This is a genomic window from candidate division WOR-3 bacterium (assembly GCA_013177935.1).
GTDB lineage: Bacteria > Hydrothermota > Tepidihabitantia > Tepidihabitantales > Tepidihabitantaceae > Tepidihabitans.
In genome coordinates this window covers 57,672-115,342 of the sequence record JABLXZ010000003.1, presented here as the reverse complement: position 1 = coordinate 115,342, position 57,671 = coordinate 57,672, and the positions used below count along the sequence as shown (strand labels likewise).

Sequence of the window (57,671 nt, the reverse complement as noted above, 5' to 3'; positions counted from 1 at the left end):
TGATGGTAATCATCCCCGATAACCAGATGCACCGGGAAAATCTCAAGCCGGGTGCCAAAGTTGCCCACCACCACCGCGGGCAGATAAACCGCACCCGACTCAGCACGCACCGGCGGCGCGACAATCGCCACCGGTCCCACATCCGAGCCAATCACCACCTCCACCAGAGTGCTGAGCGTGTCGTTGGCAGGGTTCTCATCACCCACCACAGACACAGAACACCGCACCGCATGCACCCCAAGGACATTCGCCTGCCAGTCGGCAAATACCACCGTGTCTAACGCTAAAGGCGGTAGCGTCTCGGTCCGCACCGCAAAGTAATCGTCCCCGACTTTAAGCGTCACCGTCGCAACCGGTGTGCCGGAGTAAAGGTTCTCAAGCACCACCCGCGGTGTTACCACACTACCAGAGTCCACCTCACCCCGGGGCGCAATAACCTCACGCACCGCCACATCAATCAACGGTCGCAGAGTAAGGTTAAAGCTCACCCGCTCAAGATACGGTAAATAACACGGGCGAGAATAGGAGAAAAATGTCCGGTACTGAAGATACCGATATCCGCTTACTGTCTGAGGCAGGCTGCCGCCATTAATTAGAACCGGTGTAAATTCGGTCCAGGTTCCGTCCGGCACAGGCGTATTCCCTGCCCGCACTTCAATTCCCACTGAAGACCCAGGTGGTTCATTGGCAACCCAGGAGCAACTGCCGCCATCAATAACCGAATCTTCCCCAACATAGTAAATGGAAGATAGATACCGGGCATAGAAGCCCCGGGTATAAATATTACCCACTTCGCGCCACAAACCGTGATGGTCGCGGTCAACCGGAAGCGCGGTTACGGAGTTGTAATACGGCCCCCAGAGGATAAAACTGGCACTGTCGGGCATCATATTGTTGATGAAGATGTCCTGAAACCCGTCGTAGTTTAAATCGGCAATAAGACCGCCTGAGGCGTTAAACTCCAGTTCCCCAATTTCACTGAAACGGTCATCACTGAAATAAGGTGCGGTATCGGGACGGTTAAAATAGACCCGTGGTCGATAAGCAACATTTCTTCCCCAATCGCCCCGATAGAAAACCAGGTCCAGCGTCTTGTCGTAATTCCACAAAACCGCGGCGCTCCCTCCATAGCATTGGCCCGGATGAACTATCTCCCGGTTGGTTATAGAAAAGCCGCTCGCGCTGCCATAGTAGATAAATGCCGAGGTAACCGTGTCGTAACCGGTAAACACCAAATCGAGCCAGGCGTCGTCGTTGAAATCGGCAACCGTGACGCCATGCGGGTTATTGCCCGAAACCGGCAGCCACACTATTCCCCGAGGTGAACGGCCCGAACTCCAGTAAATTACTGGTGCCTGATTTCTGCTCCAGAGTGACGCCACAATATCGCCAAACCCATCTTTATCAAAATCAGCCACCTCGAGGTTGTGCCCAACCGAACCGTTCAAGAAGATGCTGGAACGACGGCTACTGCTATAACCATCGGCACCGCCCCAGAAGATATAAACCATTCCGTTGTCTGACCCGGCAATGATGTCAAGATAAGAGTCCCGGTCCAGGTCGTAAACCGTAACCGCTTCACTCTGCCCGGAAATCACCACCCAGGTGGTATCAACCGGTGAAGGTCCGGAGTCTGTTCCCCAGTAAATTGTAATATGCCCGCTCCGCCAGCCCGAGTGAATCAGTTCGGCATTGCCATCAAGATTCAAATCCGCTACATCAACATTACCACCGCCAGCAACAGGATAGTATCGGCTGTTCGCTACACTGTAGCCGGATGGAGAACCAAAATAAACCCGCAGATATGGACCTGAGTCATCGGCACTTATTAGGTCAAAATAGCCATTGTTATCAAGGTCAAAACGGGAAAAGAATTCAATGCAGCCCGAATCTGGGTCAGCAGCCGTGCGCCGGGATACATACATCATCGGGTCGAGCTGGCCATCGGTAAAATCCTCAACCCGACTTTCGGTCCACACCCGATTGAATTGTGTAAGAGGACTTTCTGCCGGAAATACGGCAGTAAAAGCCAAAACGAGAAACAACCCTATCCTTCCTTCCGCAACCACCGTTTTCAATTATAACTGAAAATGAACTATAAGTCAACAATCCGTTACGGTCAAACTTAATAATTTGTAACGGTCTGCCTCTTATCTTTATAAAGACCCAACCGGGTTCTGTCTCTAAACGGGTCCCCAAAAGCGTTCGGCAATTTAATCCGGTAACCACTCCGGGAGTCGTTCCTGGAACGGCTCCCTGAACCCTTTTGGAGGTTATTTTGTCCGGTCTCCTCCAATAAATTTTGCTTCCAATTATTGCCGGTCACCCCCTTAAACATCTAAGTTCTTTCTCTACTGCAGAATAACCTTCGCCTCCTGCCTTTCCTTTGCCCATTTCTCTTCAAGTTAAAATTACCAGGCATTTCCTGATTGTGCCGGACGATTTTACCGTCCTACTCAACCTCACGACTGACAAAACGATAGTCATTTGAAAAAGAATGCTTGAGATGGTATCCCCGGCTCCTGACTTTGTAGTTTGACAGCTATCCGCTCACCTCTATACTTAACTTAGAATCAATGTTCAACATCATTATCACCGGTTTTACCAGCCTTCTAACCGACATCTCAACCGAGATGGTTTACCCGTTAATACCGCTCTATCTTGCCACGCTTGGGGCGCAACCGGCAATTCTCGGTCTTATTGAAGGTTTTGCCGAAAGTACCGCCTCGATTCTCAAGGTGTTTTCCGGAACAATATCCGACCGCCTGCAACGACGCAAACCGCTTGCCATTTTAGGGTATTCGGGCTCAACCATCGGGAAACTTCTGCTTTACCTATCGCAAAACTGGGGTCTGGTTTTTGCCGGCCGGATGATTGACCGCATCGGCAAAGGAATCAGAGTTGCCCCGCGCGATGCCCTCATCGCCGACTGCACGACAGCAAGCAACCGGGGCAGAGCATTTGGTCTTCATCGGGCGATGGATACCCTTGGCGCGGTCATCGGTGTTCTGCTCGCCATCTACATTACCGCGCGATTGGGCGCAAACCTCACCCCTCATAAATTCCAGCAAATCTTCCTCCTGTCATTAATCCCCGCATTATTAGGTGTTATTGTCCTCTTTTTTGCCCGGGAAAAAAGAGTTGCGACCTGCGCACCGTCCCGACCCAGAATCACCTGGAAAGGGCTTACGCCAAGACTGCGCTCTTTTCTTATCATCGTCACCTGTTTCGCACTGGGTAACTCCTCCAACGGATTCCTCCTGCTAAGAATGAAAAATATCGGCTGGACCACCATATCGGTCCTTATCCTCTACCTTATTTACAACATCACCTACTCCATCTTCTCCTATCCCGCGGGTAGATTGTCCGATAAAATTGGCCGAAAACGCCTGTTAGTTATTGGTTATGGACTTTATGGCTTGGTGTATTCCGGCTTTGCCTTTCTCAAACCGGAAAGCTGGGCGGTTCTACCCTACATTCTGTTTGCCGTTTATGGCATTTTCAGCGCATTAACCGAAGGACAGGAGAAGGCGCTCGTTACCGACCTCGCACCCGTAGAACAAAGGGCAACCTTTATTGGCTTACACGCCACCCTTACCGGCATCGGGCTCTTACCCGCTTCGCTCATCGCCGGTGGGCTCTGGAGCCTGTTAGGACCTCAGGCACCATTTTTATTCGGCAGCGCACTCGGGCTTATCGCTGCGCTTGGGCTGGCGCTTTTTATTTGAGTCAAAAGTGAAACATTGCCCCATCTTGCCAAAGGGAAATTTTTCGCTACAATTAACCTCAGTCAAATGAAAATATCTATTAAATAAGCCTCATGCGCAACCTATATTACCTTTGTCTTTGTTATTTAAATAATAAATAATATGTTAGTTAAACGTTTCCGGATTATCAAAACTACCCGACCCGCACCTAACTGGTTAAACCTCTTTTCCTATTGTGTGTTCGGACTGGTTTTTGTTGCGATAATCCTCGTCCTCCTTTTCCAAGGCTATCGTCTCTCGTTTGGACCGATTGTATCGCTTTTAATCCGGCTACTTGTGAACATCGCTGGATTGGGAATCTTGACCGAAATCATTCTTAACAAAATTATCGGACCATCGGTTAGCCTATCCCGAACCCGACAGATATTTGACTACTGCATTGCAATTCTCTTAATCCCCACTCTAATCTTTCAGCGTCTTGTTCTACCTCTCCTCGTTCTCTATCAGATGGTAAATATCTCTATGCGCCTTTCCCGTGCGAGTTTTGCTACCCCTCGCTTCGGTAACCTGCGTCAACATCCGGTACGACTCCTGGTCTTGGGTTTTGTGGCAGCAATTGCCATTGGCACACTCCTACTCACCCTTCCTCATGCAACTACTGATGGTCGTGGTGCAAGCCTTCTTACCGCCCTCTTTACTGCTACCTCCGCTATTTCAACAACCGGTCTTACGGTGGTAAATATCGAGAGTTATTACACACTTTTGGGACAGCTGGTAATTTTGTTTTTAGTTCAGATCGGCGGCGTGGGTTATATGGCATTTATTGGCTTTGCGATGCTCGGCATTACCGGGCGGTTGTCGGTTAATCTTAGGACCCTGTTCCGCGAATCCATTGCCCAGCCTTTCACTCTTGATGTGAAACGTTTCGTCCGCGCCGTTGTCGCCATAACTCTCCTATTTGAAGTCGGTGGTGCCCTGCTCCTCTTTGTTGAGTTCAGCCGGTACTTTCCACTGACACGTGCCCTTTACTGGAGCATATTCCATTCTGTCTCCGCATTTTGCACCGCTGGCTTCACTCTCGGGGCGGGGAGTTTTATAGCCTATCGTAACAGTCTCCTTCTCAACTTCACCATTGCACTGCTTTGTCTTGCCGGCAGTCTTGGTTTCTTTGTCATATTTGACTTCTATCAGTGGTGCCACCGCTCTGGCGCATCTTCTGCACCCCACCGATTGTCAACTCACTCCAAACTCGCACTCACCACTACCGGAATCTTAATTCTTTCAGGTACGCTCTTTATCCTTTTTGCGGACTGGCAACCACCGCAGCTCACAATTGTAGAAAGAGTACTCACCGCTTCCTTCCAGAGTATCAGCGCAGCAACAACGACCGGATTCAATACCGTGGATATTGGAGGAATGACTTCAACCAGTCTGTTCCTCCTTCTCCTTCTGATGTTCATTGGCGCCTCACCGGGTGGAACCGGCGGCGGGATAAAAACCACAACCTTCAGTGTGCTCTTTCTTTCACTCTCCGCCCATCTCCGAAATCGCAAGTCACCTGTTGTATTTCAGCGTCGAATCAACAGTCAGACTGTCAGCACCGCTGCGGCAATCGCAACCGCATTCCTTTTGTGGGGAGCGGTCACCGTCTTGATCCTCACCTCTACTGAGATGCAAAGTAGTTCCCGACTGCCCCAATCAGTAAATTTCCTCGCCCTCCTGTTTGAAACTATCTCCGCTTTAGGCACAGTTGGTCTATCTACTGGTATAACCGCACAGCTCAGCGTATTGGGTAAACTACTCCTTATTTTCACTATGTTCTTTGGCCGGGTGGGCCCATTTGCCCTCACCTTCGCACTGGTAGGCACAAAGAAAACACCTTTGGTTGCCCATCCCGAGGCTGATATTATTGTCGGCTGATGTTATGGCGTTAGTCTTTAGTGTGCGAAATACAAAGCTTGCCCTGAGCCCAACAAAAAGGGCCGAAAACCGGGGACTGATGACCAGTATCCTCTCTACTAATAATCCACCCTCGCCTGATGTGGGCAATACAAACCAAAACCTAGGAACAACAAGGAGGTTAATAATATGAGACAATTTGCAGTAATCGGTCTGGGCACCTTTGGTGCCCGCGTGGCTCGCACCTTAATGGAAAAAGGCGCTGAAGTAATTGCGATTGACGCGGACCCGAAAAGAGTTGAGGCAATAAAGGATGATGTCACCCAGGCGCTATGTCTGGATTCCACCGATGAGGAGGCACTCGCTCACTCCGGGGTTCTCGATGTCGATGCCGTGGTGGTGGCAATGGGCGAGCGCATGGAGGCAGCAATCATCACCACCTCGCTTTTGAAAAAACTGGGTGCCGGTCAGGTAATTGCCCGCGCCGCCTCATCACTGTTTGCCCGGATTCTCAAAGATGTCGGTGCCGACCGAACCATTTTGATTGAAGAACAGATGGCAGACCATCTTGCGAAAAGCCTCATCACCCCGGACCTTTTAGAACAAATCCCGCTGACCAGCAATCACAGTCTGATAGAGATGCACGCACCCCGTCATATGATTGGCAAGAAACTGGGCAAACTGGACATTCGCCGGCGTTACGGGGTGAACATTATCGCCATCAAAAAGAAGGTTCCGGTTATCACCCCGGAAGGCGAAAGCAGCTTCAAAGAACAGATTAACGACCTGCCTGGACCGGATGATATCATTGAGCAAGACGACATCCTCGTCGTGGTCGGCAACGATGAGGATATTGAACGCCTTGCCCAGGGCGCGGAACCTGATGCCCGGAAAAAGGTGGAACCACAGGAAAGTGAATAACTATGGGTAACAACAACCACGACCGGCGCCGTCTTTCGATTCGCGGGCGCATCGCTCTGGCGATGATTTTCTCGGCAATTCTTGTCCTGCCCGTTACCATCCTCGCCCTTTACTATGCGAGCCAGATGAACTCCCTTGCCAATGTCATCGCCGAAGAGGATACCGAGTTGCTCCGAACCGGTAACACCATCGTCCATAACTTTCTTGAAGTCCGTAACTTAGAACGGAACTTCTTGATTTACAACGACACCTTTTACCTTTCTGCCGGTCGCGCTCGTCTTGTTCAAATTGCACTCCTCTGTGAGCGGGCACGGCGGCTCGACCCAAAACTGACACAAAACTTTGACTCACTTATCAACGCTCTTCTGACCTATCGCCGGCTTCTTGATTCGCTTTTTATGATGAGAACTGTCCGCTTACGCTCGCCCGCTCGCAGCGAACTTCAAAAGCTGCGCGAGACTCATCGCCAGATGGTGGCGGAACTGGAAGAAACCCAAAACCCGAGACTGAAAGACTCCCTCCTGACCGCAATCAGTTTAATTGACCAGGAGATTGAACGGACCGAACTGACCGGAATCGTCAACCAGCTGTTTGCCCAGCGTATGAATGAAACCGCCCAGAAAATCATTACCGCCGGGGAAAAGATAATGGCTCATGCCAACCAGCGTATCGCTGAACACAAATCAAGAATCACCCGCCTCTTCAACTGGAGTCAGCGCAATATCATCTCCGCCATCATCGTCCTAACCGCTGTACTTGTCTACCTTATTGTCCGTTTACCCCGTTCCATTGTCCTGCCTATCAAGAGGATAAACAACGCCCTGATTCGAGCCGAACAGGGTGACTTAAACATTAGAGTGACACTGCCGGCAAATGATGAACTGGGCGACCTTGCCCGTCAACTAAACCGGGCGTTTGCTCACCTGCGGGATTTTGACGAGCGCAAAGCCAACTACATCCTTGAACTGGAACGGCGCTTCCGATTGCTTGCCAACAACATCAATGAAGGGGTCATTGTGTTCGACCGTGAACCGAAAATTGTCTATGCCAATCCGGCTGCAGAACCGTTCCTGGGTATCAAATCTTCTGACAGCATTGGCCATAACATAAAAGACCTGCCCAACCTCGCCGTACTTAAACCCCGGCTTGAACAAATCCTTTCTGGCAGTTCCAGCCACCAGGAGTGTGAGATTCTTCCTGAACTACCCGGCTCGGCACTCTGCTTTGAAACCCTGCGCGACCGTAACGGAGCCATAACCGGTGCCATTGTCATCATCACCAACCCGGCGCCACCGGAAATGGTAGAAGCCTGATCTTTACACTATTTCAATTGTCCCGGGTTGACCCTGAACAACTTCGCCGATAACCGGTGCGATAATTCCGACCTCTTTTGCCCGGCTCTGAAATACCCCTACCTTTTCTGGCTTTAACGCCACTAAAAGTCCACCCGAACTTTCCGACTCCCAGAGCAGATTTTTAATCTCGTCAGGCACCGGACTTTTCCATTCCACCTGCTTACCAAACGAATTCTCATTCATTAAAACCCCCGGGTCAATAAGTGTTTTCGCCAGTTCTTTTGCCCGGGGTAAAACTGGCACCCGCTCGGCATAAATCCTGATTCTCACGCTCGAAGCCTCAGCCATCTCCTGGGTATGGCCAAGAAGGCCATAACCGGTAATGTCGGTTGCCGCACTCGCTTCACAGGCAACCATTATCGTCGCCGCATCCCGGTTCAACCGCATCATTGAATCCTTTGCCGCCTGCTCAAAAATCGGGTCCACCTGGTCCAGCGTCATCACCGCCTGCGCATAGACACCGATACCCAGCGGTTTGGTCAGCACAAGAACATCACCTAACTTTGCCCCGGCATTGGTTACAATCCGCTTCGGGTCAATTCGTCCGGTTACCGCCAGACCGTATTTTATCTCCTTCTCATTAAAGGTATGGCCCCCAACAACAACCGCTCCCGCCTGTTTCACCGTATCCTGACCACCCCTTAAAATCTCTCGCAGAATGGTCTTGTCCAGCGGCGCCGGGAAACCCACAATGTTAAGCACCGTCAAGGGTTCTCCGCCCATTGCATAAACATCGGAAAGCGAGTTTGCCGCCGCAATTCGGCCAAAGGTGTATGGGTCCTCCACCATCGGTGTCAACAGGTCAACCGTTTGCACCAGCGCCAGCCCGTCCGTTAAAAGAAATACCCCCGCATCATCTGCCGTATTGATACCAACCAAAAGTCTCGGGTCCTCGGGCTGCTCCAGCCCGGCTAATGCCTGCGCCAACTGCGCCTTACTCAGTTTCGACGCTCAGCCGGCACAGGTAACAGTTGCCAGTATTCCGCGTTTTGCCATACACTCCTTTATTTTGGCTCTTTATTCTGCCTTAGCACCCGTATATCACCACGGCGCTGGGTAAGACCGGTCCGGTCAAAGTAGTTCAAAAGCGGAATCGCCACCTTTCGGGTTGTACCCAGTGCCTGCCTGAACTCCGAGGCGGTCAGTTCCGATTTCCTAATAAAAAGCTCCTTCAATATTTTTTCCGCTTCCGCCACCATTTCCGAATGTAAAAGCACTCCTTCGCCAATATCAACAATCTCGCCGGTTTCCAGCAGTGCTGTTTTCACCCGGTCCGCAAGTTTTTTCTCGATCCCGGCAAAAACTTCATCGGTATCAGGCGGTTGCCATTTTGCCTGTTTTAATGCCTGTACCACCCGCTCAAAAATCGCCTGCTCCTGCGGGTTTAATTTCACCTGATGGGTTGCGAGGCGCAACCGGTCCCCTTCTTCACTCACCACACCTTGCTCTTTTAGCATCCTGACCAAGGTCTCAAACAACGCGGGCGCCTGTGCTAACTTTACTCGCGCCTCAGCCCGTTTCATTCCGACCCGAAGCGGGTTTACCTGATGATACTCCCTTAACACCTCTTTAATTTTTTCTAACCCATCAGCAATCACTCGCTCAAGTATCAAATAGTTCTTCCCTTCCCATTCGACCCAGCGCGCCTTACCATCTTTAACAAGAAAATCCGCCATCCGCTGAGCATCCGATTCGGTTAGCGCCAGTTCCCGGGAGATGGCTCCTATAGTTTTTACATCAAACCCGGACTTAATCAAAAACTGCTCCAGAACCGCACCTCGTTTACCTGACTTTAACTCCTGCAATCTGCTCAATGTCTCATCATCAAACCGGCGCACCTTTTTACCCTGCGCCTCAAGCACAACACCACCCCCGATTGTCTGCTGGGGTGAGTAGTGCCGAATCACATAGTGGTCGTTCCAATCGCACACCACCCGGCTCTCGGTTCGAATCTGAACCAGGCACTCTTCACCGGGCTGAAGCTCCTTCTTATCAAGAAGACACACCCGGCACATCACCTCCGCAGTTCCAATGTGAAGATGAACCCGCGTCATATTACGCAACGGTTTGCCCGCATCTTTCAAAAGATAAAACGAACCGTTAAACACCGTAGTCGGTCGATAATAACCCGGAGTTGATAGAATGTTGCCACGCACAATCATATCAACCTCCACCCCCTGAAGGTTCAAAGCGGCACGCTCGCCCACCACGGTGTATTCAACCGGTTTATTGTGGCGTTGAATTCCCCGGACTCGCACCTCTATACCCTGGGGCAAAAGTTCCAACCGGTCTCCAACCCGACAGGTTCCGGAAAGCACCGTGCCTGCAACCACCGTGCCAAACCCTTTTATTGTAAAACAACGGTCTATCGGCAACCGAAAAACACCCCGGTCCGGTTTGGGCTCAACCGTCTTGGTCACCTGATACAGAACTTTTTTCAACTCCTCAATTCCTGCGCCGGTTCGGGCTGAAACCGCAACCACCGGTGCCCCTTCGAGAAAAGAACCCCGCACCAGTTCCGCAACATCCAGCCGCACCATTTCGAGCCAATCTTCATCGACCAGGTCAATCTTGTTAAGCACCACCAGCCCTTTTTTAATCCCTAAAAGCCGACAAATCTCAAAATGCTCCCGGGTTTGCGGCATTACCCCGTCATCTGCCGCCACCACCAGCATCACCAAATCGATTGTACTGGCACCGGCTAACATATGCCGAACAAACTTCTCGTGTCCCGGGACATCAATAATCGTAATATCGTCACCCAAGAAGGCAAACCCTAAATCGGTTGTCATTCCCCGTTCCTGCTCCTCTTTCAACCGATCCGGGTCAGTCCCGGTCAACGCCTTGACCAGTGCACTTTTACCATGGTCAATATGTCCAGCAGTACCAACAACAAAATGCATCTTTAAAAACTCTTTCTTTCGCTGGAACCAGGTATTCCCATCTCACTCCGGTACTTGGCAATCGTCCGTCGCGAAATTTCAATCCCCTCAGTTTTCAGGCGAACAGCAATCTCATCGTCGCTCAACGGCGACCTTTTATCTTCCGCTTCTATCATCGCCCTGATTTTTTCCTTGATTGACGCCCGGGATACATCCTCGGTCCCGGACTGAAAGAAGAACTTGAGCGGGAAAATGCCGTTCGGGGTCTCAATATACTTACCACTGATCGCACGGGACACCGTTGCCGGGTGCACACCAAGCACCTCAGCCGCCGCGCGCAGGGTGGCAGGCTTTAGATGCTCTGGTCCGCCCACAAAAAAGTCCCGCTGCAACTCAACGATTAACTCAACCAGCCGCCGCAGCATCCGGCGTCGGGATTCCAGCGCCTTAAGCAACTGGCGTGCCGCCTCAACCCGCTTCTTGGCATACTCGACCTGTTCCCGGGAATATTGCCGGGGGTTCCGGAGCACCTCAAGGAAGTACCGGGAGACACGCAGCCGCGGCACCGACTCGTCGTTCACAATCGGGACTAATCTGTTACCCTGCCACACAACTGAGAAATCGGGTGAAACATACTGTACCGCATTGTCAACAAAACGCCGCGCCGGCCTGGGTTCGAGTCCCCACAATCGAGAAATCGCCTGTTTAATTTCATCTTCACTTCGCCCCAATTTCTTTGACAGCCGAGCGATATCGCGCCGCTCCAGCAACTCCCAGCCCTCGGCGATCAATCGGCACTCGAGCGAATCCGGTGCACACCCTTTAACCTCAAGTTGAACTAAAAGCGACTCCCGGGCATTACGGCAACCAATACCCCCGGGTGGAATGCGCTGTAAATGGTAAACTATCTCCCGCAAACGGGACTCTTCTCTTCCTAACCTCTCAGCCAGCTCCTCGAGCGGTACCGTTAAAAATCCATCTTCATCCAGCCACTCAACAACCTCTTCCGCAATGACCGCATCGTCCGGCGATAGCATCGCTTGCAATTGAGGTAAAACCGTTTCCCGCAGCGTAATTCGTGGGTCCGCCATAACCTCAGCTCGTGCCAGCTCCCCATCATCGCCCTGGGTTGAAGAACCCGGGAGAATTTCCCAGCCATCAGGTGGCAACAACTCTTCAAAAGAGTACTCCTCATTTTCGGTATTCGCGGCTATTTCCAGTTTATCGGAGCCGCTTGCCAAATCGCCCTCAGGAACCTGGTCAACAGTACTTTCCTCAACCTTGCCCGGCTCATTTGACTCCTCGCCATCCCAACCGGACTCTTCAACATCAATTCCGCCATCGCCTTCAACCTGCTCCAGTGCTGGATTCTGTTCAAGTTCATTTCGAATCAACTGCTCCAGTTCCATTATCGGCAACTGAAGCAGTTTCATATTAATTATCAACTGCGGCGTCAACCGTTGCTCCAGCCGCTGTTCAAGATTTTGCCCCATCCGCATCCTGTCACCACTCATATTTGAAACTTCTCCCCGAGATAAACTTCCCGTGCCCGTTCGTTCTGAATCAACTCCGCCGCGGTACCGGAAATCAAAACCTGTGCATCATACATCAAATACGCCCTTTCGGTAATCTCCAGCGTCTCCCGGACATTGTGGTCGGTGATTAAAATTCCCAACCCTTCCTCGCACAGTCGCCGGACAATCTTTTGAATCTCGGCTCGAACAATCGGGTCAACTCCAGTAAACGGCTCATCCAGTAAGAGAAAAGCGGGCTTTGGTGCCAGTGCCCGGGCAAGTTCAACCCGTCGGCGCTCACCACCGGAAAGTGTGCCGGCGCGCTGATGCGCCAGATGCGCGATATTCAGTTTGTCTAACAGTTCATCAACCTGACGCCGCTGCTCATCTCTGGGTACACCCAGCATCTCAAGAATCGCCCTGATATTCTCCTCAACCGTCAACCTGCGAAATACCGATGGCTCCTGGGAAAGATACCCGATTCCCTGTCGCGCCCGTTTGTAAACCGGCATATGGGTGATGTCCATTCCATCGAGAAAAATCTTACCCTGCTCGGGCTTGATAAAACCGGTAATCATATGGAAGGTTGTTGTTTTCCCCGCGCCATTCGGTCCCAAAAGCCCGACAACCTCGCCCCGGCTCAACTCCAGCGAAACCCGATTTACCACCTTGCGACCGCCGTAAGACTTAACCAGGCCCTCAGCAATCAGTTTCATCGCTTCACTGCCTTCCGAATCAACTGTCCTGAACTCAACTCCGCCACCTCAATCTGCTCGATTTTGCCTTCGGTAATCAAAACCGAAATCCCCTTTCCCTGAACCACCACCGTATCACCACCTTCGGTTCGATACCTTCCGGTCGTTCTGCCCCGCAACGCGACCTCGCGCAGGGTACCACTGGAAACAAGAAACACAACCGTATCTCCCTCGGCACGACCCGCGCTGTCTTCGAGTACCGGACTGCCCCAGGCAAATCCTGAATCGCGATTAGGAAAGAATATCGCGGTATCGCACAAAAGCGAACTTGCCGCGGACTGAACTCGAACCTGACCTTCAGCCCGGGCAACCGCACCTGCCTCTTGATAAAGCATCCGATTTGCCGTCACCTGAACCGGCGCCTGTTCTCGCTCAATCGTCAGCAGTGGTGCGGAATCAACAACTCCGGTCCGCTCGTTTAAATCATAACTGCCCCGGGCACCGGTTAAAAAATAACCACCCTCATTGGTAATCTCCAATCCCCGTGGTGCTCCGAGCCACCGCCTGCCAATTAAGTAGTCAACCTGCGGTGCCCGGATGACAGTTGACTCCTGTTTAACAACAACGCTCTCTCGCACTGGTGCCAGGATTGTCGCCTTTTTTTCTTTAAAGTCGTACATTACCGAATCTGCCCACACCTGCGCCTCCGGAGTCCGGATATAGACCGATTCCGATAATACTGCCCAGCCTGCCCGCTCCTGTATCACCGCCTGCCGGCTGACCAAAACTGTCCCGTCTTCGATTATCGCCACACTGTCGCGAAACACTGTCGCGGGACCGGTCGGCGTCTTTACAATCTCCATCTTTCGGGCATAGATATCAGCCCCGAACCCAATTTCGCTAAGAATCAAAAAACCGAAACCGCAGGCAATCTTACGGCGCAAACTCATAGTTGGAACTCCCGCGCACCTCACTGACAATCTCAATTTTGTTCAGTCCGGCATCCGCCACCAAACCCTTACCAACGATTCTGCCTTTGGGTGACTCGATTGTCACTACGGCGTCGGTCAGAATAAGTTTACGGGTGTTGTTCCAGACCAGAGAATCGGTGTAAAGTCGGGTGCTTTCCGCGGTTTCCACCACCACATTACCCCGTGCCACCAAATCCTCGTTTCGGCTCAATACAACCCCGGCATCAGCCCGCAGCCTTGAATAGACCGCTCCACCATCATCGTAAAACACGACCTCAGGAGACTTAACATCAATTCGTCCCTCCCGTTCAAGTACCACCGCCTCAATCGCTGTCAGCCGGTAAAGTCGCCGACCACTTGCCGACTCCTGCAGCACAAACTCGTGTACAATCTGGTCCGGCAACCCTTCGCTAACATCCGGCATTGAGCCCTCTTTGCAGCGAACACCCAATAGAATAAATATAAAAAATACGTAAGCCCTCAGCCGTACCATTATCCCGCCTCAACCAACCTTTGCACCGCACCCGCCTTACCCCAGAATATCCACTCCTCAGGCATCTCGCTAATCATCGTGAAAAGCGCCCGGATTGCGTTCTCCTCATCGCCCGCCGGGAATATCCGCACAACCAGCCTGCCCCGTCTTAGATATCCGAACACCGGCACAACCCCCTTCACCTCAACCTTTCTCTCGTTCGCCAGCCGCGTCAAAACCTGAAATGGTAAAGCCGGAACCCGAAACATCAATTGAGAACCATCAACCGGACCAGCAAGTTGAATCCAGACCGCACGGCCCCGGCTGGTATTGTCAAGCATAAACCCGGTTATTCCCGGGCTTGACAATCTCCGAAAAAGCTGGCTGATTTGAAATATCAGTTTAACCCCGTGACCCGTTCTCAACTTTTTGAGCCAGAAGTCCAGCACCGGGTTTCGCTGTTCCGAAACCACTACCGCAACACTGTCAGACCGCTGGGCAAAAATCTGCGGCAAATACTCCCACACTCCGAAGTGAAATGAAGCCATTAGCATATGCAATTCCTGTTCCCGACTTCGGCTCTTTATATTATTATTTTCTCCATAAACCAGCACCCTGTCAATAAGTTCATAAGCAAAATTCGTGCCAATTTTTGCCATCAACGCCAGGTTTCTGCCTACCCGCCAGGCATTGCGCACCCAGAACCACCGGCGCTCCCGGCCAAATATTACCCGATAATTGGTATTTATCTCCCGGCGATAATCAGCCCGAACTGTGAGGTAAATTAAGAGAATTAACCGGACAAGAATTACCGCTAACTCAGGAGGCAGGATGCGAACTGTTGCGAGAATCGCGTTTATCAACATCGTCCCGGCTTTGAAGTTGACGGTTATAGCCGGCTCTAAGGAACGAAACAAACAAAGGATGTGGGGCTAAGGGCCGCGATTTGAACTCCGGATGAAACTGGGTGGCAAGGAAAAAGGGATGAGATTTAAGTTCAATGATTTCAACAAGTTTCCCATCCGGAGAAATGCCTGATGCCACCATCCCGTATCGGGCAAGCAACGGAAGAAACCGATTGTTCACCTCATATCGATGCCGGTGCCGCTCCGAAATCAGCCGGCGCCGATAACAACGATAGGCAACCGTGCCGGGTTGAATTACGCAGGGGTAGGCGCCGAGACGCATCGTGCCGCCTTTCTGCTTTCGGCTCCTTTGTCCCGGCATCAGATAAATTACCGGATACCGGGTCCTGGTGTCGAACTCGGTAGAATTGGCGCTCTCAAGCCCGCACACCCGGCGCGCAAACTCAATCACCGCAATCTGCAACCCAACACACAAACCCAAAAACGGCAACCTGTGCTCCCGGCAATAGGTGACCGCCTCAATTTTTCCTGCCATTCCCCGCACACCAAAACCGCCGGGCACAATCACGCCCGCAAGACCTTTAAGTCGCTCGGCAACATTTCTTGATGTCAGTTCCTCCGCTTCAATAAACTCAATCACGGGCCGAACCCCTACCGCTGCCGCCGCATGATGAATCGCCTCAATTACCGACTTGTACGAATCGTGCAACCCAACATACTTTCCGCACAAACCAATGCGCAAATCAGTTTTTGCCGCCTGCTGCTTCTGGACAAACTCACGCCACCGTCTTAAAATGCCGTCCTTGCCGGACGCCGACCGCTGCCGTTTTATCCTTAACAGCCGAACAATTAAATCGTCAAGACCCTGACGCTGAAACACCAACGGGATTTCGTAAATATTGGCGACATCAATCGCCTCAATCACCGCCTCCCGCCGGACATTACAGAAAAGCGCAATCTTCTCCTTGGCATCAGGGGGTAATGGTGTTTCGGCGCGGCAGAGCAAAATGTCGGGCTGAATACCTATCTCCCGGAGTTTGTTGACCGAGTGCTGGGTCGGTTTGGTCTTGTATTCGCCCGATGTACGGATAAAAGGAACCAGGGTCAGATGGATGTAAAGGACATTTTCCTTTCCCTCTTCAAGGGCAAACTGCCGTGCCGCCTCAAGAAACGGCAGCCCCTCAATATCACCCACCGTACCACCAATTTCCACCAGCACCACATCCTGACCTCGTGCAACCTTCCGAATCCGCTCCTTTATCTCACCGGTAATATGGGGTACAACCTGAATCGTCTTGCCCAGATAACCGCCCCGGCGTTCCTTTTCAATTACCGCCGAGTAAATCTGCCCGGCGGTCAGATTGTTGTCCCGGGAAAGTGCCCGGCCAATAAACCGCTCATAATGGCCTAAATCCAAATCGGTCTCTGCCCCGTCATCGGTCACAAACACCTCGCCGTGTTGAAACGGACTCATCGTTCCCGGGTCAACATTGATATAAGGGTCAAACTTCAACGGCACGACCCTTAACCCGCGACTTTTCAGGAGCAAACCGATTGATGCGGTGGCGATTCCTTTACCCAGCGAAGAAACCACCCCGCCGGAGATAAAAATGAACTTCGCCACCGGCTACCTGCTGTTTGACATCTAACCCTGCCGCTGATTGTGCTTGGGCTCGCGCTTGCAAATTACCCGCACTTTGCCCCGGCGTCGCACAACCACACAGTGGGCACACCGCTTCTTAACTGAAGAACGCACCTTCATAATAAACCCCTTTCTTATATTATGCGCTACTTAAACCGGTAAACTATCCGTCCCCGGGTAAGGTCATAAGGTGAAAGTTCCACCGTAACCCGGTCCCCTGGCAGAATTCTAATCCAGTTCATCCGCATCTTACCCGAAATGTGGGCAAGGACCAGATGACCGTTGTCCAGCTGCACCCGAAAGGTGGCATTGGGCAACGATTCGGTCACCACCCCTTCTAACTGAATTACATCCTTTTTAGCCATACACCTCCGGTTTTGCCTCTTTCAAACGGTCAATATCTCGGGCTCACCATCGGTGATGAGCACAGTATTTTCGTAATGGGCTGACGGTTTCCCATCCGCCGCAACCACGGTCCAGCCATTAGCCCGTGTCTTCACCTTGGGCGAACCCATATTCACCATCGGCTCAATCGCAATTGTCATCCCCTTCACCAGCTCCCGGCCCTTTCCCGGCGTGCCGAAATTGGGCACGGTTGGTTCCTCATGAAGTTCAATTCCCACCCCGTGCCCATGCAACTCCCGCACTACCGAAAACCCCTGTTCTTCAACAAACCTCTGAATTGCGGCGCTGATGTCACCAACCCGATAGCCGGCACGCGCAAACTTCAAACCCTGGTAAAACGCCTCTTCGGTCTTCTCGACCAGCCGCGCCACTTCAGCCGCAACCCTGCCCACCTGATAGGTACGTGCCGCATCCGCAATAAACCCCTTCTTTGTTACACCAACATCCACCTTCACAACATCACCCTCCTGGAGCACCCGATGGTCCGGAATTCCGTGCACCACCTCCTCATTCACACTGATACACACCGCGGCTGGAAACCCTTGATAACCTAAAAAGGTCGGAACCGCTCCCGCTTCTCTGATAAACCGGGCACAAAAATCTTCCAGCTCCTTCAAACTGACCCCCGGTGCCACCTGACCTTCCAGAAGCCTGAGCAGTTCCGCGGCAATTTTCCCTGCCTGCCTGATTCCCTCCACCTCGACCGGGCTTTTTATGTAAAGCGCCATCCATCATCTCGTTGCGTTAACAAGGGCGCTCAAGCGCTCAAACACCCGGTCCCGGCCCAGGGCGCCATCAAGCCGAATCAGTTTCCCCTGTTTTTCATAATAGTCAATCAAGGGGCTGGTTTGCTCCTTGTAAATCCGCAGGCGCGCCCGAATCGTCTCCTCCCGGTCGTCATCCCGTTGATAAAGTTCGCCCCCGCACTCATCGCAAACCCCTTCCTTTTTAGGAGGACTGAAGGTCAGGTTGTAAATCTTGCCGCACACCTTGCACTGCCTCCGGCTCGAAAGTCGCCGTACCACCTCATCATCGCTCAAATCCACCAGGACGACGAGCGAAAGCTCCAACCCCATCCGACCTAAAAGCGCATCAAGCCCCTGTGCCTGAGGAATCGTTCGGGGAAACCCGTCAAACACAACTGGCTTGCCGGTGTGGTCGCGAATAAACTGCTCCACCACCTCAAGTACAATCTCATCCGGCACCAGCCCGCCCGAAACCACATAACTTTCCACCTTTAAACCTAATGGAGTCCGGCGGCTGATTTGCTCGCGGAAAACCTCACCGGTTGAATAGTGGACAAAACCCAGCCGGCTTGCCAGCAACTCCGCCTGGGTTCCCTTACCAGAACCGGGCGGACCCAATAAAACCAGACGCATACTGTCAACTGAATTTCTCTGTACCATAATCTTACAACTCCGTAATTTTGTATAGTGTAGTCTCCTTATCGCTATTAGTCAAGAACACCCACATTGAAACTGCTTCCCGACCGACCACTAACTGACAATAAAAATCGGAAACTGGTCAAAAAAATGCCCACCGGACCGCGAAAAACACAATTTCCCTTACCATCCCCGAAACTACCCCGGGGTTGGGTATGGAAAATTGGGTTTCAACAGTTTAACTCTTGTAATATTAAGGTGTTAGACAAAAACACCCGCGTGTTGGGCATTATACTTTAAAGTACAATCTCCGGTTTCGCCTGTTGTTCCTCATGCATCCTTGACCTTACAACATTTTTATTTAATATATCATTACCGATGGAGAATCACTTCGGCAGAGTCTGGGCAGAGATTGACCTTGACGCCTTAAAACACAACATCCTCGAAGTACGGCAGCAGATTGGCAACCGCCAGCTGCTCTTTGCCATCAAAGCCGACGCCTATGGTCATGGCTTGCGCGAAATTGCCCGAGCCAGTTACCACCTGGTTGATGCCTACGGTGTTGCCAGCATTGAAGAAGGGGTTTCCTGCCGGCTTGCGGGCGTAAAAGAAACTCCCATCCTCGTCCTGTCCCCGGTTCCGAAAGAAGGTATTCCCGAACTCATTGCGCACCGCCTGACCCCAACCGTAACCGAGTTATCATTTGCCCAGGCTCTATCCGAACAGGCAATTACCCATAACACCGTTATCCCAGTGCACATTGAAGTGGACACCGGTATGGGCAGAACCGGGGTTAGCGTCGACGAGGCACTTGACTTTATCATCAAGGTTGTCCAGTTACCAGGAGTCAAACTTACCGGCGTCTTCACCCATTTTCCCGCTGCGGACACCGACATCTTTTTCACCCAACACCAGGTTAAATCCTACAACCGGCTCCTTGAGCAACTTGCCGAAAAGGGTATCACCGGTTTTTTGCGCCATGCCGCAAACTCAGCCGGCTGCCTTAACATTCCCGAAGCCCACCTTGATATGGTCCGTCCCGGACTTGTGCTCTACGGCATAATGCCATTGAGTTACCATTTTGGCCACCGCCGGGCTCCCCTTGACCTGAAGCCGGTAATGACTTTGCGCTCCCGCATCGTCAACCTGCGCCACTTCCCCGCCGGCACATCGGTCAGTTACGAACGCACCTACTTCACTACACGACCCTCTCGCATCGCCGTCATCTCGGTTGGCTATGGTGATGGCTATCCCCACTCTTTAACCAACAAAGGTTACTGCCTGGTGCACGGTAAAAAGGCGCCGGTTGTCGGCAATGTGTCAATGGACCTGACAATGCTTGATGTCACCGACATCCCCGAGGCAAAACTGGGTGACACGGTAACACTCCTCGGCGCCGCGGACGGCAAAAAAATCTGCGCCAACGAACTGGCGCTCCTTGCCGGCACCATCCCCTATGAAATCATCTGCCGGGTCAGCCCGCGTGTGCCCCGGATTTACCTCAGTAACGGCAAAATCACCCATATCAAAACCCTGCTCCACAATGAGTAACGAAAATTCCCAGAATCAAACTCCGGAAGAAATTCCCGCCACGCTCTCAGCCCTGATTTTGAGCATTGCTGCCACCGCCCTGCACTATCTGGGCCGGCCCTTGACCGGAGAAAGCACCAAAACCGAACTCAACTTACCATTAGCCCGTCACACCATTGACACCCTTGAGATGCTCAAAACCAAAACCGAAGGCAACCGCTCAACAGAAGAAACCGAACTGCTAAATGATCTCCTGTATCAGCTGCGCCTTGCCTATCTTCAGGCAACGCAAAAGCCGGCAGAGAACCCGGAAAATAAAACATAAAGCCGCCGCAACGCTTTCCCTGATTTGCCTCGGCTTCTTTCCCGGTTAACATTTCTTAAGATGAACTCCTGCCGCATCCCGTTCTATGACCTGAGGTCAGAAAACATTGAGTTCAAGCCCGAGTTTGAAAAGGCGCTGAGTCGCATCATCGATTCGGGCAGATTTGTTCTGGGCGATGAACTCAAAAAGTTCGAGCAGACCCTTGCCCTTTACCTCGGGGTACCGCAAGTTATCGGGCTCAAAAGCGGCACCGATGCTCTGTTTTACGGAATGAAGGCGCTGGGCATCGGTCCGGGCGACGAAGTCATTACCACTCCGTTCACCTTTCCCGCTACGGTAGAGGCGATTTTGCGGACCGGTGCCGTGCCCGTACTTGCCGACATCGAACCCGAAACCCTCTGTCTTTCTCCTTTGGCAGTTGAAGAAAAAATCTCCTTTCGAACCAAAGCAATTGTCCTGGTACATCTGTTTGGTAACTGTCCCGCCCTTGACCGATTCATCACCATCTGCCAGCAAAAAGGCATCTTTTTAGTTGAAGACGCCGCCCAAGCGCTCGGCTCAACCTATCAAGAAAGAAAACTGGGCTCATTTGGCACCGTCGCCACCTTCAGTTTTTACCCGACCAAAAACCTTGGCGCGCTCGGCAACGGTGGCGCCATCGCCAGTGTCGCATTACCGATTTCCTGCCCAACCTCAGCCCGGCTTGACGAACTCCAGGCGGCATTTCTCCTTTTAAAACTTAACCATCTCGAAAAGTGGCTTGCCCGGCGCCGACAACTTGCCCACCGCTACTCCACTGCACTCAATCAATATGTTCGCATCGTCCAGTCCGTCCCGGACAGCACGGTCAACTATCACCAGTTTGCTTTGCTTACCCCACAGCGCGACAAACTCCGTGACTTTCTTTTCGCTAATGGTATTGAAACAATGATTTACTACCCCAAACCAATCCACCTTCAACCCGGATTTGTCTCCTTATTTAACAACCAGTCGTTTCCGGTCGCGGAAAAGGCAAGTGATGAAATCGTCTGCCTGCCCATCCGACATAACTTGACAGATGCCGAACAGGATGTCATTATCAATAAGATAATAGACTTCTTTGCGTGCTTATGATGAACCTCGCCGACTTTGTCCTGCCCGAACTGGCGTTTGATGCCCCGCCGGTTGGTTCGCAAGAGCAACTGTTCGACCTTGTTGCCGACCGCCTGCTCGAAGCCGGCATCACCCAGGACCACGATGAAGTAATTGAAGGATTCCGAAAAAGAGAGGAACTGTGCTCAACCGGTGTGGGCCATGGGGTTGCTCTGCCCCACTCTGCCCCTGCTTCACTCGACCGAATTGTTGTGGTGGTGGTTCGTCTCACCACTCCGATTGACTGGCACGCCCGTGACAACGAACCGGTCAACCTCGTCGTCGCACTAATTTCGCCGCCTTCGATGTACTCGGTCTATCTTCAGATTCTTGCCACCCTTGCCCGAGCGCTGCACCTCGAACCGGTGCGCAAACTGGCGCTTTCCGCACCCACCGCCGCAGATGCCGCAAGATTGATTACCCAGAGCGCCCAGGCACAAACCGAAGGTGGTGAACCATTAATTGAACCGGTCTGTTAGCGGCGTTGCCGCGCCTGCCGCTGCTGCTCGCTCACCCGTTGCGCCATCTGCTCAAAAATCGCCCTTGTTTCTTCCGCCGCGGTTTTGTCCAGCACCTGAATCGCAAACCCGGCGTGAACAATCACATAATCGCCCACCTTCACCCCGGGCGTCATCACAATTGAAATCTCCCGCTGCACCCCACCAACCTCACCAATCGCCCTTTCGCCTTCAATCGCCACAATCTTCGTCGGTATCGCCAGACACATATCAACCTCTCCCCTTAGAATAGTAAAGAACCGAATCCCCCAGATTCACGCCCAGCCGACCCGCTACCAGTTCACACTTAGCGGTCAGCAGGTAAAACCCATCCCGGCCATCGTCAACCAGAGACTCAAAGTTTGCATGCCCCTTGGCAATCACCACATCGGCATCGTAGTAAACCTCACGAAACTCATCGGAAACGGTATTGAGGTCAACGCCGAGATAAGCCGAACCGGTACCAATCACCCGCCCCAGCTGTTCAAAACCCAGTTGCCGCGCCTCGTCAACGGTCACATCGTTGAGAATCGGTGTGGACCGGGCAACAATCGTCACCTCCGGCACCGCCAGCCGCTTGAGTACCAGTTGGTCAAACAGCGCCTCCCCGGCGTTGTCAAGGATGTAAACCAGTCGCCGTGCCTTCTTCAACTTTTCCTGCAGCCGAGCGGTATCATCGTGCGCCAAACGCGCCCGCGCCAGAGTCGCCGCAAAGTCAAACCGGTGTCTTGGTCCAACATCAATCACATTGCCCGCCGCAGCGCACACCAGTGCCGCCTTCAACGGCTCTTCTTTTCGTTCCAGTTCCGCATCACAGCGCTCCGCCCATTCCCGGCTCTTCTCGTTCTGCTCCTGCCGCATCTGCCAAAACGGGTCCTTATTACCCAAAAACTCCATCGCGGCAATCAGCATCTTGGATGTGTAGGTGCTGGGTGGTTGTCTTAACTCAAGTTGACCTCGCAACCTCTCGAGCCGCTCCTTTAATCTCTGAATTACCTCATCATTTCCCCCGCACAAATGGACAATCCGTTCGCACTGTCTCAAGCCGCAATCAAAACAGTCCGAAATTGAGTTCATCGCCTATGTTTTGAGCGGTTTCTTCTCTGCTGCCGGGAAAAGCACATTGTTGAGAATCAGCCGATACCCGGGTGAATTTTTGTATAAAGAGAGGTCGGTAGGAGGGTCTCCAATTCGATGCGCATAATCCTCTGGGTCGTGTCCGCCCAGAAAAGTAACTGTCCCCTTTCCAAACTGTCCGTGAATATACTTCGCCTCCTCAGTGTTTGTCACCTCACCCATAATTACCACATTTTTCTTCAGCAAGGTGCGCCGGAACCCACAATTCTGACCTAAAAACTCCTTGACCAGTCCAACATGGTTCTGCACCAGCATCGTCGGTACTGGGTCGTACTTGGCGGAAAAGTCAAAAAGGGTAAAGTAAACCTCTGGACCCCGCGCCGTTGCCTCTTGATAAGTGTCGATATCAGAATGTTCGTAAACCCAGGGGTCGGTGATAACCTTAAAATTCTCAAAGGCAAAACACCCCTCATAATTCAGTTTTTGATTGCAGCTGGGGTCGGCCGGGTCACCGTCAAACACCGCATCGCAGATATCGGTGTTTCGTGCCGCCCAGGCAATATCCGGGGTATCGGTTGCCGAACACATCGCAAACAGCATTCCACCTTCGGCAACATACTTTCTAATCGCCTCAACAACCGCCAGTTTCAACTTACTTACCTTCTGATACCCGAGTTCGCGGGCGGTCTTTATGTTAAGCGCCACTTCCTCCTGATACCACTTTTCCTGTCGGTACGAAGCGTAAAACTTACCAAACTGACCGGTAAAATCCTCGTGATGCAGGTGTAGCCAGTCATACTGGGCAAGTTTTCCGGCAAGAACCTCTTTATCCCATACCACATCGTAAGGAATCCCGGCGTAGTCCAGAGCCAGCCGCACCGCATCGTCCCACGGGTCTGCGGTCGGCGGTGCATAAATTGCAATCTTGGTCGGCCGCTCCAGAACAACCGAAGCCATATTGTTCGCTTCTATTGTCGAGCGAATCATCACCAGCTGCGCAGGTGTCACCTCCTCAAAGAAGACCCCGTTCCAACGGCACTCCTTTATTGCCTGTCCATCTTCCGGAAATAAAAAGGACCCGCCGCGATAGTTCAAAAGCCACTCAACCCGCACACCCCTTGTCAGCAAACGATAGGCAACCCCATACGCTTTCAGATGGTCACTCTGGGTCAAATCCATCGGAATAAGCATCATCGTCTGGGAAAACAAAAGGTAAACCAGTACGGTAAGACCGCTCATCTTACGGCACAATCGTTGTCCCGGCTTTTCCCGCGACCGCTGCGAGAATATGCTCCGGGTCGGTAATAAAAACCACTTTCCCTCCCCGCTCCAGAAACTTAAGTCCGGCGCTCACCTTTGGTCCCATACTGCCCTCGGGAAAATGCCCGGCACCTAAATAACTTTCCATTTCCGCTGCTGTTACCCTTGTCAATGGCTGGGCATCAGGTAAGCCATAATGGAGATACACCTGTTCCACCGCGGTGGAGATTATCAGCCGTTCTGCGCCAACAAGATTACCAAGAAGTGCCGATGCCAGGTCTTTGTCAATTACCGCTGCCACACCCTTCAATTTACCGTTTTCTTCAACCACCGGTATCCCCCCACCACCACAGGCAACGACCACTGCGCCCGCCTCAACCAGCCGTTTTATCTCCTCAATCTCAACAATCGCCTGAGGTATCGGCGACGGCACAAATCGCCGGAACCCACGACCGGCATCCTCCTTTAATACCCAGCCCAGTTCCCGCTGCAAGCGTACCGCCTCCTCCCGGGTGTAAAATGGTCCCACCGGCTTGGACGGCACCGAAAACGCCGGGTCATTTCTATCCACTATCACCTGGGTGACAACCGTTACCACGCGCCGCTTAATACCCATCTGCCGGAACTCATTGTCCAGAACCTGTTGAATCATATAACCAATTTCCGCCTGGGTCTGAGCATTTGCGGCATCGAGCGGAATCTCCGGGACCCGCATTCGCGCCAGGTGCGAACGCAACAGCACAAATCCAACCTGCGGACCATTGCCATGGGTAATCAAAACCCGCTCACCCGCACGTACCATTTCGGCAATCGGACGACAACTGCTCTGCAATGTTGCCATCTGGTCCGCAAACGAACTCCGCTCCTTATTCCGGATAAGAGAATTACCACCAATCGCTACAACCGTTATCGCCATATTGGTAATCATACACCGCCCGGGCGGTGAATCAAGCCTGTAGATTTAAAACTTGATTTCACTTCACCCCACACTAAACTTATCAGCGCAATGCAAAAGGTTCTGAAAATCACCTGGCAAAGGCTCTTAATTGAAGACCGCACCTGTCCGCGGTGTAATGATACGGAAAGGGAACTGGATAAGGCGGTTGCAGTATTAGAAGAAAAACTGGCACCGCTCGGCTGGAAAATCGTTGTCGAAAAGAAACCGCTCTCCAAAGAACAATTTGATAAAGCACCATTGTCATCAAACCTCGTTCTGCTTAACGACCGCCCGATTGAGGAGTACCTTGCGGCGCATACCGGACAAAGCCCCTGTTGCGATGTGTGCGGGCCGGCTCAATGCCGAACGATTGAAGTCGATGAGACTTCTTACGAAACCGTGCCCGCTGACTTAATTGTCCGTGCCGCCCTCATTGCCGCGGGCGTCGCCTGATGTTACGCAACAACCATTTTTGTTGTTTATCCGGTGCTTCGTCGTTCAATTATAACTACCACTGTGCCTCATCGGTTTGACCCGAAAAACCGCGCTGCGCTCTTCAGCTCGGAACGGCAAAAACGCCTCCCACCCCAACCGGTAATAAAGGCGCTCAACTTAAAACCCGGCTTAACCCTGCTTGACATTGGCGCCGGTACCGGCTACATCACCTTACCGGCGCTGAAAAAATTGGGCAAAAAGGGTACAATCATCGCCGTCGATATCGAATCGGAGATGCTTAAAGACCTTGAACGCAAACTTCCCCCAAACACCGGAAATGTTCAGCTCCTTCAAGCACGAGCTGAAAAAATCCCCCTGCCTGCTGCAATCGCCGATCGCATTTTGATGGTACTCGTTCTCCACGAAGTCGGTAACAAAACTGCTGCGCTTCTCGAAGCGCGGCGCCTGCTAAAACCCGAAGGCGTTCTGGTTGTTGTTGAATGGGAAAAAGTAAAACCTCCTCCGGGACCCCCTATCCGTGAAAGAATCTCACAAACACAATTGAAAAAACTAACCCGAAGTGCTGGCTTCGCCCTCTGCCACCACCAGCGACTCAACCCCTTTCACTACCTTGCCATCTTCGAACCCATCCCCGATTTTTAGCCGCCCAAGCAAAAATTGCCGCGCCCTGCTTAACCTTTCTTGACTGCAGAAATTAAAAGGCTATTATTATATACAAAGGAGGAAAAATGCAGATTACACTCACCGCGCGTCATCTCGAAATTACCCCTCATCTCCGTGAATATGTAACCAAGAAGTTAGAAAAACTGGGAAAGTTTGACCATCAGATTTTGAAAAGTGAGGTAGTTCTCTTTCCGGACCGGGCATATGAGGTCGCCGAGGGCAAAGTTCATACCGGGCATTTTGTCGTCACCGCCAAGGGCCACGGCAGCGACTCTTATCAGGCGGTAAATGACCTCGCTGACAAATTGGTAATTCAACTGGAACGCCGTCTGGGAAAAATCCGCACCCGGCGGCGACGGGCACCTGGACACAAATTCCGCCCGGAAAAGTCAAACCCGCAAGGGTAAATGGAAATTTCTTCCAAGCAAATTACGGTCGGGACCTTACTGGAAGAAAAAAAAGCCGACTGGCAACTTGAACTGCTCGCCGGTCACAATGGGCTGGAGACCAACTTCATCTCCACTCCGGATATCAACCGACCCGGAATGGCACTCGCCGGTTACACCGGCGTATTCCTGCGGGAACGAATTCAGATTGTCGGTAGCACCGAACTTTCCTACCTGGAAAACTTATCCTTAGAGCAGTACGCTCAAGCGGTCCGCACCCTTCTGGAACTGAAACCGGTCGCGGTCATCATCACCAAAAAATTACCGGTGGCTGAGGTCTGGATTCAGGAAGGCAACCGGTTGGGCGTGCCGATAATCCGCACACCACTCGATACCACACCTTTCATTCACCTTTTGAGTGTCTTTCTTGACTACCGACTGGCACCAGAAACTTACATCCACGGCGACCTGGTCGATGTCTTTGGTGTGGGACTGCTCATCACCGGCGAATCAGGCATCGGAAAAAGTGAATGTGCCCTTGACCTTGTTGACCGTGGTCATCGTCTGGTTGCCGACGACCTGGTCCGGGTATTACGCCGGGGCACGGGAATTCTTATGGGGTACCCGGCGGCAAAATCGCCGGCGCTTGCCCATCATATAGAAGTGCGGGGTGTCGGCATTGTTGATGTCTATAGCCTGTACGGGGTCAGGGCAATCCGCATCCAGAAAAGGGTCGAAGTCGAGGTTCGTCTCATCCAGTGGCAAAGTGGCGTCGAATGTGAAAGAGCCGGCATAGAAGAACAGTATTCCGAAATCCTTGGGGTCAAAATCCCTCTGGTAACAATTCCTGTTGTCCCGGGCAAAAACCTTGCTCTGGTGCACGAAGTCATTGCCAAAAATCACATCCTTAAAGTTTTCGGTTATTTTCCGGCGCGGCGGTTTAACGATGAACTGATGCGGGTAATGAGCAAGTCACCTATTGACCCTTATATAACTGAAGACCAGGAATAAACCAAAGAAGTCGGAAAAATACCGCAACCCGCGCCTCTAACTACTGCTCGGCGAGTCGCTTGGTCAATGATGTTCGCCATACTTTGCCCGCCTCATTAAGGTCAAGTTTTACCACTTCCCCTCCATCCAGCCCTGCAATCGTTATGTATTGACCTTCCCCTGTTTTCCCGATCATAGCAAAAGGCAACCCGGCAAAAATCCTTTCAAATGCCTCCCGTTTCTGTGGTGCCACCTCACAGAGAAAACGACTGTTGGACTCACTGAAAAGTAAAAAGTCGTCGCGTTCAAACCGATGCGCCCCGGGCACATGGCGCAGTTGCACCTCGACACCTATCCCACCGGCAAAACTCATCTCGGCAAGTGCTACACCAAGACCACCCTCGGAAAGGTCGTGACAGGCAAGCACCAGCCCCCGCTGGATTGCCTGAAACATCTTAATCATCAGCCGCCTTGCCCGCCGCGGTTCCACCTTGGGCACATCGCGCCCGATACCACCGTGCACCCGCATAAACTCGCTCCCGCCCAATTCTAAAAAGGTCTCGCCCACCAGATACACTAATGAACCGGGCTTTTTAAAGTCCGGCGTCATTGTCTTACGAACATCGGGAATTACGCTTATCGCCGAAATCAACAGGGTGCCGGGTATTGGTAATGTTTCCCCCTGCTCGGTTTTAAACTCATTGTAAAGAGAGTCCTTTCCAGAGATAAACGGTACCCGGAAACCGCGTGCGGTATCATAACAACCTTCGGCCGCTCGCACCAGACCACCTAACTGCTCAGGTTTTTCCGGACTCCCCCAGCAGAAGTTGTCCAGGATTGCGGTGCGTTCAATATCCCCGCCCGCGGCAACGCAATTCCGCAACGCTTCATCAATTGCCGAAGCCGCCATCCAGTAAGGGTCAACCAATCCAAACCTTGGGCACAATCCGCAAGATACAACACACGCCCGATTAGAACCCTTTACCGGCACAATGACGCAGGCATCAGTTGGTCCAAAACTGTCCCGGCCCGCGAACGGCTTCAAAACCGTACCGGCTTGCACCTCATGGTCGTACTGCCTTGTCACCCACTCCTTACTGGCGATATTGGGCGTTGCCAGCAACTTGAGCATTATTTCGGTCAATTCCCGGCGATGGGGCACAAACGGCTCCGGAATGTCCTGCCTTTCCCAGTGTGCTATTCGCTTGACCTGACGCCAACCATGATGAAGGAACCGCATCGGTAAATCCGCAACAATTCGCTCCCGATACTTCAACACCAGCCTTTTTGTCCCGGTCACTTTCCCGATTATCGTTGCCTCAACATCGTTTTCCTTTGCCAGTTGTAAAAGCGGTTTGACCTTTTCTGGTTCAACAAATAACACCATCCGCTCCTGAGCCTCGGAAACCCAGATTTCCGCCGGACTCAAACCCGGATACTTCAGCGGGACCTTATCAAGCCACACCTCACAACCGGTCCGCGCTGTCATCTCACCCACGGCACTGGAAAGACCACCGCCTCCGCAATCGGTAATCGCACTGAAGAGCCCTTTATCCCTTGCCGCCAGAACCAGGTCCAGCAGTTTCTTCTCCTCAATCGGGTTACCAATCTGGACCGCACCCGAAGAAAATTCACTGGAACGTTCATCAAGTTCTAACGACGCAAAGGTAACTCCGTGAATTCCGTCGCGGCCAGTTCGTCCTCCGAGCAGCATAATCATTTGTCCGGCTTGCACCTTTTTCTTTAGCTTCGAGCGGTGAATGATCCCGACCGTACCACAGAATACCAAAGGATTGCCTAAATACCCCTGGTCAAAATAGACCGCTCCATTCGCCGTTGGAATTCCCATGCGATTGCCATAATCCCGCACACCGGTTACCACCCCTTTCATCACCCGGCGCGGGTGTAATACCCCTCTGGGCAAATCGTTAAAATCGGTGCCCGGATGACCAAAACAGAACACATCGGTATTCAAAATCGGCTTTGCACCCAAGCCGGTCCCAAGACAGTCCCGAATTACACCGCCGATGCCGGTTGCCGCGCCACCATAAGGTTCCAGCGCAGAAGGATGATTGTGCGTCTCCACCTTAAAACTGATTCCGTACTTTTCGTCAAATTCAATTACCCCGGAGTTATCCTCAAACGCCGAAAGCACCCACGGCAGGGCAAGTTCTTCAGTAACCCGCATAATTGTCGACTTTAATAAATTGTTTATCCGTCTCCTACCGAAAACAATCTCCCCCCGAAATGTTTTATGCTGACAGTGCTCGGACCAGGTTTGAGCAAAAGTCTCTAACTCAACATCGGTCGGGTCCCGCCCGATCTTTTCATAAAATCGCCGTAAAATCTTCATCTCCTCAACCGATAAAGCAAGGAGTCGGTTTCGAGAAATTCTTTCCAATTCACCGTCACTTTGACCGCGCAAAGGGATTACCACCGGCTTAAAACGGTAGGGTTTGGGCTGGGCAAAAACTTTCTCTCCAGGAGACGCCAGATGTTGTATCAGGGGATTAAACATCAAACCCCGGCTGAGCATCATTCGTTCTTCGGCAGTCAGCGCTCTTCCCAATCGATAACTTCGCCCGGTGCGTACCCGAACCTTTTTATACCCCATATCCTCAAGCGCCCGTAGCGCCGTCGCAACACTCGGATCCATTACTCCTGGATTGTAAAGGACTAAAGTTTCATCACCAGCCTTCAAAACGCCGTTCTCAAGGACCTCAGCCCGCCACTCTTCAACAACCGGGTCGCACAACAACTCCTGAGCAATTGCCTCCACATTGTTGACGCTCAATGCCCCTTCGATGAACCACACCCGGGTAATCCTTACCGGTGAAAGCGATTTTAAACCCATATCCCGAGCATCAACCTCAAACGCCCGTGCCTCAGGGTCAAAACCCTTTTTATTGATATCAATCCGCCAAACCGCCATTCGTGTCTTACTCACTGATCAACTTACGGAACTCCTGGTCTAAAGAGTCAAGCACTCGACCACTGATTGCCGAATCAACGGAAAAAACAAAGTCATTGACACTGTTCCGGAGTTCTACATACCTTTTTCTCGCTTTGGTAAACAACGGTTTACGCTCGGCATAAGAACGCGCGCTCTCGACCGCTGCAAACTCAATCCACAACTGTTTCAATCCCAGACTACAACTCCGGTAAAGTGAATCCTGATAAAAAGAGAGCGTTTCTATTTTCCCCCGATACTCCTGCAATCGCCGCTCCAGTCTTGTAATACCCCGCGCCAGTTGTCGTCTTACGCGACTCATCGTTGTATCCGGAGTAATTGGACCGAGTGGAACCGGCGCCGGTCCAATTTGCACTCGGCCCGCATTCTTAACCACAACGACGACCGCTGTTGTCAGCACCAGGAGCAAAAACACCGCCATCGGAATAAAAAATACCGGCTTTTGCCAGAAGACCGGACCGCTCTGGGACGAGTCGTTATCCGGTTGTTTCTGTTTCTCTTGTTCCGGAAGCATCATACTGGGTAATTATACTAAAAATATCTTCGGGACAAATCTTTCCTGCGGCGCTTAAAAACTACCCTTCCATCAACTCATCAACCTCCTGCTCACCCGCTTCCAGTTCCTCTCTTTGCTCTTTATCACTCTTCAATAGTAAAGCCTCGAATTCCCCTAAGTGGGTCTTTTCTTCTCGAGCCATCCAGTAACACCTTTCTTATTGTTTCATCTTCTACCATTGCTGCCATCTGTTCATAAAGATTTATCGCATCCAGCTCGGCAATCATCGCCGCCCGCAAAACCTCTAACTCGATAGTTCTCCGCTTGATTTCATCAAGCTCTATAGGAATACGGGATAGCATAATTTTCCTCCTTTACAGATTTAACTTCTTGTGGCAGAGCCACCAGTCAAAACATTCAAACTCGCCCGCCTTTGCCCTTTCCAATCGCTCCTTTGCCGTTTTGACATCGCTCGCCGGCGGTACAATCACCCGGTCCTTAATGAGTTCATTGTTGGGCCAGTTGGCGGGCATCGCCACCTTATACTTGTCGGCAATCTGCATCGCCTCAACCGCACGTAAAATCTCATCCATATTTCTCCCCAGTTCTTGCGGGTAGTAAAGAATAATCCTGATTTTACCGCGGTCATCAACCACAAAAACCGCCCGCACCGTATTCGTCCCCTTATTCGGATGAATTAGTCCTAACATACTGGCAACCCTGCCGGTATCGGCGATAATCGGGAATTCAATCTCAACTCCCAGTTTCTCTTTAATCCACTCCTCCCACTTGATATGCGAGAACACCTGGTCAACGCTCAATCCAATCAGTTCGCAATTAAGATTTCGAAATTTATCGTAGCGCTTTTGAAACGCAACAAACTCTGTCGTGCACACCGGAGTAAAATCTGCCGGGTGACTGAAAAGCACAAACCACTTACCGGCAAAGAACTTCGGCAGTTCTATTAACCCGTGCGTCGTTGACACTTTGATTTCCGGAAAATCGTCCCCTAAAAGGGGCATCCCTCTTTTTTCGGTGATATTTTCCATCTTTTTCCTCCTTTAGGTTATATATTATATCTTATATAACTTTAGTGTAAAATTTAACCCAAACAAATCGACACGATAGCAATCGGTACTGACATCACCAAACTTTAGTGTCAAAAATTACTTGCCCGTTGTTGTTGTTTATTGTAGAATTTAGTGTGAACTTCACTCGAGCCGTTTTGCTGCTAATTCCGCTCTTTCTAAAAACCACAACTGCGCAACCCACATTAGCAGCTGTTTGCAATTCAGCGCCTGCCCCGGCACAAACAGTATTTATCAATGCTGACTGCCATTTTGCCCTCCAGACAAAAAACCTCAACCCAACGGTAACGCTCTTTTACTCTCTTGATGGTCAAAACTCCTGGCAGGAAGAAATTATGACCCGCCTCACCGAACCGGGATACGAAAGTACCTGGCAGGCATCTCTTGTCGCGCCAGCATCGGGTACCGTTTATTATTACATCCGCGCTGCCGACGAATCAGGTTACGCCACCCACTCCCCTTTTAACATTAATAATATCTGGCCCCCGGGTTCGTCACTTCTCGCTTCGGTTGCTGCTGAGACCACCGGAGATGCTATCCAACCCGAAGGTCCCTGGCTCGACATTAACGGCGCCTGGGTTTCTCGCTCTAATGACCATTTTTACGCCCGTCTCCGCAACAACCATAACAGCTGGCCCACTTACACATTCCCGCAACCTTATTACATCTACTCCCTCGGTTTTGTCAATCCCGAAGCTCCAACCGATAGCTTCGTCTTCGTAATGAGCTATGCCAACATTCTTACAATCTACACCACGGGCCTTTATGCCATCAACCGTTATACCCAGTCCTACGAACGGGTCGGTGATATCGAAGCCCAGACAAATGGGAACCTTCTCTCTCTTCGCTGTCCGATATCACGGTTTACTGCCGACCGCAGATTTGGGCCCTGGCCTAACTCATCCGGCTACCTTTATGCGGCGGCTGTCACCCAGGCGGTATATCCAATTGGTGGCAGTTATGTTCGCGACACTACCGTACCTTGTCGTTTTTACGCCGATCGAACGCCAACTTTTACCGTAAATCGGAATTCGCCGCCCCTCCTCACTAACGCCCGCGTCATTCCGGACAGCGGGGAAGAAACTACACCCTTCTGGTTCAATATTCGCTATGTCGACGCCGACACCAATTTACCGACAATTCGCACCGTAATTGTCGATCAGGACACCTTCAATCTAATTCCGTCAAGCCATAATTATGCCAGTGGTGTTATCTTTTCCGTTAGCCGGACAGGCTTTGCCCCCGGACAACATCAGTTTTACTTCCAATTTTCGGACGGAATGGCTAATGTTACCACTCCTCCCGACACCTTCACCGTCATTGGCACCGGCATCGCTGAACAACCCATCCTGACTATACCAGATGTATCTCTTGTACCCAACCCGACACACTCAATCGTCCGGCTCATCGTAGACGGAACTTCTAAAACACCGCTAACCGTCACTCTGTTCGACATCACCGGTTCACCTGTAGCAACTCAGACCGTTACACCAGGGTCTTTTCTTAATCTACGCAATCTTCCTGCCGGCACCTACTTTGTTCGCATTAATACCACGCCGCCGATAATCAAAAGGGTTGTACGTCTGCCAGGAGTTAGATAGAACAATAGAACGGAATGTAGAAAAGTCTTCATTATCCAAATGGATATGGTTAAAAGGACAATGAAACCGGGGGATGGAAGGCTATCCCGGGAACTGTACCCGGACTGTGGAGGATATGAAATTTTGTCACTTTTTGCGACTTTTTCGGATATAAATACATCTTTTACTTCAGTATTAACCTCAATCATGTTAAACAGAAATTATCAGGAAATACCGTCTCCTTGACCAGACCCTGTTCAATCGCTAAAATCGTTCGAAAAATGCCGGCGTAGCTCAGCAGGCAGAGCAGCGGTTTCGTAAACCGCAGGTCGCCCGTTCGAGCCGGGCCGCCGGCTTACGAAAGCTAATAATCGAGGTATGATTTTTCCGAAGGGACCAGACCCCAAGCGGCTGCTTGAAGAGCAGGCGGCATTTGAAGAGGCGGAAAGGAAAAAAGCCGAAGCCCGCGCCCGGGTACTCTTTGATAGTTTTATCGACTTCAGCCCGGTGGGAGTGGAAATCTTTGATACCAGCGGTAATCTCATAAAGAGTAATAAAGCAGCCGAACGACTGCTGGGTAAATTACCACCACCCGGCATAAACTTGTTTGAAGAAAAAGGGTTAAAACGCACCGGTTTGCTGGAACCTCAGATAAAACGCCTGCTTGCCGGTGCCCGGGTCGAAACCCCGCCATTTTGGTACGATGCTGCAGAACTCGGACTCGCCAGCACACCCGGGAAAAAGGTGTGTGTCCGCACCACCGCTTTTCCTTTACTGAACGCCGAAGGCGTGGTCCAGCAAATTGCGATAATTTATGAAGACCTAACCGAATTGAAAAAGGCTCAGGAACAACTCTCGCAAACTCAACAGACTGAGAACAACTGGACAGCAGTTCCGGGTGACATCCGGGATATCGAATTCGCCCGGAGGAAAATCGAACAGGCGCTGCGCGAGAGTGAGGAACGCTACCGCGGCCTGGTAGAGTCTGCCCAGGATGTCTGTATCATCAGATTCAGCGACGAAGGACGCATCATCGCCATAAGCCCTTCAGTAGAAAATATCTTTGGCGTATCCCGGGAAGTGGTTATGACCGACAACTCGGCGCTTTTTGCCCGCATCCATTCTGAAGACATCAGCCGAGTTCAGCAGATTGAGTCGGAAGCAAAAAAGAGCGGTATTTATCCACCTGATTACCAGTTTCGGGTCGTAAAAACACCGACCGAAACAAACTGGGTCAAAATGACTGGCCGGGCAATAACTTTTGCCAGCCGCCGCACATTTGAAGCCCTTGCCATTGACATTACCCGGGAGAAGCGCCTCGAAGAACTGTTGAGCAAAAAAAATGCCGATATCACCTCATTACTCAACAGCCCTGCTGACGGCTTTTTTGCGATTAATCAAGAGTGGACAGTAACCGCCTGGAGCAAAGGTGCGGAAAAGGAAACCCGGGTCAGCGCTGCAGAAGCCGTGGGTAAACGACTCTGGGAACTTTACCCGGAGATGGAAAAAACCGGGATGGCGCTTCCTTTTCGTCGCACCCTGCTCGAACGTACTTCTCAGTATCAGGAGTTTTTTTATAACGATGGCCGCGACCGATTCGCTGGCTGGTTCTCTTTGACCACCTATCCTCTGGACAACGGCGCGCTGGCTCTCGTGAAAAATCTGTCCAGCCGGAAAAAAGTAGAACAGGCGTGGCAGGACTCCCAATCCCGGCTCCAGGCAATTATCGAAAACCCACTGGTGCTGGTCGCATTTAAAGACCGGGAACACCGTTATGTCGCGGCCAATGAAACCGCCCGCAGGTTACTTGGTTCCGGCACCGACATCGTAGGCAAAACCGATGCCGAACTGTTCTCAGCCACGGTCACCGCGCTCCTTGGTTCCTATGACCGCCAGGTTCTGGAAACAGGCAAAGGAGCGCAACTGGAGTTTGCGCTCGGTGACCCCAAACAGGAAACAACCATCTGGCTGGCGATTGCCAAGCAGCCCTGGCGTAACACAAGCAACGAAGTGATTGGAATTTTGGACATCGGCTTTGATATAACGCGCCGCGTCCGTGCCCAGCAGGAACTTTCTCGCCGTCGGGAATTCTTCGAAAACCTCCTTGCCAGCCTCAAACAGGAGTTTGACCGCTGGCAGAAATAAGAGAATGAAAAAAAACTCTCCAGTGCGTAAAAATCAACCAGATAATCGTCCCAACATCGCCCACAAGATTGAACTATTTGCCCACCGCCATTTCTGGCTTCTCCTCGCTGCTATTCTTTTAATCGCCCTTCTCGTACGAACCGCCGACCTGCGTGCTGACCCACCACCAGACCTTTCCTGGAGTTTTGCTCCATACACCGATGAAAGTTTGAACACCTACTCGGCACGCAACTTTGTCCTCTATGGCAACTGGCACCAAGACGACTTTTTACCCTTCTGCATCTATCCGCTGGTTAATATCCTTGTTGCCCTGATATTCAAACTGTTAGGCATCGGGTTCGTTCAGGTAAAACTTCTCTCGGTTCTCAGTGGGGTCCTTGGGGTACTGATAATGGCGCTGTTGATTCGCCATACCGCTCGAGAAATCGCGGCACTGCTCGCCGGTCTGTTCCTTGCTTTGAGTTACCCCTTGGTGATGTACAGCCGTCTCGGACTTATCGAAACAGTCCAGATTCTTTTTCTATTACTCACCGGTTTCTTCTGGGTAAAATCACTGAAAAAACCCATCCTGATGTTATTGAGCGGTTTTTTTGCCTTCGCCACATTTCTCTTAATAAAAATCTCCGCCGTTTTCATCCTGCCCGCGCTGCTTTTGCTCTTCATTAACCGCGGGCTTTCGGCTCGTTCCCAGCAGGAAGAACGCCGTCGGTTTCTCGTTAGCCTTGGCTGGTTTACTGCTGGCGCAATCGGTGCAATCCTCATCTGGTTGATAGTAGTTTTCCTTCCCTATCGCAATCAGTACCTTCAATATGTCCTTCGGCACTCAAGTGAATCGCCGGCTGGCCATCCTCAAACTTTGATTGCGTACCTATTCAATACATTTACCATCGGTGTCCGTTCAAGACTTTTGCCCCGGTTAGTGTGGATTGCCCTATTAGGATTTTTGTCCCTGCCCATGCACGCCACCCGTCAAGCCGAACCCGAGGAGAAGCAATCCTCGCGCTATCTCCTCTTTTGGTTTATCTTTGGCGTTTTGATGCTCGGCTATATGAACTACCGACCACCCCGCTACGAAATTGTCATCCTTCCCCCTCTAATTGCCGCCGCTGCTATTACCATCAGCCAATGGCTTTTCCCAAAACCAAATTCTGCCTCTCCTATGTCGGGAAAGGACAGAACACAAGGTCCCTTTCGGAACGCGAAAACGAGAACGCAAACCGAAAGTCCGCTTTCTTTCTTGAATAGCATCCTCTACGCCATTTATCTCTGGCCCCTTGTCGTTCAGTTACTTCTTCATATTGCCGGATTCCGCAACTACCCGGCACCGGGTAACGAGTCGGGCATAACAATACTCGCTTTAATAATCGCGCTGGCAACCGGCATTATCGGTACCGCACTATACCGTTTTTTCACTGCCAAAAAATTGGGCGCACTGCGGGCGCTGAAACCATTTATCGCCGCCCTGCTGCTTTTGTTTTCCCTGCGCCTTGACCTGGGACAATTTTTCAACTGGTTTTCCAACCGTACCTACATTCTAATTTCTTCAGCCCGCGACCTGGACCAAATCTTGCCACAGGATGCGGTCGTCGCTGGCTCCTGGGCACCACCCCTGATGATTGAATCCCGAAAAAGGGCAGTCGCCATCACCGACTGGGCAAACATCAACGACCCAATAAATCGCTTTGGTGTCACCCATATCATTATCGGGGAAAACGAAGTTGACCAACTCCTCTGGAATAAAATTCCGCTGACACTAAAAGAACGAATGAGACCGCTCCGCCAGTACCGAATCCGTGGCCAGTTGCTTACCGTTTACACCTTATCCTGAACAATTGCTCAATCGCTGCCGGACAACGCAGCTGCCAGCGTCTTCACATCGTATTCGAGAAGAGTTAGATAGTTGGTAACTGAAGGCAGCGAACCGGTTGTCGATGCCAGGACAATAACCTTTGCTCCGGTCTCGCGGGCAAGGGCGTCTGCCAAATCCCGATTGTGCTGCGGCTCGATCACTATTGCCCGCACTTCTTCCTGCCTTATTATCTGAACGAGACGGGCGATGTCTTGCGCCGATGGCTCCTGTCCTGGTAAAGGTTCAACCGCCCTTATCATCTCAAACCCAAAAGCCCGGCAGAAATAGGGCCAGGATTCGTGCATTGCAACAAACTTTCGACTCGGTAAATCTTCAGCGAACCTTCTCAACTCGGCAACGGTACTGTCAATCCTTTTAATGTAAGCATCGCCCCTTTTGTGGTAAAATTCTTTCCTCGCTGGATTGAATTCGCTTAATATCTCAACAATCTTCTTAACCGTTATTTTAGCAACATCAGGGTCGAGCCAGATGTGCGGATTGCCATACTCATGAGTATGATGGTGCGTTTTTGCCGCTCCCGCAACATCCTCATCTTTGATAACCTCCACCTTGTCGGAAACCGTTAGTATTTTCAGCCTCTTGTTACGGGCATTTTCGATTAAACCGTTTAGCCAATCATCTAAACCCAGACCGACCCGCACAACCAATGTCGCCTTCTTTAGCTTTTCGGCATCGGCAACCCGCGGTTCGTAACTATGCGGCTCTTCTGCCCCGGTAATAAGCGATTGAACCGCTACCGATTCACCACCCACCTGAAGTACCCAATCGGCAAGGTCAGGAAGCGTTGTGATAACCAATGGGCGTGAATCGGTCTCGACAAACCGGCCTTCTCTGTTCGCTTCAGGACATCCGGTAACAAAAATTAAGGTTAACGCCATCAGGACAACTTTTTCCCGCATACCTTACACCTTCTTCTTTTGGGCGAAAATATTGCAGCCAGACCAAACCCTACCGCTGCCACCAAAACGATTGTGGCTCCGGAAGGGACACCAAGCAGATATGAAAGTATCAATCCGATACAACAGGCACCAATCGCCACCACCCAGGATAAAAAGAACATCATTCCGTACCGGTTAGTAAGTTGATAGGCGGTTGCCGCTGGTATCACAAGCAACGCCTCAACCAAAATCACCCCAACCGCCTTAATGGAAACTACCACAACAAGCGCCAGCAGTCCAAGTTGTAACCCCCCGAGAACGCCCGTCGGCAAACCGCTTGCCTGCGCCATCTCCTCATCAAAAGCCAGAAACTTGAACTGGTTATAAAACAACCCGATGAAAAGCAGCACGATGCCTGTCAGCCCCGCCATAATCAGCAAATTTCCCGGTGTAACTCCTAAAATGTTTCCGAACAGGTAACCATAAATTCGCGCGTCGTAGCGGCGCATAAACCCGATAAACAAAACCCCCAGCGCCATCGTAAAGGCAAAAAAGACGCCGATAGCGGTGTCCTGACGCAAACTTGTCCTTTTACCGGTTACCTGAATCAATCCGGCGGTAACAAGGCAAAAGACAACTGCGGTTAAAAGGGGATCAACCCCAAGTAAAAATCCGAGCGCCACTCCCCCGAACGCCGCATGGGCAATACCGGCGCCAGCAAATGCCAGCCCGCGTAAAACAACAAACACCCCGATGAGCGAACAGACTGTACCCACAAGTAGGGAACCGAGAATGGCGTTACGAACAAACCCGTAATTCAAAAAATCAAGCATGGCGGTCATCGACCAGCAAAAATTTTCGGCCCTCTCTTTCCACTACCGCAACCGGCGTGCCATAAAGTTGACCTAAAACCGCCGGGTTTAAAACCTCATCGCAGGAACCAAGAGCCTTGACTGTATGGTTGAGAAACATCACTCGGTCTACACAAGGCAACACCTCATTGACATCATGCGTTACATAAATCGTCGTCAACCGCCGCTCCCGATGAACCCTCCGTATCAATTCCACAATCTGTCCTCGAGTTGCCACATCAACTCCGGCCGTAGGCTCGTCAAGCAAAAGTAACTCTGGGTCTCCTACAAGTGCCCGGGCAAGAAACAGTCGCTGCTGCTGCCCACCCGAAAGATGGCCTGCCGTATGAAACGCCATATCCTCCAAACCAACCGCTGCCAGCGCCGCTTGTGCCTTTGCCTGTTCTTTTTTCCCGGGGAACTTTAAAAGTCCTATCCGCCCGTAAGTTCCCATCAAAACCGCATCCCGCACATTTACCGGAAAGTTTACATCAATCGGCTTACGCTGGGGCACATAACCAATCAAGGTTCTTACCTTACCGATGCGACCGCCGCTTGCGCCTAAAACAGTCACTTTACCCTGAATTGGTTGAATCAATCCCAATACCGTTTTCAAAAGCGTGGTCTTGCCCGAGCCGTTTGGACCGATGACACCTAAAAACTCCCCTTTGGCAAGACTGAACGAAACATCCTGCAGGGCAACCGTATCTTGAAATACAACGGTAACCCCGGTAAACTCAACTGCCGGTGTCATCGATTGTTCCGGCAAAAAGCGCGATGAGTGTTCGCAACGGTACCCCGGTGGCGCCCGCCGGGCAATAATCCCGGTCCTCATTGGTATAGGCGGTGCCGGCAATGTCAATATGCACCCAGGGCACCGTTTTCGGCACAAACTCGGATAGAAATAGTCCACCGATGATTGTCCCGGCATTTTGCGGTTTGCCGATATTTTTAAAGTCCGCAACCCCGCTTTTCATGTGGGAACGGTACCGCTCAAACAACGGTAACTGCCAGAAGTACTCACCCATTTCCTTACCAATGGCAATCAGCCGGGCAATCGTCTTTTCATCGGTACCCAGTACTCCTGAAATCTCATTGCCCAGCGCCACAACACAGGCACCGGTCAGGGTCGCAATGTCAATCATCAAGTCAGGCTTCAAAGTTGCACCGTAGGCAAGCGCATCCGCAAGAATCAAGCGGCCCTCCGCATCGGTATTCATCACCTCAACCGTCTTACCATTAAAGTGGCGAATCACATCACCAGGCTTCTGGGCACCACCCCCGGGCAAATTCTCAGCCAGTGGTGTCAACCCATGAACTACGACCGGTATATCAACCTCCCGAAGATAATTAAATAACCCGAAAACCGTAGCCGCACCCGCCATATCATCTTTCATCGACTCCATCTGTTGGGCAGTTTTCAGGGAGAGTCCACCCGAATCAAATGTGATGCCCTTACCGACGACTACCATCGTCCGCTTGGGCTTGACTTTAGGTTTATAGGTCAGATGGACCATACAGGGTGGATTGTGGGAACCTTTACCAACACCGATTATGCCGCCCATTCCCAGCCGCTCGAGTTCCGCTGCATCCATCACTTTAATCGTAACCCGTTCTCCTTGCGCCAGTTCCTTTGCCCGGTCCGCAAGCATCATCGGCGCTTTGCTGGCAGAAGGCTCGTTAACCAAATCCCGGACATAACAAACCGCTCGAGCACGGCGCTCCGCATCATCAGCCACTGGCCGCAACTCGGTGACCTCCCTCTCGCTCTCGGCTAAAATAGCCATTCTATCAACCTTTACAACATCCTCATTCACTGTGCGAAACTTACGAAATTGATAACCGCTGAGTATCGCCCCCTCAACCGCAGCGGATACAAAACTTTTACTATCCACCTTGAGTCCGGCAGTGATGGGAAGCCCGACCTCGTCCGCACCCAACTCACCAGCCCGGCGCAAAACCTTTGCCAGGGCGACTCGAACCCGTTCCAATTCAAACTCGGTCCGTTTCCCTAAACCACCCAGCACCACTCTATTGTCACCCTTCACCGCAATTCCCGTCTCGGCAAATTTTCCGCCAAAACGCCGGTCAATCAATCCATCGGTATCAAATTCCCCTTCAAAGACAAGTAGCACTCTTACTTTACCCCGCCATTTTCTTTTGATCGTCAAGTTGATTTTCACCTTTGCTCCTTTCTTGCTCTTTTTATTATCAGTTTTCCTTCACTTCTGTCAACCCCTGATTTTCCTTCAGGCACCGGTTTAAAATCCAAGTGACAATAACCGCCAGAACTATCCTCGGCACCACAATCCAGAAAAGGTTTGCGCCGAGAACGATAAATATTGCGGTGTCCTCAAATAGACCATGACACAGCGCCAGAAACTGAGCAACCAGAGTCACCTGTTTCGGTGTCAATCCACCCTCTTTGACCGACTCAACAATCAGTCCGGCGCCAAACACAATTCCAAACACATTACCGGCAAGCCAGGGCATTGCCGCTGCCTCGTTGTAGCCCATAAATCCAATAACCCGCTTCACCGCGGATAGCACTTTTTTTAGCACCCCGTAACCCCGTGCCAGTTCCAGCAGGATAAAAATACCCACCAGCACCAATAGCATCTTGACCCCGGTACTGAAAAGCCCTTCCGCCCATCCCTGTAAAGCCGGCCCAAGCACAAACTCTTGCCGCAGGAGAGAAAAATCCGTATTTCCGCCCCCTCCAGAACCGTTCCGCACAATGAGCACTGCGAGTCCCGCACCCGCCAGTAGTGAAACCACCAGCCGAACAAACCACAAAAGCCACCACTTTGCCCGAATCTGAAAGAAGACCGCCGTTTCAAGAATCTGTGAATGAGAAATAAGTATCATCAAACTCAACACCGTCAATTGACCACCGGTGATTTTTAGTGCCGTAATCGCTCCCAGGGAAGCGTAGATATTGATGAAATTGCCCAAAATCAGTGCCATCGCCGCCTCACCCGGCAAACGGAAAAAACGCATAAACGGCGCCATAAACTGGGCAAAAGCAGCAAGAACCGGCGTATACTTCAATGCGGTAACGAGCGTATAAACCGGTGCAACAATCAATAAAAGTTTCCCAAATGCCCGAACACCCCGCTCGGCACCAAGTCTTAAAAATTGCCAGAAATTCTTCATCAAAAACGCTCAAGCGTTGCTTTACCGTTGCTAATCATCCCGTAGGTAAAATTTTTTAGCCAGTCTCCAATGTTGATATAAACCCCGGCATCGAAATTTCTTATCTCAGGAATATGGGAGTGCCCCAACATCACCACATCGCAACCGGCCGCAATCTTCTCGCGTGCAAACTGAAGCATTGCCGCCTGCACTTTCAACGCTGCACCCTGTTTTTCCATCCCCTGCCGGCTCCGAACCGCAATACGGCGCGCCAGCCCGATGCCGATATCAGGATGCAACCAGGAAAATAGAAAACCGTTGATTGAACATCGCATCAAGGAACGAAAAATTCTGGGTACAAAGCCCCGGTCTAAGGCATCACCGTGCGCCAGGTAAACCCGTAACCCATCAATCATCATCTCCTGTTCATCATACAGCGCCTCGACCTTCAATCCTTTTTCTAACCACCCTTTGAACCAGATATCGTGATTCCCTCGAAATAGGAAAATTTTCGTGCCGCTTTCCGATAAATCTCGCATCCGGCCCAAAACCTCAAACTCGATTTTCGGCACCACCCGCCGATATTCGAACCAGAACTCAAATAGATCGCCAAGGATATAAAGCCCTTGGGCCTTGCCTTTTATACTCAAAAGGAAATCGGTAAACCGCTTCTCGGCAACAGGTGACCCCATTCCGAGATGCACATCAGAAATAAAGTAATGCGCGCTCAATTTTCTTAAACAGTTTTGTTATCGGAACCCGGGTGTCAACCGTAATTAAATCAGCACGGTCTTCCGGGGGTTGAAACCTTGCCTTCATCGCCTGATAAACTTCAAGATTAGCATCTGAAAAACCGCCCTCTTTTGCCCGCCGTTGCAGTCGCCTTTCCACCGTCTTCTCCGGACAATTTGCCCAGACAAATAACACCTTAACACCCAACCTTTGTGCGAGCTCGCGACATCGGTTGCGGGTCTCGGGCGAAAGAAAGGTTGCGTCCAGAATCACGCTCTGCTTTCCTCGTAAAAAAATTTCTGCCCGCTTGAGCAACTCTTCATATGTCCTTTTGCTGACATCGGCGGTGTAAATCCCTTTACCATACCCCTCAAACCGCGACTCATCAATCGGAATCCCGAGCAACTGTTTGCGAATCGAATCGGACAACAGATGAATCGCCAGGCGTCTCATCGCAAATCGCTTTGCCAGGTAACTCTTGCCAACACCAGGCAGTCCAAACACCACCATCAGCCAATTTTTCTCTGTCATTAACCGGGCATAACGGCTGGCAAGTGCAAAATACCGTCGCGCCGTGACAAGCGCTACCTTTTTTGCCCGTTGGGGAACCGTGGGGTCGTTCAATTGAAAACTGGTGACTTTACCCCGAACATATGCCCGATAACATCGGTAGAAATCCAAAAGTTTGAGAAAACCCCTGTCTTCCGAATAAACCAGGTACCGTTCAAGAAAAAAGTTTGCAAGGTCGTGGCGGTTAAAAAAGTCTAAATCCATCGCCATAAACGCCACCTCAGAAGCCACATCACCGCAGGAAAAACGAGGATTAAACTCAATACAGTCAAAGATATAAACCCGGTCGGCAAGAAAGATATTTTTCGAATGCAGGTCACCGTGACAGCGCCGAACAAAACCGCGCTGCCTTCGGTCGCGGAAGGTGTCCCGATTTTCAGCGATAAACCGTTCCACCGCCCCTTTAATCTCTTGAAACATCCGGGGGGAAATCGTTTTTCCCCGAAACTCCATTGTCTGGGCGAAGTTCTCATCCCAGTTCAGTTTAATTATCTCGCTACTGCCGTACTGTGCAACCTGTTTGCCTCGCTCCGCTTTCCGATGAAACTCACTAATCCGCCGGGCAATCTCATCAATATGCTGAAAACTCACCTCGCCTCTTTTCAGTCGCTCGGTCATAATTGCCCGCTGGGGCAACGCCCGCATCTTCACGCAGTAGTCAATCACCCGACCGCCGCCACCTAATCGCAACCGTCCCTTCCTTTCCACAATCGGCACAACACCAAGGTAAAGGTCCGGTGATAGATACCGATTCAACCGCAACTCCTCGTAGCAGAAAAACCTCCGGGCAGAAAGCGTCGTGTAGTCAAGAAAACCAAAATTCACCGGCTTTTTCACCTTATAGGCAAAATCACCGGCGATAAAAACCCAGGAGGTGTGAGTCTGAATCAATCGCACCCGCTTCACCCCACCCCCGTATAGGGCAGGCTCAAGCAATTCATTAACCCGACTCTGAACCGTTGGTTCGGGTCCGATAATATTGTTACTCACAATTATGCCGGTGCCGGCCTCTTCGACCCTTTGGGGACTCTTTAGGTGTTATCAGACGTTCAAGAATCATTCTGCCCGTTGTCACCGGACGTTCCGAATAGGTAAAGCATTTTGCAAGACGCGCGGCAACCCGCTCAGCGCTAATATCCGTGTCGGCAAAAACCTCAGCCAGAACCTCACCTTTCTGCACCTGGTCACCCACTTTTTTGCGAAAAACAAAACCGGCACCCGGTGAAACCCGGTCCGTAAGCCGCCTTCGGCCTAAACCGATATCCAGCCCCAGCATTCCCACCTGATAAGCATCAATCACCCGAATATAACCTTCTCTTTCAGCCAAGCACTCACGCTTATAATTCGCCACGGGCAGTAGTCTCTCGTCTTCTACCACTGCCGGATCTCCTCCCTGTTCTTCAACCATCTGTTGAAATTTTTGTAGTGCCCGGCCGCTTTCTAAAACCCGTAGAATTTGCCGGCGCGCCTGCGGTCGTGTTTGCGCGCGCCCTGCCAGAAGAAGCATCTCCTCGGCAAGAGCAAATGTTAACTCTTTAAGGTCTGGTGCCCAATGGTTTTTCAACGCCGCAATCGCCTCGCGCACCTCGAGCGCATTACCCACCGTATTACCAAGCGGTTGTTCCATTGCCGTTATCAATGCCACGACCTTTTTCTCCATTTTGGCACCAACCGCAAGCATCAGTTGTGCCAGTTGTCGTGCTGTTCGCAAACGGCGCATAAAGGCGCCCTGACCGGTTTTTACATCAAGCACCAGCCCGTCGATACCTTCGGCGAGTTTCTTCGCCATAATACTTGCGGTAATAAGCGGCAGCGATTCGACCGTTGCGGTAACATCACGCAACGCGTACATCTCTTTGTCTGCCGGACACATCTCGGCGGTCTGTCCGATAATTGCGACACCAATTTTTTTCAGAATCTGGGTGAATTCGTCCAGTCCCAAATTGGTTTTAAAACCGGGAATCGCCTCCAATTTGTCAAGAGTTCCACCAGTATGCCCGAGACTGCGACCTGATACCATCGGCACAATTACACCGCAGGCCGCAACCAGTGGCGCGAGAATTAGTGAAACCTTATCGCCCACACCGCCGGTAGAATGTTTATCAACTTTTGGCCCGGATAGCGTGCTTAAATCCAATACCCGGCCCGAATTCATCATCGCCCGCGTCATCGCCACCGTCTCCCGCACGTTCATCCCCTGAATATAGACCGCCATCAAAAACGCCGCCATCTGATAATCAGGAATTGACCCGCCGGTGAAGCTATTTATTAACCAATTGATCTCTTGGGGAGTAAGGCGACCCCGGTCTCTTTTGCGCCGGAGAAGTTCGAGAAATTCCACCGCCGGGAGCGCCGGTCTTTAGCCGAAACGCCGGCCCGTGAATTTGCCGCCCTTGACCAGACCCTCGTAGTGCCGCATCACCAGATGGGCTTCAATCTGTTGCAGAGTATCAAGAGCGACTCCAACGATAATCAACAGTGTTGTGCCACCAAAATAGAAAGGCACCCGGAAGGCGCTCATCAAAACCCAGGGTAAAAGTGCAATAACTACCAGAAACAGCGCACCGGGTAGAGTAAGTAATGAAAGACTACGGTCGATATAAGCGGCGGTCTTTTCACCGGGGCGGATACCGGGAATGAAACCACCATAGCGCTGCATATTATCGGCAAGGTCACGGGGGTTAAACACAATTGAAGTGTAGAAGTAAGTAAAGAACACAATTAACACCGCGTAAAGTAGGTTGTATAGCCAACCATCGGGCGCCAGAAATCTCCCCACCCAATCGAGGAACGGCAGTTTGAGAAAAGTGGCAAAGGTCGAAGGAAAAACAATTAAACTCTGAGCAAAAATGATGGGAATGACGCCGGCAGTAACAACCCGCAGTGGGATATAGGTACTCTGGCCACCATACATACGCCGCCCCACGAAGCGCTTAGGGTATTGCACCGGAATCTTACGCACCGCCATCGTCATCAAAACCACCGCCGCATAAACTACGAAAACCATCGCCACTACAATCAAAAGCCAGAACCAGGAAGAAATACGAGCCTGCTGGAAGGTCCGCGCCAGGTCCTGTGGGGTGCTGTCCAGACAGCCAATAAGAATTATAAAGGAAATGCCATTGCCAATACCCCGGTCGGTAATCTGTTCACCCAGCCACATTACAAAAATTGTGCCGGCAGTAAGGGTAAATATAGTCATTAAACGGAAGAATAGACCGGGCTGGAGAACAATCGAACCAAACTGTGTGGGGGGCTGCGACTCAAGGTAAACCGAGATGCTTGCCGCCTGAATTACCGCCAAGAGCACGGTGGCATAGCGTGTGTACTGATTGATTTTCTTCCGCCCCTCTTCATCCCGCTGCAATTTCTCAAGAAATGGGAAAACCGAGCCCAGCAACTGAAATACAATTGACGCTGAGATGTAAGGCATTACTCCTAAGGCAAAAACCGACGCCCGGGAAAGTGCGCCTCCTACGAATATATCGTAAAGACCGAATATCGTTCCCTGAAGCTGCCGCAAAGTCCAGCCCAGCGCCTGAGCGTTTATCCCCGGTACCGGTATGTGAGTACCCAAACGGTAAACCACCACCATTGCCAGCGTAAACAAAATCTTTTTTCGCAGGTCCGGAATTTTAAAAATATTGGGAACGCTACCGGTCAATTAACAACTCCTGTCGGTTTTGATGTAAGAATCGCCACCCTGCCGCCGGCTTCTTCAATCTTCTGCCGGGCAGTTGCGGAAAATGCATGGGCGGTGATTGTAATGGGACGATTTATTTCACCCTTGCCCAGGACCTTCACATACTTTCCGCGTCGGACCAGTTTATTTTTTAAAAGTGTCTCAACCGTAATCTGTTCCTCACTCAATTTCGCCAGGTCATCAAGATTAACCACCTCATACTCAACGCGGGTTGGATTTTTAAAACCTCTTTTAGGAATCCGGCGATAGAATGGCATCTGGCCGCCTTCGAACCGGGAGTCAAATTCTGGCGCCGAATGTTGCCCCATACCCTTGTGGCCCCGACACGATGTTTTCCCGTGCCCGGAACCAGGCCCACAGCCTACCCGCTTCTTTTTCTTCACCGCACCGGTTGCCGGCTTCAACTCATTTATTCTCATAACTCCTCCACTTTTACCAGATGTCTGATTTTGAAAATCATTCCCCGCACAACCGGCGAATCGTTATGGGTCCGCTCGGCACCAACCCGACGCAAACCAAGCGCCCAAGCGGTCCGCTTATGCTCCTCTTTTTCGTCAATAAGACTCTTGATCAGTTTAACCTTCAACCTTTTCATCGCCCTTCCGCTCTACAAAATAACCTATCGGCTTGTTTCTGGCCGCTGCCACCTGGTCAAGCGTCCGCAACTTGGACAAAGCAATTATCGTTGCCTTGGCGGTATTGTAGTGATTACGCGACCCATAAGCCTTACTCAGGGCATCGCGCAACCCCACCGCTTCGAGTACGGCGCGCACCTGGGGGCAGGCAATCAGACCGGTACCTGGTGCGGCGGGTTTAATCAACACCCTGGTCGCTCCAAACTTGCCCGTTGTTTCGTGAGGAATAGTATGACCCCGGAAAGAAATCTTTACCATCTCCTTGCGCGCCCGCGCCGCCGCTTTCCGCACTGCACTCGCCACCTCTACCGCCTTACCGTGTCCAACTCCTACCTGTCCTTTGCCATCGCCTACAACCACCGCCGCCGAAATTCGCATCCGCTTGCCGCCTTTCATCACCTTGGAAATTCGCTTAATATTAATAACCCGTTCAATAAATTCGGGTTCCTGCTGGGTAATCTCACCCTCAGTTAAAACCTCAATCAAAACTCCAGACCTCCTTGGCGCGCTCCTTCAGCAACTGCTTTGACCCGGCCATGGTACCGATAACCGGCGCGGTCAAAAACCACTTTTGTTATCCCCCGTTCCTTCGCCTTAGCCGCGACCAGTTTTCCCACCTCAAGCGCCATCTCGGTGGGTTTTCCCTTTTTATCTTTTAACTCCGGCGTCAGAGTAGAAACACCGGTCAGCACCCGACCCGTAGTATCATCAATCAACTGTACATACATATGCCGGTTGCTTCGAAAGACGCACAACCGGGGTCGCTCCGGTGTTCCGGTAATCCGGTGCCGGATACTCAAATGTCTTCTTAACCTTCGGTCACGAATCATAATCACCAATCTTATTCATAAAATATTTTCAGTCAAGAAATACCCGCATCATCTGTTAATGTCATTCCAGCGCATCAGCCAGAATTCGGAAAATCAGGTCGTCGTAAGAGATGCCCGCGGCTTCGGCTTGCACCGGCAGGTCGGAAATATCGGTCAATCCAGGAAGGGTGTTCACCTCGAGAAAGTATGGTTGACGTTCATCTTTGACAATCAAATCGAGCCGAGCAAACCCTTCGCAACCCAGGCCCCGATAGGCTTTCATCGCCAGTTCTTTAATTTTCGCCTCGACCCGGCTACTCAAGCGTGCCGGGACAATAAACTCGGTTTCACCCCGGATATATTTTGCCTCATAACTGTAAAATCTGTGCTGTTTTGGGACCAGTTCCAGTATCGGTAAAACCTGCTCGCCCACAATACCAACCGTGGCAATCATTCCATCGATAAACGGTTCAATAAGCATTTCACTAAAACCACGCCAGACCCGCTCGCATCGGTCCAGAGCACCCCGTTTACCTTCGAGGAGTTCAATCCCGACACTCGAACCTTCACAGCGCGGTTTGACAATCATTGGATACCCGAAACGTTTTTCCGCTTCTGCTAACCCTTCCGCAACATCATCATCCTTACCAACGCTTACAAAATCCGGGGTCGGGATGCCAATCTGTCGGAAAAGCATCTTGGTAAACACCTTGTCAATCGCAATGGCTGATGCGGTAACCCCGGAACCGGTATAGGGAATCCCCAAAAGCTCTAAAAAACCCTGCATCGTTCCATCTTCGCCGGGGCGGCCATGGAGGATAATGAACGCCATATCAATCTTTGCCTGGCGTATCTGGTCAACAAAGCTACGGTTTATATCTATGCCAACCGCTTGATAACCCTGTCGTTTTAACGACTCCAGAACCCTTTGACCAGATAGGAGCGAAACCTCCCGCTCACTTGACCAACCGCCCATCAAAACGCCAATCTTCCTTTTCCGCAACCGGCGGACAATGTCGCTTCTACTCATAACTGAACACCTCCCATTTTGCTACCACTGCCCGGTGCGCAGGAACTCATCCATCGCTTTAGCCGCAACCCTTCCTGCCCCCATCGCCAGAATCACGGTCGCCGCCCCGGTAACAATGTCGCCCCCGGCGAAAACACCCTTCTTTGTGGTCTTGCCGGTATTCGGGTCAACGAGCAGCGTTCCCCGCTTGGTAGTCTCTAAACCCGGTGTTGTCTGGGGGATTAGCGGGTTGGGACTGTTGCCAATCGCCACTACCACCGTATCAACCGGGATGCGAAATTCGCTATTCGGCACCGGTACGGGCCGCCGCCGGCCCGAAGCATCCGGTTCGCCCAATTCCATGCGCAGACACTCCACCTCCTTAACCCAACCCTGCTCATCAGCGATGTAGCGCACCGGATTGGTCAATAACTGAAACTCCACACCCTCTTCTTCTGCATGGTGAATCTCTGCCGCCCGCGCTGGCATCTCATCACGAGAGCGGCGATAAATTAAAACCACCCGTTCCGCACCCAATCGTAAGGCGGTGCGCGCGGCGTCCATCGCCACATTGCCGCCGCCAATCACCGCCACCTGCTTACCCCGAACAATCGGCGTATCGTACTTGGGAAACAGGTAAGCCTTCATCAGATTGGAACGGGTAAGATACTCATTCGCCGAATAAATCCCGAGGCTATTCTCACCAGGGATTCCCATAAAGAGTGGCAAACCGGCACCGGTGCCGACAAAAACCGCATCGTATTCGCCCAGCAACTCATCAATTGTCTTCAACTTCCCAACCACATAATCAAGTTTCAGTTCCACACCCATCGAAAGCAGAAAGTTCACCTCCCGTTCCACCACCGCCTTAGGTAACCGGAACTCAGGAATTCCATACATCAGCACCCCGCCCGGTTTATGCAGCGCCTCAAAAATCGTCACGCTGTGCCCTAACTTCCTCATATCACCAGCAATTGTTAACCCGGCGGGTCCGGCACCAACAACCGCCACCTTCTTCCCGGTTGCCGGCTGAATTTCGCACATCACACACTCGGGCTGGGTTGCCTCCCAATCGGCGATAAACCGTTCCAGATTGCCAATCGCCACCGGCTCCATTTTCTTACCTAAAATACAGGCACCTTCGCACTGTACTTCCTGGGGACAAACCCTGCCACATATTGCGGGCAACACATTCGTCCGCTTCATAATTTTAACCGCTTCAAGGAAATTACCCTGTGCTACCTCACGGATAAAACCCGGAATATCCACCTGAACCGGACAACCGCTAACACAGGAGGGTTTTTTGCACTGGAGACAACGCTGTGCCTCAGCCATTGCCTGCTCGGGCGTGTACCCATAAGGGACCTCATCAAAATTGTGCCGCCGCTTGTCCGCCGGTTGCTCGGACATCGGTGTTCGTTTTGGACTGATCTTAGCCACGGGCACCTCCTTTTTCGCAACCGCAACCCCGGGATTTCAGGAAAAGTTCCACCGCCTGTTTTTCCTCATTAACATAAGTGCGTAACCGTGCCATCAACTGGTCAAAATTGACCTTGTGGCCATCAAACTCCGGGCCATCAACACAGGCAAACTTTGTCTCACCGTCGACCTCAACCCGGCAAACACCACACATCCCGGTCGCATCTAACATTATTGGGTTCAAACTGACAACGGTCGGTACACCATACTCCTTCGTAAGAAGCGAAACCATTTTCATCATAATTACCGGACCAACTGCAAAACACCTATCCACCTTTTCCCCCCGATTCAAGACCTGCCTTAAAACATCGGTGACAAAACCCTTAACCCCGTACGAACCATCATCGGTCGCAACAATCAACTCATCGGAAACAGCACGCATCTTTTCCTCCATCAAAACCAGCTCCCGATTCCGGAACCCGATGATTGAAATCACCTTATTTCCCGCCTGTTTCAGCGCCCGGGCAACCGGAAAAATCTCCGGCGTTCCAACACCCCCGGCAACACACACCACCGTTCCGAACCGCTCAATTTCACTGGGTTTCCCAAGGGGTCCAATCAGGTCCATAATCATCTCACCCTCTTCAAGCGTACCTAAAAGCATTGTGGACTTACCAACCTCCTGAAAAACGATTACCAACACCCCCTCCTCAGGACGAGTATCCGCCACAGTCAAAGGTATTCTTTCCCCCTCTTCATTCACCCGCACTACAACAAACTGCCCTGGCTGCGCCTTTTGGGCGATTTCGGGCGCATCCAGTTCAAACATCTTAATTTGTGGCGCTAACACCTGCTTTTTCAATATCTTAACCAAAATTCCTCCTTTGGGATAAAACAAAAAACTATTCCTTCATTTCCGTTCTAACTAAACTAACCAATAAATTGATGCGAATTATACCTAAAAAATTACCTTAAGTCAAGGGTTCGGTGTTCCTGAGAAATTGCCTGCTTATTGAAATGCTCTATCTTACCACCATTTTTCTTATCACTTTCCTCTATCTAAACCTCTTGCGAAGCAATCGAAAAATCCCCACAAATGGGTAAAAACGGTACAATATAAAACTGTGATAGAAAGGGTGCATCAGAGTAACTGCAATGTTAACCTGCTAAAAGCAAATAAATCAGCATACCAGACACCCGTTAAAAATTACCCGGCCCTAACGCCAGACCGGGTTTATATAAGGGCTTGGCAACTCAATCTCCCATTCCCCATCTATTTGAACCGGGTAATGACTCAGGTAGCCAATCCGGGATTCGTCCTGCCAGCGAATCCAGAATTGAATTGGCGAACCGCTATCTTGTTAACTTATCGAACCATTACCACTATGACGATTGAAGGTAAAACAATTGCACGCCTGCAATTGATTTTAGCATACTTAATCTCGCAAAGAGCCCGAGGTTAAAACAGGTAAACTCGACAAAACCGTAAATGAGCCAGCCAACACTGTAGCCATCTTTCCCCGAAGTTAGTGATTTTTACCGAAAGATTGACAGAAAAGTTATGTTGGATTAAAATTCGGCGTGCCAAAGAAAAACAAAAAGCCTAAATCAGGACTGTCAATCCGCAATCTGTGGCTCTGGGTTACGATCGGTGTGGTCGCTATTGTCATCCTTCTGTTTCTCGCCCGAATTCTTTCCCAGCCACCCAAAAATGAACCCGAAAGAAAAACAGTTGAATTGGCTAAAGTTGACCTCATCGCTTACACCCGAATGCTGGGCAGGGTATATCTCGACACCACCCTTCGCACCGTCCTTTCTCCTGAACTTAATCGTCAGCTGGCTTCAATCGACACGATGTTTGAGAACCGCGAGTTGCGCGACGCTATCGCCCGATTAACAAAACTCCTTCAGAAAAAGGAAATAAAAAGAGACAATGTAAGTCAGGCAGTAATTCATGGGTATATCGGTTTCGCTTACAATGAACTTGCCCAACCCCAAGTCGCTCTTGTCGAATTCCAAAAAGGACTGGATATTGCTCGCGTCCTTTCTGAACCAGCCGCATCCCGTATAACCGGCTGGCTGGCGTTCAATATTGGTTACATCTTCCAGTACTACTCATATCCGGAAAGTGCCCTTGTCTATTACCACCAGGCTGAACGGTCAATTTCTGTTCAAGATACAGCCATCAAAGAATTTGCCGGCGCGCTTTTGAACAACCTTGGGGTCGCCGCCGAGTTAACTGGTGACTCAACCGCTGCCCGAGATGCGTTTCTGCGCGCCACAATCTATATCGACACCGCCATCCCGACCGATGCTGCCCAGGACCAGAGTGCCTTACCGGCAATACGACTGAAGCGAAACTTGCATCGCTAATTACCGCCGGCTAAAAAATCTCCTGCGGGTCAACCTCAATCCGTAAGTCAACTTTGGGAAGCTTCAACTCCGGGATTAACTTTGCGGGCATAATCGTGGGAGGTATCTTTAATAAAATGCGTGCCCCAACTCTCCGTGCCTCGACCATCGTTACCGGTCCCAATACCTCTACCCGCGGTTGAATCGCCTTCGTCTGTTGCTCGATGGCACAGCACACCGCACCGGCCTGTTTGCCCACCGATTCCCGGTCCTCACCCCTGATTTTCAGTAACACCAATCTGCGGTGAGGCGGAAATCCCGCCTCCTTCCGAAGCCGTAACTCCTCTTTAAGGAACTTCTCAGCATCGCCTTGCAAACAACAGTCCAGCACCGGCTCTTCCGGCCGGTAGGTTTGAATGACCAACCGGGCACGCTGGCGCTGTACCCGGGTGATTAAATTACCCAATAGATGCAGAACCTTCTCCCGGGTACGGAAATCGGGCAGGGCAAATTCTGTGTCCAAATTGACAATTCCGACAACCCCGAGGTTATCAGGAAAATCCTGGCTGAGCAGTTTTTTTGTTCCCACCACAATCTGCATTCCAGCACCGGTAAACCCGTACTCTTTCAACTTCCGTTGAACCATATCGACACCAGGTGCTCGAAACTCAAAATCTACTCCCTGGCACAATGGACACTTATCTGGCGCCTCGTAACCACTTCCACAGTAACGGCATACAATCCGGGCATCTGCTGTAAGAACACCGGGCACACCGCATTCCTGGCATTTCAACACCCTACCGCACTGCCGGCAAACCACAAACCGGCTTACACCTTTTCGATTTAAAAATAGAACTGCGACCCGACCTTTATCAACCGCCCTTCTCAACTCGGTTAAGAGACGCGGGGAAAATAGCTCTCCACGATGTAACCGCATATCAACAACAAAAATCCGCTCCCGTGTTACCGTAAATTTTAGGGGCGCCAGCAAAGTAAACCGTCCCGATTTAATGTTGCCATAGGTCTCCAATGTCGGGGTCCGGTCCGTAAGCAAAACCGGACAGGAAGCAAATTTTGCCCGGGCGATTGCCACATCCCGGGCGTGCCACATCGGCCGACGCTCCTCTTTGTAACCAGGAAAATGCTCCTCAAGAATCACCACGCCGGATAGATTGCGTACCGGAACCCAGACTGCGGCACGCACACCGATAATTAGAGCCCGTTCCGATTCAACCGCCTTTAACCAAGCCTTTCTCTGGTTTGCCAATGAAAGCCCGTTGTGATACTCAATTACCCCTTCACCCCAAATCTCTCGGGCTAAGTTTCCCCACTCCTTCAGCCGCCGCTCCGGCATTAAAAAAAGCACTGAACCGTGCTGTCGGCACCGCCTTAAAAAATCGGCAACCTTTTCCTTCTCTTTGCTCTCGGGGCAAACCAAGACTTCAAATCCCCGTTTTCCTAAGGCAGATGAATCGAACGCAGTATCCTGACAAATCGGTTGCTTGTCTACCACGGGTTGAAGACATTTACCGGCGCGCATTTGAGAAAAAATCCCACGGGGCAAAACAAAACTCAGCACTTCACCCAGAGGTGCAACATAATAGTCAGCCACCCACCGGACCAGAAAGAGAAGTTCGCTCGTAATGATACCCCGGCGAACTATCTCGGTAACACACTGTAACGGCACATTCATCTCGTCCGAAGATTTTTCGTTTCTTATCTGGAAAATCACGCCGATTACCTGTTTACCGCGCAGCGGCACACGCACGCAATCACCCGGTGTTACTTCCATATCCGCGGGAAGTTCGTAGGTCAACCGGTTGAGCGGCGTCCGGGGAATGACAATATCACAAAGCATCAGTAGCGCAGTTTAAAACGGTAGCGCAAAGAATACCTACCGTCCGAGGAACGCTCGGCAATCAGTTCGTTGCGGCGATTAAGGTAATACTCAATCAAAAATGCCGGGTTCAGTTCCCCGGTAAAATTCTGGGTGTAAGAAACATAGATGTTGCGTCCCACATATTTCCCGACTGTAACCCGCGCTTCCTGTCCCGACAGAATCCCGGTCTCCAGTTCAAGATAGTCAAGGCTGACATACTCTCGTACTTTTTTGGCGACTTGTGTCTGAAAATAACTTAGCACTCTTTCCGATAAAAGCCGGTTCAAAAGCTCCTTCTGTTCCATTGCGGAAATTTCATCCATTGTGACATTGAGACTCAGGTAAGAAAGAATCTGGGTTTCATCCCACACCGGCGGTTCGGTTCGAAATACAAAGGAAGGTTCCGAAAGGGTTCCGGTCAAACTGAGAACAATCTTGTCCGGCTGCTCATTTTTCCCGTTACTGGTGATCGGCAATTCCGCAGTAATATCAAGTTGTGGGTCAAATCGGCTCACATTGTCAAAGAGCAGTTTCCCCTCAGTAACGCGCAGGATATGGTCAAGATAGTAAATGTTGCCCTGCCGGGTCACAAGTTCACCGGTATACACCGCCTCTTCACCCACCTGCCGGATTGTCAAATCCACCGCCAGTTCGATGTCCGCCTCCCGATTGCGCAACCATACCCCGCGGTCCGCCCGGACTCTAATATCATAATCGACCCCGGCTGAACCACCACTTCCTCCGTTCTGGGGTCCAAAACCAATCGCCACCAGCGCCTCGTCCACTACCGCATTTCCGGAGATAAATGCCCGCTTTTCTCCGCGATGCCAGGTGATGTCGATATCACCTCTCCCAATTGCATAAACCCGTGACATCGGCACTGCCGATACCCCGGTAAAATGGGTCTTAACCACAACCGAATCCACCTCGCCCTGAGGACTCAAATCCACAACCCCTTCCGCCGTAACTGTACCCCGGGCACTTTTGCCACTCAACTTTTCAATGACCAGTCGGTCCTCCTGAAAAGTAATCTCAGCCTCCACCGCCTCAACTGTGGTGGCAACCGATGGTACCTTCAGCACACCTTTGCTTACCCTTGACCGTCCCGAAAGCAGTAAACTTGCGGGCTGCCAATCTACTTTTACCGTACCAAAAATCATACCATCGCTAATCTCCACATAAGGCTTTGCAACCTCAAAAATCCAGGTTCCGGGGTCAACAAGGGAAAGGTTCAGTACCGCTCCCTCTAAACGAAAACCATTATTCAAAGTCCAGCGAAAATCTCCCTTTATCCGGCTTGTGTCGCGGTGGTAAACAAACTCCAACTTTTCCAGATGACCCCCAATGCGGCTGGCAGTTAAATTTCCCTGAATCTGTTTTAGATTCAAATTCAGCCTCGGCACACCAAAATCAGCCCCGATAAACCCGATTGAGAGAGAATCACCACCCGCAATATCAATATCAAATACACCCCACAACTCAGTATCAATACCCAGCAACTGTTGCATCTTTCGGATGTTTATCCCACGCGCCTGAACTTCAAACCAGGGTGACCGCCCCGCAACAATCCGGGCGGCTAAATTCAC

The 57,671-nt window shown here is 51.3% G+C and carries 54 protein-coding genes, 1 tRNA gene and 1 pseudogene (2 of these 56 cut by a window edge); 17 read left to right on the top strand and 39 right to left on the bottom strand.

The annotated features are described in order from the left end of the window. Positions 1-2,069, bottom strand: the 5' end (the start) of a protein-coding gene (locus HPY86_06125; GenBank protein NPV14490.1) for a hypothetical protein. The gene continues 4,711 nt to the left of window position 1, outside the view; 2,069 of the gene's 6,780 nt are visible here — the first part of the coding sequence; it begins with the start codon at positions 2,067-2,069; the stop codon falls past the left edge of the window. Between the two features lie 507 nt (positions 2,070-2,576). Here HPY86_06125 and HPY86_06120 point away from each other — a divergent pair. The 4 genes from HPY86_06120 (at position 2,577) to HPY86_06105 (ending at position 7,840) form a co-directional block, all read left to right on the top strand. Further along, positions 2,577-3,728, top strand: coding sequence for an MFS transporter (locus tag HPY86_06120; protein ID NPV14489.1), 1,152 nt, complete (start codon positions 2,577-2,579; stop codon positions 3,726-3,728). A 141-nt stretch (positions 3,729-3,869) separates the two neighbouring features. Next, complete coding sequence (locus tag HPY86_06115; GenBank protein ID NPV14488.1) at positions 3,870-5,627, top strand: hypothetical protein; 1,758 nt, start codon at positions 3,870-3,872, stop codon at positions 5,625-5,627. Between the two features lie 168 nt (positions 5,628-5,795). Then, positions 5,796-6,527, top strand: a complete 732-nt coding sequence (locus HPY86_06110; GenBank protein NPV14487.1) for a TrkA family potassium uptake protein — start codon at positions 5,796-5,798, stop codon at positions 6,525-6,527. 2 nt (positions 6,528-6,529) lie between these two features. Continuing rightward, the gene (locus tag HPY86_06105) at positions 6,530-7,840 is read left to right on the top strand and encodes a HAMP domain-containing protein (GenBank protein NPV14486.1); all 1,311 of its coding nucleotides are present in this window, start codon (positions 6,530-6,532) and stop codon (positions 7,838-7,840) included. Between the two features lie 3 nt (positions 7,841-7,843). Here the strand turns inward: HPY86_06105 and selD are convergent, their stop codons facing one another. From selD to HPY86_06045, 12 genes are all read right to left on the bottom strand, one after another. After that, positions 7,844-8,809 (bottom strand): selenide, water dikinase SelD, encoded by a 966-nt coding sequence (selD, locus tag HPY86_06100; GenBank protein ID NPV14485.1) that lies wholly within the window; start codon positions 8,807-8,809, stop codon positions 7,844-7,846. A 77-nt stretch (positions 8,810-8,886) separates the two neighbouring features. After that, positions 8,887-10,785 carry a selenocysteine-specific translation elongation factor gene (gene selB / locus HPY86_06095; GenBank protein ID NPV14484.1) on the bottom strand — a complete coding sequence of 633 codons (1,899 nt, stop codon included), beginning with the start codon at positions 10,783-10,785 and terminating at the stop codon, positions 8,887-8,889. A 2-nt stretch (positions 10,786-10,787) separates the two neighbouring features. Continuing rightward, the gene (gene rpoN / locus HPY86_06090; GenBank protein NPV14483.1) at positions 10,788-12,278 is read right to left on the bottom strand and encodes an RNA polymerase factor sigma-54; all 1,491 of its coding nucleotides are present in this window, start codon (positions 12,276-12,278) and stop codon (positions 10,788-10,790) included. Then, positions 12,275-12,994, bottom strand: coding sequence for an LPS export ABC transporter ATP-binding protein (gene lptB / locus HPY86_06085; GenBank protein NPV14482.1), 720 nt, complete (start codon positions 12,992-12,994; stop codon positions 12,275-12,277). Before lptB ends, rpoN begins: the two co-directional genes overlap by 4 nt. Then, a complete protein-coding gene (locus tag HPY86_06080) occupies positions 12,991-13,923 on the bottom strand; it encodes a hypothetical protein (GenBank protein NPV14481.1) in 933 nt (310 codons plus the stop codon). Before HPY86_06080 ends, lptB begins: the two co-directional genes overlap by 4 nt. Beyond that, complete coding sequence (gene lptC, locus HPY86_06075; protein ID NPV14480.1) at positions 13,907-14,368, bottom strand: LPS export ABC transporter periplasmic protein LptC; 462 nt, start codon at positions 14,366-14,368, stop codon at positions 13,907-13,909. Before lptC ends, HPY86_06080 begins: the two co-directional genes overlap by 17 nt. A 68-nt stretch (positions 14,369-14,436) precedes the next feature. Then, positions 14,437-15,282, bottom strand: coding sequence for a hypothetical protein (locus HPY86_06070; protein ID NPV14479.1), 846 nt, complete (start codon positions 15,280-15,282; stop codon positions 14,437-14,439). After that, on the bottom strand, positions 15,236-16,906 hold the full coding sequence (locus HPY86_06065) for a CTP synthase (GenBank protein NPV14478.1): 1,671 nt from the start codon (positions 16,904-16,906) through the stop codon (positions 15,236-15,238). The genes HPY86_06070 and HPY86_06065 overlap by 47 nt, the downstream gene beginning before the upstream one ends. Before the next feature lie 21 nt (positions 16,907-16,927). Next, entirely contained in the window at positions 16,928-17,044 is a 117-nt protein-coding gene (rpmJ, locus tag HPY86_06060; protein ID NPV14477.1) for a 50S ribosomal protein L36, read from the bottom strand. Positions 17,045-17,070: 26 nt separating this feature from the next. Continuing rightward, on the bottom strand, positions 17,071-17,289 hold the full coding sequence (gene infA / locus HPY86_06055) for a translation initiation factor IF-1 (protein NPV14476.1): 219 nt from the start codon (positions 17,287-17,289) through the stop codon (positions 17,071-17,073). Between the two features lie 21 nt (positions 17,290-17,310). After that, on the bottom strand, positions 17,311-18,057 hold the full coding sequence (map, locus tag HPY86_06050; protein NPV14475.1) for a type I methionyl aminopeptidase: 747 nt from the start codon (positions 18,055-18,057) through the stop codon (positions 17,311-17,313). A 3-nt stretch (positions 18,058-18,060) separates the two neighbouring features. Then, entirely contained in the window at positions 18,061-18,708 is a 648-nt protein-coding gene (locus tag HPY86_06045) for an adenylate kinase (protein NPV14474.1), read from the bottom strand. A gap of 381 nt (positions 18,709-19,089) precedes the next feature. Between HPY86_06045 and alr the strand changes: the two genes are divergently transcribed. From alr to HPY86_06025, 4 genes are read left to right on the top strand one after another with little or no spacing between them, the layout of a single operon-like run. After that, entirely contained in the window at positions 19,090-20,262 is a 1,173-nt protein-coding gene (alr, locus tag HPY86_06040) for an alanine racemase (protein NPV14473.1), read from the top strand. Next, positions 20,255-20,566, top strand: a complete 312-nt coding sequence (locus HPY86_06035) for a DUF1844 domain-containing protein (protein ID NPV14472.1) — start codon at positions 20,255-20,257, stop codon at positions 20,564-20,566. The genes alr and HPY86_06035 overlap by 8 nt, the downstream gene beginning before the upstream one ends. Positions 20,567-20,626: 60 nt before the next feature. Further along, positions 20,627-21,679, top strand: coding sequence for a DegT/DnrJ/EryC1/StrS family aminotransferase (locus HPY86_06030; GenBank protein NPV14471.1), 1,053 nt, complete (start codon positions 20,627-20,629; stop codon positions 21,677-21,679). Then, a complete protein-coding gene (locus HPY86_06025; GenBank protein NPV14470.1) occupies positions 21,676-22,176 on the top strand; it encodes a PTS sugar transporter subunit IIA in 501 nt (166 codons plus the stop codon). Before HPY86_06030 ends, HPY86_06025 begins: the two co-directional genes overlap by 4 nt. Here HPY86_06025 and HPY86_06020 read toward each other — a convergent pair. The 4 genes from HPY86_06020 to arcC are packed head-to-tail and all read right to left on the bottom strand — an operon-like array spanning position 22,173 to position 25,447. Continuing rightward, positions 22,173-22,424 carry a HypC/HybG/HupF family hydrogenase formation chaperone gene (locus HPY86_06020; protein NPV14469.1) on the bottom strand — a complete coding sequence of 84 codons (252 nt, stop codon included), beginning with the start codon at positions 22,422-22,424 and terminating at the stop codon, positions 22,173-22,175. The genes HPY86_06025 and HPY86_06020 overlap by 4 nt on opposite strands. Position 22,425: 1 nt before the next feature. Continuing rightward, a complete protein-coding gene (locus HPY86_06015) occupies positions 22,426-23,271 on the bottom strand; it encodes a DUF89 family protein (GenBank protein ID NPV14468.1) in 846 nt (281 codons plus the stop codon). A gap of 3 nt (positions 23,272-23,274) precedes the next feature. After that, positions 23,275-24,510, bottom strand: a complete 1,236-nt coding sequence (locus HPY86_06010; protein ID NPV14467.1) for an asparagine synthetase B — start codon at positions 24,508-24,510, stop codon at positions 23,275-23,277. 1 nt (position 24,511) lies between these two features. Continuing rightward, positions 24,512-25,447, bottom strand: coding sequence for a carbamate kinase (gene arcC / locus HPY86_06005; protein ID NPV14466.1), 936 nt, complete (start codon positions 25,445-25,447; stop codon positions 24,512-24,514). A gap of 90 nt (positions 25,448-25,537) precedes the next feature. Here arcC and HPY86_06000 point away from each other — a divergent pair, with 90 nt between their 5' ends. From HPY86_06000 to hprK, 4 genes are all read left to right on the top strand, one after another. Beyond that, positions 25,538-25,921, top strand: a complete 384-nt coding sequence (locus HPY86_06000) for a DUF2703 domain-containing protein (protein NPV14465.1) — start codon at positions 25,538-25,540, stop codon at positions 25,919-25,921. A gap of 33 nt (positions 25,922-25,954) precedes the next feature. Then, entirely contained in the window at positions 25,955-26,566 is a 612-nt protein-coding gene (locus HPY86_05995; GenBank protein ID NPV14464.1) for a class I SAM-dependent methyltransferase, read from the top strand. An 86-nt stretch (positions 26,567-26,652) separates the two neighbouring features. Next, positions 26,653-26,994 (top strand): ribosome-associated translation inhibitor RaiA, encoded by a 342-nt coding sequence (gene raiA, locus HPY86_05990; GenBank protein NPV14463.1) that lies wholly within the window; start codon positions 26,653-26,655, stop codon positions 26,992-26,994. Continuing rightward, a complete protein-coding gene (gene hprK / locus HPY86_05985) occupies positions 26,995-27,984 on the top strand; it encodes an HPr(Ser) kinase/phosphatase (GenBank protein ID NPV14462.1) in 990 nt (329 codons plus the stop codon). A gap of 40 nt (positions 27,985-28,024) precedes the next feature. Here the strand turns inward: hprK and purL are convergent, their stop codons facing one another. The 4 genes and pseudogenes from purL to HPY86_05965 form a co-directional block, all read right to left on the bottom strand. After that, complete coding sequence (purL, locus tag HPY86_05980) at positions 28,025-30,817, bottom strand: phosphoribosylformylglycinamidine synthase subunit PurL (GenBank protein NPV14461.1); 2,793 nt, start codon at positions 30,815-30,817, stop codon at positions 28,025-28,027. Between the two features lie 85 nt (positions 30,818-30,902). Then, entirely contained in the window at positions 30,903-31,448 is a 546-nt protein-coding gene (locus tag HPY86_05975; protein ID NPV14460.1) for a hypothetical protein, read from the bottom strand. Positions 31,449-31,509: 61 nt separating this feature from the next. Beyond that, a pseudogene (locus tag HPY86_05970) lies at positions 31,510-31,792 on the bottom strand (rubrerythrin). A 12-nt stretch (positions 31,793-31,804) separates the two neighbouring features. Continuing rightward, positions 31,805-32,479: a peroxiredoxin gene (locus HPY86_05965; GenBank protein ID NPV14459.1), complete on the bottom strand. Its 675-nt coding sequence runs from the start codon at positions 32,477-32,479 to the stop codon at positions 31,805-31,807. Positions 32,480-32,634: 155 nt separating this feature from the next. Between HPY86_05965 and HPY86_05960 the strand changes: the two genes are divergently transcribed. The 4 genes from HPY86_05960 (at position 32,635) to HPY86_05945 (ending at position 38,071) form a co-directional block, all read left to right on the top strand. Further along, complete coding sequence (locus HPY86_05960; GenBank protein ID NPV14458.1) at positions 32,635-34,119, top strand: T9SS type A sorting domain-containing protein; 1,485 nt, start codon at positions 32,635-32,637, stop codon at positions 34,117-34,119. A 262-nt stretch (positions 34,120-34,381) separates the two neighbouring features. After that, positions 34,382-34,454, top strand: a tRNA-Thr gene (locus HPY86_05955). A 22-nt stretch (positions 34,455-34,476) separates the two neighbouring features. After that, positions 34,477-36,243 carry a PAS domain S-box protein gene (locus HPY86_05950; GenBank protein NPV14457.1) on the top strand — a complete coding sequence of 589 codons (1,767 nt, stop codon included), beginning with the start codon at positions 34,477-34,479 and terminating at the stop codon, positions 36,241-36,243. Between the two features lie 4 nt (positions 36,244-36,247). Then, positions 36,248-38,071, top strand: a complete 1,824-nt coding sequence (locus HPY86_05945; protein NPV14456.1) for a hypothetical protein — start codon at positions 36,248-36,250, stop codon at positions 38,069-38,071. Positions 38,072-38,079: 8 nt separating this feature from the next. Here the strand turns inward: HPY86_05945 and HPY86_05940 are convergent, their stop codons facing one another. From HPY86_05940 to HPY86_05865, 16 genes are all read right to left on the bottom strand, one after another. Beyond that, positions 38,080-39,012: a zinc ABC transporter substrate-binding protein gene (locus HPY86_05940; protein NPV14455.1), complete on the bottom strand. Its 933-nt coding sequence runs from the start codon at positions 39,010-39,012 to the stop codon at positions 38,080-38,082. Further along, the gene (locus HPY86_05935; GenBank protein NPV14454.1) at positions 38,991-39,824 is read right to left on the bottom strand and encodes a metal ABC transporter permease; all 834 of its coding nucleotides are present in this window, start codon (positions 39,822-39,824) and stop codon (positions 38,991-38,993) included. Before HPY86_05935 ends, HPY86_05940 begins: the two co-directional genes overlap by 22 nt. Continuing rightward, positions 39,817-40,596 carry a metal ABC transporter ATP-binding protein gene (locus HPY86_05930; protein ID NPV14453.1) on the bottom strand — a complete coding sequence of 260 codons (780 nt, stop codon included), beginning with the start codon at positions 40,594-40,596 and terminating at the stop codon, positions 39,817-39,819. The genes HPY86_05935 and HPY86_05930 overlap by 8 nt, the downstream gene beginning before the upstream one ends. Next, positions 40,580-42,025: a leucyl aminopeptidase gene (locus tag HPY86_05925; GenBank protein NPV14452.1), complete on the bottom strand. Its 1,446-nt coding sequence runs from the start codon at positions 42,023-42,025 to the stop codon at positions 40,580-40,582. Before HPY86_05925 ends, HPY86_05930 begins: the two co-directional genes overlap by 17 nt. A 28-nt stretch (positions 42,026-42,053) precedes the next feature. Beyond that, entirely contained in the window at positions 42,054-42,998 is a 945-nt protein-coding gene (locus HPY86_05920; GenBank protein ID NPV14451.1) for a hypothetical protein, read from the bottom strand. Then, positions 42,998-43,708 carry a UDP-2,3-diacylglucosamine diphosphatase gene (locus HPY86_05915; protein ID NPV14450.1) on the bottom strand — a complete coding sequence of 237 codons (711 nt, stop codon included), beginning with the start codon at positions 43,706-43,708 and terminating at the stop codon, positions 42,998-43,000. Before HPY86_05915 ends, HPY86_05920 begins: the two co-directional genes overlap by 1 nt. Further along, positions 43,683-45,269 carry an AAA family ATPase gene (locus HPY86_05910; GenBank protein NPV14449.1) on the bottom strand — a complete coding sequence of 529 codons (1,587 nt, stop codon included), beginning with the start codon at positions 45,267-45,269 and terminating at the stop codon, positions 43,683-43,685. The genes HPY86_05915 and HPY86_05910 overlap by 26 nt, the downstream gene beginning before the upstream one ends. Further along, the gene (locus HPY86_05905; protein NPV14448.1) at positions 45,262-46,620 is read right to left on the bottom strand and encodes a thymidine phosphorylase; all 1,359 of its coding nucleotides are present in this window, start codon (positions 46,618-46,620) and stop codon (positions 45,262-45,264) included. Before HPY86_05905 ends, HPY86_05910 begins: the two co-directional genes overlap by 8 nt. Positions 46,621-46,638: 18 nt before the next feature. Continuing rightward, a complete protein-coding gene (gene secY / locus HPY86_05900; GenBank protein NPV14447.1) occupies positions 46,639-47,943 on the bottom strand; it encodes a preprotein translocase subunit SecY in 1,305 nt (434 codons plus the stop codon). Beyond that, complete coding sequence (gene rplO, locus HPY86_05895; GenBank protein ID NPV14446.1) at positions 47,940-48,401, bottom strand: 50S ribosomal protein L15; 462 nt, start codon at positions 48,399-48,401, stop codon at positions 47,940-47,942. Before rplO ends, secY begins: the two co-directional genes overlap by 4 nt. After that, on the bottom strand, positions 48,398-48,577 hold the full coding sequence (gene rpmD, locus HPY86_05890) for a 50S ribosomal protein L30 (GenBank protein NPV14445.1): 180 nt from the start codon (positions 48,575-48,577) through the stop codon (positions 48,398-48,400). Before rpmD ends, rplO begins: the two co-directional genes overlap by 4 nt. After that, the gene (rpsE, locus tag HPY86_05885; protein ID NPV14444.1) at positions 48,558-49,076 is read right to left on the bottom strand and encodes a 30S ribosomal protein S5; all 519 of its coding nucleotides are present in this window, start codon (positions 49,074-49,076) and stop codon (positions 48,558-48,560) included. The genes rpmD and rpsE overlap by 20 nt, the downstream gene beginning before the upstream one ends. Before the next feature lie 23 nt (positions 49,077-49,099). Beyond that, the gene (gene rplR, locus HPY86_05880; GenBank protein NPV14443.1) at positions 49,100-49,447 is read right to left on the bottom strand and encodes a 50S ribosomal protein L18; all 348 of its coding nucleotides are present in this window, start codon (positions 49,445-49,447) and stop codon (positions 49,100-49,102) included. 61 nt (positions 49,448-49,508) lie between these two features. Continuing rightward, positions 49,509-50,456, bottom strand: a complete 948-nt coding sequence (locus HPY86_05875) for a D-alanine--D-alanine ligase (protein NPV14442.1) — start codon at positions 50,454-50,456, stop codon at positions 49,509-49,511. Between the two features lie 21 nt (positions 50,457-50,477). Further along, positions 50,478-51,881 (bottom strand): NADPH-dependent glutamate synthase, encoded by a 1,404-nt coding sequence (gltA, locus tag HPY86_05870; GenBank protein NPV14441.1) that lies wholly within the window; start codon positions 51,879-51,881, stop codon positions 50,478-50,480. Then, positions 51,868-52,728, bottom strand: coding sequence for a sulfide/dihydroorotate dehydrogenase-like FAD/NAD-binding protein (locus HPY86_05865; protein NPV14440.1), 861 nt, complete (start codon positions 52,726-52,728; stop codon positions 51,868-51,870). Before HPY86_05865 ends, gltA begins: the two co-directional genes overlap by 14 nt. A 707-nt stretch (positions 52,729-53,435) precedes the next feature. Between HPY86_05865 and HPY86_05860 the strand changes: the two genes are divergently transcribed. Beyond that, positions 53,436-54,227: a hypothetical protein gene (locus tag HPY86_05860; protein NPV14439.1), complete on the top strand. Its 792-nt coding sequence runs from the start codon at positions 53,436-53,438 to the stop codon at positions 54,225-54,227. 10 nt (positions 54,228-54,237) lie between these two features. Here HPY86_05860 and HPY86_05855 read toward each other — a convergent pair whose 3' ends face one another. Together HPY86_05855 and HPY86_05850 are read right to left on the bottom strand one after the other, a co-directional pair. After that, a complete protein-coding gene (locus tag HPY86_05855) occupies positions 54,238-56,064 on the bottom strand; it encodes a hypothetical protein (protein ID NPV14438.1) in 1,827 nt (608 codons plus the stop codon). After that, positions 56,064-57,671 carry the 3' end of a hypothetical protein gene (locus tag HPY86_05850; protein ID NPV14437.1) on the bottom strand. Its footprint extends 1,824 nt past the window's final position, so only the last 1,608 of its 3,432 coding nucleotides appear in the window; its start codon lies beyond the right edge, outside the window; it ends in the stop codon at positions 56,064-56,066. The genes HPY86_05855 and HPY86_05850 overlap by 1 nt, the downstream gene beginning before the upstream one ends.

Bases quoted from the DNA above. Each gene is read 5' to 3' on its own strand.
- HPY86_06045 (NPV14474.1), bottom strand. From the start codon at position 18,708: ATGCGTCTGGTTTTATTGGGTCCGCCCGGTTCTGGTAAGGGAACCCAG.
- rpoN (NPV14483.1), bottom strand. From the start codon at position 12,278: ATGAGTGGTGACAGGATGCGGATGGGGCAAAATCTTGAACAGCGGCTG.
- HPY86_06010 (NPV14467.1), bottom strand. From the start codon at position 24,510: ATGAGCGGTCTTACCGTACTGGTTTACCTTTTGTTTTCCCAGACGATG.
- HPY86_05875 (NPV14442.1), bottom strand. From the start codon at position 50,456: ATGAGTAGAAGCGACATTGTCCGCCGGTTGCGGAAAAGGAAGATTGGC.
- hprK (NPV14462.1), top strand. From the start codon at position 26,995: ATGGAAATTTCTTCCAAGCAAATTACGGTCGGGACCTTACTGGAAGAA.
- HPY86_06120 (NPV14489.1), top strand. From the start codon at position 2,577: ATGTTCAACATCATTATCACCGGTTTTACCAGCCTTCTAACCGACATC.
- HPY86_05855 (NPV14438.1), bottom strand. From the start codon at position 56,064: ATGCTTTGTGATATTGTCATTCCCCGGACGCCGCTCAACCGGTTGACC.
- HPY86_06020 (NPV14469.1), bottom strand. From the start codon at position 22,424: ATGTGTCTGGCGATACCGACGAAGATTGTGGCGATTGAAGGCGAAAGG.
- raiA (NPV14463.1), top strand. From the start codon at position 26,653: ATGCAGATTACACTCACCGCGCGTCATCTCGAAATTACCCCTCATCTC.
- HPY86_06115 (NPV14488.1), top strand. From the start codon at position 3,870: ATGTTAGTTAAACGTTTCCGGATTATCAAAACTACCCGACCCGCACCT.
- HPY86_05930 (NPV14453.1), bottom strand. From the start codon at position 40,596: ATGACACCGGCAGTTGAGTTTACCGGGGTTACCGTTGTATTTCAAGAT.
- alr (NPV14473.1), top strand. From the start codon at position 19,090: ATGGAGAATCACTTCGGCAGAGTCTGGGCAGAGATTGACCTTGACGCC.
- HPY86_06025 (NPV14470.1), top strand. From the start codon at position 21,676: ATGATGAACCTCGCCGACTTTGTCCTGCCCGAACTGGCGTTTGATGCC.
- map (NPV14475.1), bottom strand. From the start codon at position 18,057: ATGGCGCTTTACATAAAAAGCCCGGTCGAGGTGGAGGGAATCAGGCAG.
- rplR (NPV14443.1), bottom strand. From the start codon at position 49,447: ATGATTCGTGACCGAAGGTTAAGAAGACATTTGAGTATCCGGCACCGG.
- HPY86_06030 (NPV14471.1), top strand. From the start codon at position 20,627: ATGAACTCCTGCCGCATCCCGTTCTATGACCTGAGGTCAGAAAACATT.
- HPY86_06080 (NPV14481.1), bottom strand. From the start codon at position 13,923: ATGAGTTTGCGCCGTAAGATTGCCTGCGGTTTCGGTTTTTTGATTCTT.
- HPY86_06035 (NPV14472.1), top strand. From the start codon at position 20,255: ATGAGTAACGAAAATTCCCAGAATCAAACTCCGGAAGAAATTCCCGCC.
- arcC (NPV14466.1), bottom strand. From the start codon at position 25,447: ATGGCGATAACGGTTGTAGCGATTGGTGGTAATTCTCTTATCCGGAAT.
- HPY86_05940 (NPV14455.1), bottom strand. From the start codon at position 39,012: ATGCGGGAAAAAGTTGTCCTGATGGCGTTAACCTTAATTTTTGTTACC.
- HPY86_06000 (NPV14465.1), top strand. From the start codon at position 25,538: ATGCAAAAGGTTCTGAAAATCACCTGGCAAAGGCTCTTAATTGAAGAC.
- HPY86_05950 (NPV14457.1), top strand. From the start codon at position 34,477: ATGATTTTTCCGAAGGGACCAGACCCCAAGCGGCTGCTTGAAGAGCAG.
- HPY86_05945 (NPV14456.1), top strand. From the start codon at position 36,248: ATGAAAAAAAACTCTCCAGTGCGTAAAAATCAACCAGATAATCGTCCC.
- rplO (NPV14446.1), bottom strand. From the start codon at position 48,401: ATGAGAATAAATGAGTTGAAGCCGGCAACCGGTGCGGTGAAGAAAAAG.
- HPY86_05965 (NPV14459.1), bottom strand. From the start codon at position 32,479: ATGGAAAATATCACCGAAAAAAGAGGGATGCCCCTTTTAGGGGACGAT.
- rpmJ (NPV14477.1), bottom strand. From the start codon at position 17,044: ATGAAGGTGCGTTCTTCAGTTAAGAAGCGGTGTGCCCACTGTGTGGTT.
- lptC (NPV14480.1), bottom strand. From the start codon at position 14,368: ATGCCGGATGTTAGCGAAGGGTTGCCGGACCAGATTGTACACGAGTTT.
- selB (NPV14484.1), bottom strand. From the start codon at position 10,785: ATGCATTTTGTTGTTGGTACTGCTGGACATATTGACCATGGTAAAAGT.
- purL (NPV14461.1), bottom strand. From the start codon at position 30,817: ATGGGTTTAAAATCGCTTTCACCGGTAAGGATTACCCGGGTGTGGTTC.
- rpmD (NPV14445.1), bottom strand. From the start codon at position 48,577: ATGAAAAGGTTGAAGGTTAAACTGATCAAGAGTCTTATTGACGAAAAA.
- HPY86_05935 (NPV14454.1), bottom strand. From the start codon at position 39,824: ATGCTTGATTTTTTGAATTACGGGTTTGTTCGTAACGCCATTCTCGGT.
- HPY86_06015 (NPV14468.1), bottom strand. From the start codon at position 23,271: ATGAACTCAATTTCGGACTGTTTTGATTGCGGCTTGAGACAGTGCGAA.
- HPY86_05975 (NPV14460.1), bottom strand. From the start codon at position 31,448: ATGCTTCCGGAACAAGAGAAACAGAAACAACCGGATAACGACTCGTCC.
- infA (NPV14476.1), bottom strand. From the start codon at position 17,289: ATGGCTAAAAAGGATGTAATTCAGTTAGAAGGGGTGGTGACCGAATCG.
- lptB (NPV14482.1), bottom strand. From the start codon at position 12,994: ATGAAACTGATTGCTGAGGGCCTGGTTAAGTCTTACGGCGGTCGCAAG.
- HPY86_05920 (NPV14451.1), bottom strand. From the start codon at position 42,998: ATGAAGAATTTCTGGCAATTTTTAAGACTTGGTGCCGAGCGGGGTGTT.
- HPY86_06070 (NPV14479.1), bottom strand. From the start codon at position 15,282: ATGTTGATAAACGCGATTCTCGCAACAGTTCGCATCCTGCCTCCTGAG.
- HPY86_06110 (NPV14487.1), top strand. From the start codon at position 5,796: ATGAGACAATTTGCAGTAATCGGTCTGGGCACCTTTGGTGCCCGCGTG.
- HPY86_06105 (NPV14486.1), top strand. From the start codon at position 6,530: ATGGGTAACAACAACCACGACCGGCGCCGTCTTTCGATTCGCGGGCGC.